We start from the raw sequence: 57,671 nt of genomic DNA, 5'->3' as shown, positions 1-57,671 counted from the left end.
GGTCCGGACACGGCGCTCTGCCCGGCCGCGACGGCTGGATCGCGCTGCACCCGGCGGATGCGGCATCCCTCACCCTTCCCGAACCCGAGGGCGAGCTCGCACCCGACTCGCTTCAGCAGCGGCTCGTGAACATCCTGGGCGCCGGGGGTGCGTACTTCGCGGGTCGGCTGCGCGCGCTGGCCGACGCCGAGAACGAGCAGTCGGTGATCGAGGCGCTGTGGGCGCTGACCTGGGCCGGGCGCGTCACCAACGACACGTTCGCACCGATCCGCACGCTCCTGGCCGGCGGCTCGCAGGCGCACAAGATCACGCGGCGCACGCCGCGCGCTCGCATGTATCGCGGCATGTCGCTCGCGCGTCCGGCCGCACCGCCACGGCCGCCGGCGATCGGCGGGCGCTGGTCGCTGCTGCCCGATCCCGAAGACGACCCGGCGGTCCGGGCGACCGCCAACGCGAGCCTGCTCCTGGACCGCTACGGCGTCGTCACCCGCGGCTCGGTGCAGGCTGAGCAGACCCCGGGCGGGTTCGCCCAGGTGTACCGCATCTTGGCGGGGTTCGAAGAGGCAGGACACGCCCGCCGCGGCTACGTGATCGAGAAGCTCGGCGCCGCGCAGTTCGCCGCCTCCGCCACCGTCGACCGGCTGCGCGAGTTCGCCGGGCTCACCGATCCTCCGCCGCGCGACGCGATCACGCTCGCCGCCACCGACCCCGCGAACCCCTACGGGGCCGCCCTGGGCTGGCCGGCGCTGGAGGGCAGCACGCACCGGCCGGGCCGCAAGGCCGGTGCCCTGGTCGTGCTGGTGGACGGTGCGCTGTCGCTGTACCTCGAACGCGGCGGCAAGACCGCGCTGGCTTTCAGCGACGACGACGAGGTGCTGGGGGCAGGATGCCGCAGCCTCGCCGAGACCTCTCGCACGCGCAGGCTCGACACTCTCACCATCCAGCAGGTCAACGGCCAGGTCGTGTTCGGCAGCGCCCTGGGCCGCGCACTGCGGGCGGCAGGCTTCGTCGAGTCCACGCGGGGGCTCACCCTGCGCAAGGCCGCCCATGCCTGAGGGCGACACCGTCTGGCAGACCGCGGCACGGCTGCATGCGGCCCTGGCCGGGCGCGAAGTCACGCGATTCGAGCTGCGCGTGCCCCGCGAGGCCCTGGTCGACCTGGGCGGACAGACCGTCCGCGAGGTCGTGCCGCGCGGCAAGCACATCCTGCACCGCATCGGCGAGTGGACCCTGCACTCGCACCTGAAGATGGAGGGCAGCTGGGCAGTGCTGCGGCCCGGGGCCCGCTGGCCGCGCCCCGCGCACACTGCGCGGGCCATCGTGTGCGCCGACGGCGTCGAGACGGTCGGCTTCGATCTTGCCGAGATCGCCGTCGTGCGCACCGCCGACGAGCAGACGCTGATCGGCCACCTCGGGCCGGACCCGCTGCAGCCCGACTGGGATCCGGGTGAGGCGGCCCAGCGACTGGCCGCCGACACGAGGGAGGTGCACGTCGCGCTGCTGGACCAGCGCAACCTCGCCGGGCTCGGCAACGAGTATGCGAACGAGCTGCTGTTCGTGCGCGGCATCCTTCCCACGACGCCGGCGCACGAGACCGACACGGCGGCGCTCGTCGAGACGGGAGCGCGGATGCTGCGCGCCAACCGCGATCGGACGATCCGCACCTTCACCGGCGACAGCCGGCGCGGGTACGAACGCTGGGTGTACGGGCGGCAGAACCGCCCGTGCCGACGCTGCGGCACTCTCATCCGCCGGATGGACCTGGGTGCCGACCCCACTCGCGAGCGCATGGTGTTCTGGTGCCCGCGCTGCCAGCGCTGACCCCGTGTCGACAGCCGGCGACGACCGGACAGACTGTGCGGTCCCGATCCGCCCCCGGGCGGATTCGTCCGTTTCGGCCGCCGCTCGGTTGCGTGCCGGAGGCAAGCGGGCTTGACTCGGGGGCACCCGGTATGCAGCCGGGCGGCCGTCCAGGGCCGCGGAAGGGCCGGAGGGATCACGATGGGCCACGCCGACCTCGTCTTCACCGGCGGCTCCGTCTTCACCGCGACCACCGTGCGCTCCCGTGCGAGCGCCGTGGCCGTCTCGGGCGGGCACATCATCGCCGTCGGTCACGACGTCGACGACCTCATCGGCCCGCGCACCGAGGTGGTCGACCTGCGCGGCAGGATGCTGGCGCCCGGGTTCCAGGACGCCCACGTGCACGCGATGTGGGGCGGGCTCGACATGCTGCGATGCGACCTGTCACCGTATGACACCGAGCGCGAGTACCTCACGGCGATCGGCGAGTACGCCGCGTCGCATCCGGACCACCAGTGGGTGCTCGGCGGAGGCTGGGCGATGTCGGCGTTCCCCGGCGGCACGCCCACAGCCGCCGCGCTCGACGCCGTCGTCCTCGATCGACCCGCGTTCCTGCCGAACCGCGACGGACATGGCGCGTGGGTGAATTCGACGGCGCTGCGGCTGGCCGGCATCGACGGCGACACCCCTGACCCGGCCGACGGTCGCATCGAGCGCGACGCCGAAGGCATCCCGACCGGCACGCTGCACGAAGGAGCGATGACGCTCGTGAACCGGCTGCTGCCGGTCGAGTCGCCCGAACGCCTGGTCGAGGCACTCCTGCAGGGGCAGCGCTACCTGCACTCGTACGGCATCACCGCCTGGCAGGACGCGATCATCGGATCGTACGGCGACGCCGGCGACCCGGGCCCGGCGTATGTCACGGCCGGCGCCGACGGGCGCCTGACCGCCCGCGTGGTCGGGGCTCTCTGGTGGGATCGCACCGCCGGTCTCGAGCAGATCCCGTCGCTGCTGGAGCGACGGGACCGCTACCGTGCCGGCCGGTTCGCCGCCACGAGCGTGAAGATCATGCAGGACGGCGTCGCCGAGAACTTCACGGCCTCGATGCTCGAGCCCTACCACGACGGGCACGGCCATCCGACCGACAACTCGGGGATCTCGTTCGTCGCTCCCGAGATGCTCGACGAGGCGGTGCCTCGGCTGGACGCACTCGGCTTCCAAGTCCACTTCCATGCGATCGGCGACCGGGCCGTGCGACAGTGCCTGGATGCCGTCGCCCACGCCGTGCGGCGCAACGGGCGCAGCGACAACCGGCATCACATCGCCCACCTGCAGGTGGTCCACCCCGACGACATCCCGCGCTTTCGCGACCTCGGCGTCGTCGCGAACATGCAGTCGCTGTGGGCGACGCTCGAGCCGCAGATGGTCGAGCTCACGCTGCCGTTCCTGGGACCGCAGCGCGCTGCCTGGCAGTACCCGTTCGGCGACCTGCTGCGCGCGGGTGCGGTGCTTGCCGCCGGCAGCGACTGGTCGGTGTCCAGCCCCAACCCGCTCGCGGCGATCCACACCGCCGTGAACCGCACGGCCGCGCCCGGCTATGCGGAGGGCGACGACGACGCCTTCCTGCCCGAGCAGGCGATCGACCTGGGCACATCGCTGGTCGCCTACACAGCCGGGTCGGCCTGGGTGAACCACCTGGATGCCACGACCGGAACCATCGAGGTCGGTAAGCTCGCCGACCTCGTCGTGCTCGACCGTGACCCGTTCGACGGGCCCGCGGACGAGATCGGTGCGACCGCGGTGCAGCAGACCTTCGTCGAGGGCGAGCGGGTGTACGCGGCACCGTAGCCGCGCTCGCGCCCGTCCGAGAACCATGAACAGGAAGTGATACCCGTGGGAACCACCGTCTTCGAACGGAACCGTCCCGCCGCCGCGGTCGTCGATCATGCGCTCGAGGGCACGGCGCACGCCGTCTTCTGGCGCGACGACCTGCCGGCGGAGCTCGCGCCCGACCGCGCGCCTCTGACCACCGCGCTCAGCGCCGACCTCGTGATCGTCGGCGGCGGCTACACCGGGCTGTGGACGGCGCTGCTGGCGACCGAGCGCATGCCCGGCGCGCACATCGTGCTGCTGGAGGCGCAGCGCGTCGGCTGGGCGGCATCCGGCCGCAACGGCGGCTTCTGCGAGGCCAGCCTCACGCATGGGCGCGAGAACGGCCTGTCGCGCTGGCCCGATGAGATGCCCACGCTCGACCGGCTCGGCCTTGCGAACCTCGACGCGATCGAAGCGTCCGAGGCGACCTACGGCATGGACTTCCACTTCGAGCGCACCGGCGAGCTGGCGCCGGCCGTCGAGCAGCACCAGGTCGAGTGGCTGCAGGAGTGGGTGGGCGAGGCATCCGAGCTCGAAGACCTGGTCTATCTCGACCAGGATGCCGTGCGCGCCGAGGTCGATTCGCCCACGTTCCTGGCCGGCGTGTGGGACAAGAACGGCTGCGGCATGCTGCACCCCGCGCGGCTCGCCGCCGAGCTGGCCCGCGTCATCGAAGAGCGCGGAGTGCGGATCTTCGAGCGCTCGCGCGTGCGCGACCTGCGCACCGACAGCGCCACCGGCGCCGTCGAGGTCGTCACCGAGCAGGGGCGGGTCAGCGCCGGGCGCGCGGTGCTGGCCACGAACGTGTTCCCGTCGCTGATCAAGCGCAACCGCCTCATGACCGTGCCGGTGTACGACTACGTGCTGATGACCGAGCCGCTCAGCGCCGAGCAGCTCGCCTCGATCGGCTGGCAGAACCGGCAGGGCCTGGGCGACATGGCCAACCAGTTCCACTACTACCGCATCACGAAAGACAACCGGATCCTGTTCGGCGGCTACGACGCCGTCTACCACTACGGCCGCAAGGTGCGCAGCGAGTACGAGAACCGGCCCGAGACGTGGCGCACTCTCGCGAACCACTTCTTCACGACGTTCCCGCAGCTGCAGGGTCTGCGCTTCTCGCACCAGTGGGCGGGAGCCATCGACACCAGCACCCAGTTCACGGCGTTCTTCGGCACCGCCCGCAGGGGTCGTGTCGCCTACGCCGCCGGCTTCACCGGCCTCGGCGTCGGCTCGACCCGCTTCGCCGCGGAGGTCATGCTCGACCTGCTCGACGGCGTCGAGAACGAGCGCACGTCGCTTGAGATGGTGCGCAAGCGCCCGCTGCCCTTCCCGCCCGAGCCGGCGGCCGCGATGGGGATCAACGCGACGCGCTGGTCGCTGAATCGCGCCGATCACAACGAGGGCCGACGCAACCTGCTGCTGAAGACGCTGGATGCGGTCGGATTGGGGTTCGACTCATGAGATTGGATGCCGGAGCCGCCGTGGTCGCGGCATCCCTCGTCATCGACGACGAACCGATCGAGGCGGCACAGGTGCGCGCCGGGTCGCCGCGGGCGGGCTTCGTCGAGCTCGACGAGGCCGACCGGCGCACGATCGGCGTGTGGGAGCACTCCCCCGGAACCTCGACCGACGTCGAGTCGGATGAGGTGTTCGTCGTGGTGGCGGGATCGGGCCTGCTCGAGTTCACCGAGCCGGCGCTGCCGCCGGTCGAGCTGCGCCCCGGCGTGATCGTGCGGCTGACCGAGGGCATGCGCACGGTGTGGACCGTCCGCGAGACGCTGCGCAAGGTCTACATCGCCTGAGTGCGCCCGGGTCGCCGGGCGAGAGCCCCGTGACCCGACGAATGGCCCGGCCTCTCGCCCTGACCGCCCTCGCTCCAGGCGAGGAGATCTCACCGAGCGAGGACCGGAATCGCACTTTCGGCCCTCGTTTCGTGAGATCCCCTCGCCTCAAACGAGGATGGGCTGCGCCGACGGGGTACTCAGCGCTCGAACACCGTCCGGCCGCCGATTGGTGTGTTCACAACTCATGCACCGGCGCACAGCCACGGAAACACGCGGCAGATGCGCACGCACCCCGACGGATTGGTTGAGTTGTGAACCGGGCGCGGTGCCGCCGGACCGATAAGCTCGCCGGGTGGGGGTGCTGCTGAGCCTGGTCGCCGCCGTCTGCTACGGCACGTCCGATTTCGCAGCCGGGATCGGCGGGCGCCGCGGAGACGCCGGCGCGGTCGCCATCATCGCCCAACCGCTGACACTGGTGGCCGCCGTCGTGGCGGTGCTGGTGGCCGCCGCGCCCGCGCCAACCGCGAGCGCCCTGTGGTGGGGTGCCGCCGCGGGAATCGGCAGCGGCATCGGAACCCTCGCCCTGTATCGCGGTCTTGCCACCGCGCGGATGAGCGTGGTCGCCCCGCTGTCGGGTGTGCTCACCGCCGCCTTGCCGGTCGTGGTCGGGGCATTCCTCGGCGACCGTCTGCCATGGCTGTCATGGGTCGGTGTCGCCGTCGCCGTGCCTGCGGCGCTGCTCGTGTCGCTGCATCCCGGCGCCGACGGACGCGCACAGCACAGCGGCGTGGCCGAAGGGATCATCGCCGGCGTCGGGTTCGCTGTGCTGTTCATCGCCCTGGCGCAGGCAGGCACGGATGCCGGAGCCTGGCCGCTCGTGCCCACTCAGGCCGTGTCAGTGGTCGTCGTGGTCGCCGCTGCTCTTCCGCCCGGGCGTCGCCCCGCGCGGGAGGCGTGGGAGCCGTCGCTGCGCCCGGGCCTGCTGTCGGGCGTGCTCGGTGGGCTTGCCGCCCTCGCGTACCTGTTCGCCACCGGATTCGGCCAGCTCGCCGTGGTCGCGGTGATCACCGCGCTCTACCCCGCCGTCACCGTACTGATGGCCCGCTTCATCGAGAAGGAGCGGTGGGCGCGCCTGCAGGTGGTGGGCCTCGTGGGCGCGATCGCGGCGGTCGTGCTGATCGGCGTCGGCTGACCGCCTTCGCCCGACGCGCCCGCCCTCCCCGCCCCTCCCCTGGCCCCGGCATCCCCCCCCTTCGCCCGGCATCCCCGCCCCGTCGAACCCCGCCCCTCATCCCTGAGATGACAGAAGTGGCCGGAATACGTTGACGTATTCCGGCCACTTGTGTCACCTCACCGAAACGGCACGCCGAGCCGCGTGAGCACGAAGTTCAATGCCGATTTCGGAACCGTACGGATGCTGCGCGCTCGGCGGCGGGCTCCGCCCGAGGTCACATCGCGCGCCCGGCGGCGGGCTCCGCGCGCGGTCACGCCCGCGGCTCGCGTACGAGCATCGGCTCGTCCGCCTCTTCGAACGCGACATCGGGAGTCGGCCGCCGGAACCCGCGCGTGAGCCAGATCAGGTACACCGCTCCCAAGCCGGCCCAGATGAGCCCGACGGTCATCGCCAGCTGGTCGAGGCTGATCCACAGCCACACGTTGATCACGAACCCGATCCCCGGCACCACGGTCCACGCCAGCACGCTGCCGTGCAGCACCTCGTGACGCCGATGCCGCAGCCAGTACGCCACGACAGACAGGTTCACGAACGCGAATGCGGTGAACGCTCCGAAGTTGATCAGCGAGGTCGCCGCATTCAGATCCAGCCGCAGTGCCGTCAGCGCGATCGCCCCGACCACCAGGATGTTGATCACCGGCGTCCCGAGCTTCGGATGCACGTACCCGAACAGCTTGCGTGCGAGGATCCCGTCGCGCCCCATCGCGTACAGCAGGCGCGACGCGCTCAACTGCGACGCCAGCCCCGAGGAGACCACCGACACCGTCGCCCCCACCAGGAAGATCGTCTGGAACACGATGCCGCCGATGAACAGCGCGATGTACGGCGAGGCTCCCTCGATGTCGGGCGTGATGGCCTTCAGCGCATCCAAGTCCGGCACCAGCGTCTGCATCACGTAGGTCACGCTGATGAAGAACGCCGCGCCGAGGGCGGCGACCCACATGATCGCGCGCGGCACGGTCTTGCGCGGTTCGATCGCCTCTTCCGACAGCGTCGTCACGGCGTCGAACCCGAGGAACGCCAGTGCCAGCACCGACGCCCCGCCCACCAGGCTCGCGACGTCTTCGTTCATCGAATAGAAGGGCGCGAGCGAGAACGCCAGCGCGTTGTCGGACATGATCGCCCGCATCGTCAGCAGCACGAAGACGATCGCCAGCAGCGCCTGGAACACGACCATGATCATGTTCGCGACCGCGCTGATGCGCACCCCGACGATGTTCAGCGCCGTGATCACGACGATCAGCCCCACGATCCACACCCAGCCGGGCACGTCGGGGAACTCCGCCGACAGATAGATCTTGGCCAGGAGTGCGTTGATCATCGGCAGGAACAGGTAGTCCAGCAGCGCCGCCCACCCGACGAGGAACCCGACCGGAGCGGCGATCGTGCGCCGTGTGTACGTGTACGCCGAGCCGGCCGACGGATACACGCGCACCATCTTCGCGTAGCTGAACGCCGTGAACAGGACGGCGATGGTGACGATGATGTACGACATCGGCACGTGGCCCTTCGTCGCCTCCGACACGATGCCGAACGTGTCGAACACCGCGAACGGCGACATGTACGCCAAGCCGATGAACACCACGTGGCGCTGTTTGAGCGACCGATGCAGGGCCGCCGGTGCGGCCGTGGTCGTTGCGGTCATGGAGAGACCTCCTCGTTCTCCGAAAGGGACGTCTCGCAGCTGTGTGGGACGAGATGGGATGCCGCGACCGCGGGTGTGCGGTCAGGGCCGCGGTGTGCGGTCAGAGCCGCGGTGTGCGGGGTGGTGACGTGCGCCTGTCGCCCGTCGCTTCGAACGCCGCTGCGAACCCGAGCAGCGCCGTGTCGTCGTACGCCCGGCCGGCGAATGTCAGGCCCACCGGCATGCCGATGTCGGCCATCGTGCCCATCGGCACCGTGACGGTCGGGATCCCCAGGTGCCGCGGAACGAGGTTGCCGTTCGCGACCCACACGCCGTTGCGCCAGCCGTCGTCGGCTGCCGCCTGGTTCACATCCATGTCGGCCGCGCCGATGTCGGCCATCGCCGGGAAGACGACTGCGTCCAGGTGCAGAGCATCCATCCACTCCTCCAGGTCGACGCGCCGGGTCCGCTCCAGCCCCGACACCTCGTCCAGATGCGGGATGTCGGTGAACGACGCGTACGGATGCGCACGCACCTGCGCGGGGTAGCCCGCGATGTCGTCGTCGAACCCCGTGTAGCGGTCGGGAAGGGCTCCCGCCGGGTGGGGGAAGATCTGCGCGCCGTCGACGGCGGCCAGACCCGACAGGGCCGGGTCGCCGTTGGCGGCCAGGAAGTCCTCCCACGCCCATGCCGACAGGTCGACGATCTCGCTGTGCAGGAACTGCGGCGACACGAACCCCCGGGTCGTGATCGTGGGAGCGCCCGCCCTGTCGCCCTCATAGTTCGTCACGGCCGGGAAGTCGACCTCGATCACCTCGGCACCCGCCGCCTCGAGGTCGGCGTGCGCGGCCTGCCAGAGCGCGATGACCGCGTCGCGGGTGCGGATCCGCTCCCCCGTCGCGCCGCCGATCGTCGTGCCGGTGCCCGCATCGGGATCGGCGTTGATGTACATGCGCGGCACGCCGAAGCGCCTGCCGCGCAGGTCGCCGCGAACGGCCGGGTAAGACGCGGGGCGCACGGTCGAGGCATCCGGAATCTCCACCCACGGCTGCGCGCGCCAGAAGTCGCCGCGGGTGTCGGGGTCGTCGGCGACGATCACATCGAGCACCTCGAGCAGGTCGGCCATCGTGCGCGTGTGCGGCACCACGACGTCCATGGTCGGAACCAGCGGCCAGTTGCCGCGCACCGAGATCAGTCCGCGGCTGGGAGTGTAGGCGCACAGTGCGTTGCAGGATGCCGGGGCCCGGCCGCTGGACCACGTCTCTTCACCGAGCCCGAACGCGGCGAACGACGCCGCGGTCGCGGTGCCCGATCCGTTCGATGACCCCGACCCGAACGCCGAGGTCAGAAACCGCGCGTTGTAGGGGCTCTCGGCGCGACCGTAGACCCCGCGCTGCATTCCGCCGTTGGCCATCGGCGGCATGTTCGTCAGCCCCAGGCAGACCGCGCCGGCCGCGCGCAGCCGCTCGATGGTGAACGCGTCGCGCTGAGCGACCAGGTTCGCGAACGCGGGCGATCCGGCGGCGGCGGTGAGCCCCTTCACGAGGTAGCTGTCTTTCGCCGTGTACGGGATGCCGTCGAGCGGTCCGCACACCTCGCCCCGTGCCCGCCGGGCGTCCGAGGCGGCGGCCTCGGCCAGCGCTTCGGGGTTGCGCACCACGACGGCGTTCAGCGCCGTGGCAGTGCCCGGGGCGTCGTACGCGTCGATGCGGGCGAGATAGGCCTGCACGAGTTCGACGCTCGTGGTGTCGCCTGCCTCCAACGCACCGCGCAGGTCGGCGATGGATGCCTCGACCACGTCGAACATGTCAGGCCGCCTTCCCAGAACCCACGGCCGGCTGCTGCTGCGTGATGCAGTGGATGCCGCCGCCGCGCGCGAAGATGGGCCGCGCGTCCACGGTCACGGCGGGCCGGCCGTATGCCTCCGAGAGGATATCCCGCGCCCGCGCGTCGGCCTCGGGCTCGCCGAAGCCGCAGGCGATCACGCCGCCGCCCACGACGAGGTGGTTCACGTAGCTCCAGTCGACGAATCCCTCGTCGTCGCGCAGCGTGGCGGGTGCGGGCAGATCGATGATCTCGAGCGTGCGGCCCGCGGCATCCCGCTCGTGCGACAGCTGCCGCTTCAGGTCGTCGGTGACGGCGAAGTCGGGATGCTGCCGGTCGCGCTGCTCGTGCAGCAGCACGCGCCCCGGTCCGGCGAATGCGGCGACGATGTCGACGTGGCCGCGCGTGCCGAAGTCGTCGTAGTCGCGGGTCAGACCTCGCGGCAGCCAGATCGCCCGCGCGGCGCCGAGAGTGCGCGCCATCTCGGCCTCGACCCGCGTCTTGTCGGCGTACGGGTTGCGATGCGGGTCCAGCTGCACGGTCTCGGTCAGCAGCACGGTGCCCTCGCCGTCGACGTGGATGCCGCCGCCCTCGTTCACGAGCAGCGAGGGAATCCGCTCAGCGCCGACCAGCTCGGCGATGACGCGCGCGATGCCGGCCGACACCTGCCACTGTGCCCAGGCGGGATCGCCCCAGCCGTTGAAGACCCAGTCCACCGCACCCAGGACGCCCGGCCGCTCGTCGTCGAGCACGAACGTGGGGCCGAAATCGCGCATCCAGAACTCGTCGAGCGGGGCCTCGACGATCTCGACAGCCGAGCCCAGCAGGTTGCGAGCCCGCGTCATCTCGGTCGGGTCGACGACCATCGACACCGGTTCGAACCGGGCGACCGCCAGGGCCGTGTCGGCCCACGCGCGGTAGCCGGTCTCGCGCCAGGCATCGCCCTCGCCGAGGGTGATCCCCTCGCGCGGGAACGCCATCCAGGTGCGCTCGTGCGCCACGCCCTCGTGAGGCATCCTCCACGCCATGTCGACTCCTTCGGCGGTCCCTGTAAGGTATTGATCACGCGATCAATACGATGAATGTTCCTACACTGGACAGAAGATGTCAACAGCACCTGCCCACACCCGCACTCGCCTCACGCCGTCGCAGCGCTCGGCGCAGATCACCGCCGCGGCCGCCGCGCTCGCCCGTGACGGGGGGCTGTCCGCCCTGACACTGCGCGCCGTCGCCCAGCGAGCAGGGGTGGCGCCGGGCCTGGTCGCCCATTATGCGACGAGCATGGACGGCCTGGTGGCCACGGTCTTCACCGACCTCACGGGTGCCGAGCTGAGCGACGTGCGCGCGCGGGTCGAGGCATCCTCCGACCCCGCGGTGCAGCTGGCGACCCTGTTCGCCACGGTGCTGGGCCACGACCACGAAGACGTCACGCTCGTGTGGGTGGACGCCTGGTCGCTGGGCCGCGGCAACGCCCCGCTGTCGGCGGCGATCGACGAGCAGATGGACGCCTGGCGGGCATTCCTCGCCGGCGTCGTGCGCGCGGGCAGGACCGCGGGACTGTTCACGACGGACGATCCGGATGCCGTTGCCTGGCAGATCCTGGCCATGATCGACGGCATCTCAGCCCATGCGCTCACGCGCGGCACCGACCCCGCACCCTTCACGGCTCGCCTCGCGCAGGCCTGCGAGACGCTCGTGGGCGCAGCCCCCGGCACGGTCACCGCACACCTCTGACCGCTAGCGCGAGGGGTTCGCGCGACGCACGAGCAGGGCCAGGTGCAGCGCCGTCTGCGTCTCGCCGTCATCCAGGTTCAGGCCCAGCAGCCGCTCGATCAGAGTGATGCGCTGATAGAACACCGAGCGCGAGAGGTGGGATGCCGCGGCGGCGGCCGTGCGGTTCGCCGGGTGGGTGAGCACGGCCGCCAGCACCTCGAGCAGGTCTCCCCCGCGGTTCAGGTCGTGTTCGACGAGCGGGGCCAGCATGCGCTCGCCGTGCTCGAGCAGTCGATGATCATCGCGCAGGTTCGTGACCAGCCGCACGAGCGGACGGGCATCGGCCCGCCGCACCTGATGGGCCGTGCGGTCGCCGTGCCGTCGATCCGACGGGGCACGCGAGAGGTCGATCGCCTCTTGCAGCGAGGTCAGCGCCGCATCCAGTCCCGACGCCGCCGTCCCCACCGAGATCACCGCCGCGGGCTCACCGTCCAGGAGCGATGCCGACACGAACGCACGCACCTCGGCATCGTCGAACGCGGCGCCGGACGGCAGCGAGACGAGCACGGTGACAGCAGTGCCCGCCGCCCTGCCCGCCGCGGCGATCCCCGCCCCGGCCGCATCGCCGACCAGCACGCGAGCGCCGCGGGCGCGGGCGGCGGCATCCATCCGCTCCGGGCTCACCGTCGCACGCGCGACGACCATTCCGACCAATTGCCGTCCCTGCACCGGCAGCCCCGCGGCCGACAGGCGTGCGGCGGCCCCCGCCGTGCTGGCATAACGGCCCGACAGCAGCCGGTCGACCAGGCGCCGCCGCGCCTGACGCTCCCATTCGTCGACCGGTCCGTCGGCCAGACGCCCCAGCGCCAGGGCGATCGCGCCCTGCTGCAGGACGCCCACGCGCCCGGCGGGGTGCTCCGGTCCCGGGAGGGCGACGAGGTAGCCCCACCGCATGCCGCGCGCCTCGACCGGCACCACCAGCCAGTCCTCGTCGGCGTCGGGCCGGCGTGCGGCGCGCGACCGGCGCTCCCAGTCGGCGAGCACCTCGGTCTCGCGCGCGGGCGGCACGTCGGCGGCGACCACTTCGTGCGCGAGGTTCTCCAGCACGATCGGAGCGCCCAGCGTCAGCGCCAGCTGCTGCACCACGAAATCGGCGGGCGAGCCGCGCAGCGCGAGCTCGGTGAATCGGTCGCGCACGTCGTCTCGTGCCCGCAGCGCCGCGGTCTGCCGGTCGATGATCAGTCGGTGCACGACTTCGGTGACGGCGACATATTTCACCTCGCGGTGCAGCGCCACCAGCACCAGACCGAGTTCGGCCGCCGCCTGCACGATGACAGCGGGCGTCCAACGGTAGTGGGTTCCGAGCTCCAGCACGAGTCCGGCGATGCCCACGCCGACCAGATCGGCGATGAAGGCGCGCAGCGCCGCGGGGTCGGCGGGCCAGCCCGAGCCGGTCGACAGCAGCAGCTCACCGCCGTTGAGCAGCCGGGCCACGCCTGCGCTGTCGGAGACGTGCACCCACCGCACGGCGCTGTCGAGCCGATCCGCCCCGGCGAGCACCTCGGGCACGCCGTCGACGACGACATCCAGCTGCAGCACATCGCGGATGGTGGGCAGCGCGTCTGCGGGTGCCGGACGATCCGTCTCGACGGGGCCGCTCATCGCGGATCCCTTGCGGTCGGCGGTCATCGGCGGCGTCCTCTCCATCCCCGCACGCACGGGGATTCTCCAGCATACGCAGATCCGGTCGATCCGTCCGGCGCACGGGAAATATTCTTGACCGACTGGTCAGTCAAGGGCGTATCATGAGCCTCGACCCCCTGATTCGGGAGCCATCTGACAACAGGAGGATGAGTTCTATGAAGAGGTGGACACGCTGGCAGGACTGGGTGGCGGTAGCCGCCGGCCTGTATGCGGCCCTGGCGAGCATCTGGACGACCCCGCGCACGGGTGCGTCGATCTCCGTGATGATCGTGCTGGGCATTCTGATGATCGCCGCCGGGTTGTGGAGCCTGGCAGCCCCCGGTCTCGTGTCGATGGAATGGATCATCGCCGTGATCGGTGCGCTGCTGTTCATCTCCCCGTGGGTCGGCGTCTTCTCGGGCGACGCAGGTCCGGCATGGACCGCGTGGATCTGCGGGGGCGTCGGCGTGATCGCAGGGCTGTGGGCGCTCGCGCCCGCCGAGAAGATGCATCACGCATCGCACGGCGGCCCACGCACCGCCCACGCATGACCCGCAGCACACAACAGATCGGGGCGACGGTTCACCGCCGCCCCGCATCTTCGCATCGATTCGCACGGCCAGAGGATGAGTGATGCCCGAGAAGATCGACGACCCCGTCCGCTCCCGCGCGAAGATCCTGGATGCCGCGGAGGCGCTGTTCGCCCAGCACGGCTTCGACGGAACCTCTACGGCACGCATCGCCCGCACCGCGGGTGTGCCCAAGGGCCTGCTGTTCTACTACTTCCCGTCCAAGCCCGACATCCTCGCCGCGCTCCTCGAAGAGCGGCTCGGCACCGATTCGCTGGACCCGACAGCGCTGACGGTGCGCGGAGACCCCGCCCAGACGCTCGTCAACCTCGGTGATCGCATCCTGAGCAACCACGCGGCATCCAACGTGCTGCGCGAGATCATCTGGCACGAGTCCCACCTCCGGCCCGAGGTGAGTACGGCTCTCACCCGCTATCGATATGCGCTGCACGACGCCGTCGAGCACGCCCTGGCCGCAAGTCTGCCCGCACCCGTCGACGAGGACGCGGTGCGGGCGGCCGCCGCCGCATGGACGGCCACGATCACAGCCCGGCCGCTCGAATCGCCCCCCTCCGAGAGCGGCGGCAAGCACGCCCGCCTGCACGAAGCGACGAGCCTCCGCGCGATCGCCCGCCTGCTCAGCGCCGGGCTGCAGGCGTGGGTGCACGGCGACGGCACGGCCGCGGCGCACCCGACGGCCGCAGCTCACGTCACGATGCCGCACCCGGCGGCATCGTGAGAACGCAGCGCCAGCGCACACCACCGACCACCCCGCGCCGCGCCCAGCTCGACATGCGCGGTGCACGGCGTGCGCGCCGAGCGCAGCGTGCTGCGCAGCTGACGGCGAGCCCGCGCTACCGCTGGATCGTGCTGTCGAACACGACCCTCGGCGTGCTGATGGCGTCGATCAACGCATCGATCCTGCTGATCGCACTGCCCGACATCTTCCGCGGCATCGACGTCAACCCGCTCGAACCCGGCAACACGAGCCTCATGCTCTGGCTCATCATGGGCTACATGGTCGTCACGGCCGTGCTCGTGGTCAGCTTCGGGCGCCTGGGCGACATGTTCGGTCGCGTGCGCATGTACAACGCCGGATTCGCGATCTTCACGATCTTCTCGATCCTGCTGTCGGTGACGTGGATGTCGGGAACTGGCGGCGCGCTGTGGATGATCGTGATGCGCATTCTGCAGGGAGTGGGCGGGGCGATGCTGTTCGCCAACTCGAACGCGATCATCACCGACGCGTTCCCCGTCGATCAGCGTGGTCTCGCCCTCGGCCTGAACCAGGTGGCCGGCATCGCCGGCTCCTTCCTCGGGCTGATCATCGGCGGCCTGCTCGGTCCGCTCGACTGGCGGCTGGTGTTCCTCGTGTCGGTGCCGGTGGGCATCCTCGGCACGATCTGGGCGTACGTGAGCCTGCACGACACGGGCGTGCGACGCCCGGCCCGCATGGACTGGTGGGGCAATGTGACCTTCGCCGTGGGTCTGGTCGCGGTGCTCGTCGGCATCACCTACGGCATCCAGCCCTACGGCGATTCGACCATGGGGTGGACCAACCCGGCGGTGCTTGCGGCGCTGGGCGGTGGCACCCTCGTGCTCATCGTGTTCTGCGTGATCGAGCTGCGCGTACCCGAACCGATGTTCCACCTGGCGCTGTTCCGCATCCGGGCCTTCACCGCCGGCAACCTCGCGTCGCTCATGTCGTCGCTCGGTCGCGGTGGGCTCATGTTCGTGCTGATCATCTGGCTGCAGGGCATCTGGCTGCCCCAGCACGGATACGACTTCGCCTCGACGCCGCTGTGGGCGGGCATCTACATGCTGCCGCTGACGGTCGGGTTCCTCATCGCGGGCCCGGTCTCGGGCTGGCTCAGCGACCGCTTCGGCGCACGGGCGTTCGCCACCGGCGGCATGCTGCTGGCCGCCGCCAGCTTCTTCTGGCTGCTCGAACTGCCGGTCGACTTCACCTATCTGCCGTTCGCGGCGGCGCTGCTGCTGAACGGGATCGGCATGGGCGTGTTCGCCGCTCCCAACCGGGCCGGCATCATGAACAGCCTGCCGCCGGGCGAACGCGGCGTCGGGGCGGGCATGAGCACGGTGTTCCAGAATGCGGCGATGGTGCTGTCGATCGGGATCTTCTTCTCGCTCATGATCGCGGGACTGGCCGCATCGCTGCCCCACGCGCTGACCACGGGGCTCGTGGCGCACGGTGTGCCGGCGGCCGCCGCAGCCAAGGTCGCAGCACTTCCCCCGGTGAGCGTGCTGTTCGCCTCGCTTCTGGGCTACAACCCGGTGCAGGCGCTGCTCGGGCCGGCCGTGCTCGCGCAGCTGCCGGCATCCTCCGCTTCGTACCTGACCGGTCGCGCGTTCTTCCCCTCGCTGATCGCGGGGCCGTTCGCCGACGGGCTCACCGTGGCGTTCGCCTTCGCCATCGTGATGTGCCTGATCGCTGCCGTGGCCTCGGTGCTCAGAGGCGGAAAATACGCCTACGAAGAGACGGTTTCGCTGGAGCGGTCGGGAATGAGATGATTTCTTACAGAGTTATTCCTATAAGCGGCACTCTGAGGATGCCGCGGGAGGACGTCGTGGGTAAGAACTACATCGACATCGAGAACGACCAGGGCGACACGCTGCGCTACCGCAAGCATGCAAACGGTCGCGGCCTTATCGCGCATGGAGCGAAGGTGCACGCGAGCGCCGTCGTGGAGGCGGGCGCTTATGTCGAACCCGGAGCCCAGATCGCGGCCGGCGCACACGTCGGTCGTGGTGCATGGATCGAGAAGGACGTCGTCATCGGCCCCGAAGCCGACATCGCCGCACACGCGCACATCGGACCCCGCGCCTCCATCGGCGCGAGGGCCAAGATCGGCGTGCGCACATACGTCGGAGAGCACGCATATGTGGCCGTCGGTTCGCTGATCGGCGACGACGAGACGATCGGCGACGGCGAGCGCATCGCCACCGACAAGCGGGGGCTGCGCCTGGCGGCCTGAGGCCGGTCGAACAGAGCGTCCGAACGACTGCGGAGTTCACGACGGAACGGGGCTGACCCCGGGCGGCGCCAGTTGCGACACTGGGACGACACCCGCGCGTCGCGCAGTCGGTCGATCTGTCTTGACCGGCTGACCGGGGTTCGAGGCATCCTCGTCCCGCCGACGGCGCACCCGCCCCGGAAGGACGCACATGACCCTCACGCAGACCGAGCCCGCTGACACGGCGACCGAGGCGACGGTGATCGGACATTGGATCGATGGCGCGCCGCGGGCGTCGGCGAGCGGCCGAACGGCACCGGTGTTCAATCCGGCCACGGGCGCGGTCAGCGCACGGGTCGCTCTGGCCGATGATGCGGAGATCGCTGCGGCGGTGGCCTCGGCCCAGGCCGGGTTCGAGGTGTGGTCGCGGTTCTCGGTCGCCAAGCGCCAGGCGGTGCTGTTCGCGTTCCGTGAGCTGTTGAACGCCCGTCGCGGAGAGCTCGCGGCGGTGATCACGGCCGAGCACGGCAAGGTGCTCTCCGACGCGGCCGGTGAAGTGGCCCGGGGCCTGGAGGTCGTGGACCTGTCGTGCGGGTTTCCCGCACTGACCAAGGGCGGTTACACCGAGAACGCCTCCACCGGCATCGACGTGTACACGCTGCGCCAGCCGCTCGGGGTCACCGCGATCATCTCGCCGTTCAACTTCCCGGCGATGGTGCCGCTGTGGTTCTTCCCGGTCGCGATCGCCGCCGGCAACAGCGTGATCCTCAAGCCGAGCGAGAAGGACCCGTCGGCGGCGCTGTGGATGGCGGCACTGTGGACCGAGGCGGGCCTGCCCGACGGTGTGTTCACGGTGCTGCAAGGCGACAAGCAGGCAGTGGACGGGCTGCTGCACGCGGATGCCGTGCAATCGATCTCGTTCGTCGGCTCGACGCCGATCGCCCAGTACATCTACCAGGAGGCGTCCAAGGCCGGCAAGCGGGTGCAGGCTCTGGGCGGAGCGAAGAACCACATGCTGGTGCTGCCCGACGCTGACCTGGATCTGGTGGCCGATCAGGCCATCAACGCCGGGTACGGAGCGGCCGGTGAGCGCTGCATGGCCGTCTCGGTCGTGCTCGCGGTCGAGCCGGTGGCCGATGAGCTCTCGCGCAAGATCCAGGAGCGCATCGCCGCGCTGCGCATCGGCAACGGCGCCGGCGCCGCGGATGGCACAGAGCCCGACATGGGACCGCTGATCTCGGCGGTGCACCGTGACAAGGTCGCCTCCTACGTCGACATCGCCGAGGCCGACGGCGCGGACATCGTGGTGGACGGCCGCGGGTTCACCGTCGACGGGCACGAAGACGGGTTCTGGTTCGGTCCGACCCTGATCGACAACATCCCCACCACCTCACAGGCCTACACCGAGGAGATCTTCGGCCCGGTCCTCTCGATCGTGCGCATCGCGACCTTCGACGAGGGTGTGGAGCTGATCAACTCCGGCCGGTTCGGCAACGGCACCGCGATCTTCACCAACGACGGGGGCGCCGCCCGCCGGTTCCAGTCCGAGATCCAGGTCGGCATGATCGGCATCAACGTGCCCATCCCCGTCCCTGTCGCGTATCACTCGTTCGGCGGCTGGAAGAACTCGCTGTTCGGCGATGCGAAGGCCTACGGCACCCACGGATTCGACTTCTTCACCCGCGAGAAGGCCATCACCACCCGGTGGAGCGACCCCGCCGCCGACAACACCCACCACCGAGGCATCAACCTCGGCTTCCCCCAGAACAACTGACACTGCTCGACCGCTGAGCGGGCGAGGCGAGACGACGTCACCACCGCGACGTTCCGCCCCGGGCCTTCGGGCCTCGCTCGACGATCGGGAGCTAGGACACGATCATGACCGACACCCTCACCTCGCCCACCGTCGACCTCGACGCCGACGCCCGCGTGCGCGCCGACGACCGGGGCCACGTCTTCCACTCCTGGAGCGCGCAGGCCCTCATCGACCCGCTGCCCATCGCCGGCGGCGCCGGCGTCAGATTCTGGGACTACGCCGGCAACACGTACCTGGACTTCTCGAGTCAGTTGGTGAACCTGAACCTCGGGCATCAGCATCCCGACCTCGTCGCCGCCATCCAGCACCAGGCCGGACGCCTGGCCACGATCCAGCCCGCACTGGCCAACGACGTGCGCGGGGAGCTCGCCCGCCACATCAGCGAAGTCGCCCCCGACGGGTTCGCGAAGGTGTTCTTCACCAACGGCGGCGCCGACGCCAACGAGAACGCCGTGCGCATGGCCCGCGCCGTCACCGGGCGGCGCAAGGTGCTGGCGATGTACCGCAGCTACCACGGCAACACGTCCACGGCGATCGCCCTGACCGGCGACCCGCGCCGGTGGGCGAACGAGCCCAGCGACGGGTCGGTCGCGCACTTCTTCGGGCCGTACGCGTACCGCTCGCCGTTCCACTCGTCCTCACCCGAGCAGGAGTCCGAGCGTGCGCTCGAGCACCTCGAGCAGACGATCGTGCTCGAGGGCGCCTCGACGATCGCCGCGGTCATCATCGAGACGATCGTGGGCACGAACGGCGTGCTCGTGCCCCCGCCCGGGTACCTCGCAGGCGTGCGCGCACTGTGCGACAAGTACGGCATCGTCTACATCGCCGACGAGGTCATGGTCGGCTTCGGCCGCACCGGCGAGTGGTTCGCGTTCCAGGGATTCGATGTGGTGCCCGACCTGATCACCTTCGCCAAGGGCGTCAACTCGGGCTACGTGCCGCTGGGCGGCGTCGTCATCTCGGATCGCATCGCCGCGCACTTCGACACCGTGCCCTTCCCGGGCGGCCTGACCTATTCGGGCCACCCGCTGGCCTGCGCGGCGGGCGTGGCGACCTTCGAGGTGTTCCGCCGCGACGGCATCCTCGAGCGCGTGCGCGACCTCGGCTCGCGCGTGGTCGAGCCGCGCCTGCACGAGATGGCACGTCGCCACCCGTCGGTCGGCGACGTGCGCGGGCGCGGTCTGTTCTGGGTGCTCGAGCTCGTCACGAACCGCGAGACGCGCGAGCCACTCGTGCCCTTCAACGCGTCGGGCAAAGCTGCCGAGCCCATGAACGCCGTCGTCACGGCGTGCAAGAAGGCAGGCCTGTGGCCGTTCTCGCACTTCAACGGTCTGCACATCGCCCCGCCCCTGGTCATCGACGAAGCCGACCTGGTGCGGGGGCTGGACATCATCGACGCAGCCCTGCACGTCGCCGACGATCACGTGTCGTGATGGCCGACATCCTGCACAACATCATCGACGGGGTCGCCGTGGCCTCCGCCGGCGCCTTGCTCGACCTCGTCGACCCGGCGACCGAGCAGGTGTACGGCCAGGCGCCGATCTCGACGGCAGCAGAGGTGGATGCTGCTTTCGCGGCGGCATCCCATGCCTTCCCGGCGTGGCGCGACACGACGCCGGCGCAGCGACAGCTGGCCCTGTTCCGACTGGCCGACGCGCTGGCCTCGCATGCCGACGAGTTCGCCGACCTCGAATCGCGCGACACCGGCAAGCCGCGCGCGAGCCTGGTCGCCGATGAGATCGACCAGTCCGTCGATCAGCTGCGGTTCTTCGCAGGAGCCGCCCGCGAGCTGAACGGCCGCGCCGCCGCCGAGTACGCCGAAGGGTTCACGTCGTATGTGCGGCGCGAGCCGGTCGGCGTGGTGGCGCAGGTGACGCCGTGGAACTATCCGCTGAACATGGCGATCTGGAAGATCGCGCCGGCCCTGGCCGCCGGCAACACCATCGTGCTCAAACCGAGCGAGACGACACCCTCCACGACCGTGCGCCTCGCGCAGCTGGCGGCTGAGATCCTGCCGGCGGGGGTGTTCAACGTCGTGCTCGGCGACCGCGCCACCGGCGCCCTGCTGACCGAGCACCCGACGCCGGCGATGGTCGCGATCACCGGGTCTGTGCGTGCGGGCATGGCGGTGGCATCCTCTGCCGCCACCCAGCTCAAGCGCGTGCACCTCGAGCTCGGCGGCAAAGCCCCCGCGGTCGTGTTCGCCGACGCCGACCTCGCGCGCGCGGCCGCGGGCATCGCACAGGCCGCGTACGTCAACGCCGGCCAGGACTGCACCGCCGCGACCCGTGTGATCGTGCAGGCCTCGGTGCACGATGCGTTCGTGCGCGAACTCGTCTCCTACGTGCGCGAGAACGTGCAGACCGGATCGCCCGACTCTGGAGCGTTCTTCGGCCCCGTCAACAACGCCGGCCAGCTGGAGCGCATCACCGGTTTCATCGACCGCCTGCCCGCCCATGCGCGCGTCGAGATCGGCGGGCGCCGTCAGGGTGAGACCGGGTACTACCTCAAGCCGACGGTGGTCACCGGCGTGCGGCAGGACGACGAGATCGTGCAGTCCGAGGTGTTCGGCCCGGTGCTGACCGTGCAGCCCTTCGACACCGAAGAGGATGCCGTCGCCCTCGCCAACGGCGTGCCCTACGCGCTGGCGGCCTCGACGTGGACGACCGACCACGCCACCGCGATGCGGATGAGCCGCGCACTCGATTTCGGCTGCGTGTGGATCAACGCCCACATCCCGTTCGTATCGGACATGCCGCACGGCGGGTTCAAGCGGTCGGGGTACGGCAAGGACCTCTCGATCTACGGCTTCGAGGACTACACGCGCCTCAAGCACGTCATGTCGAGCCTCGAGTAGCGCGCTCGGCCCTGGATGATCCGGAATGCGGGTTCGGTCGTCACTTCTTACCGCTCTCGCTGCCGCGTCATCGCCACAGGTGACGACTGAACAGGGGATGCCGCTGTTGAGTCGTCACCTCTTACCGGCCGGAAGCGCCGCCGTCAGAGGTGACGACTGAGCCCTGCGCGAGGGGCGAAGCCCCGAGACGAAGGGCGCCCGGGGCCTGCGGAGCTCAGTGACCAGAGATGAGGTCGGCGAGTTTCGCGATAGGCGACGTCGTCGCCCGGCCGCGCGCCTCCTGCCTGTCGGCCAGGCCGTAGGCGGCATAGATCGCGTTCACGGCGAGCCACCGCAGCGGTTCGACCTCCCATCGGCGCGCGCGGTGCCCGACCCAGGGCAGGGTCACGAGGTCGGTCGCGCGACCGAGCACGAGGTCGGCCAGCGTCCGGCCGGCGAGGTTCGTCGCGGTCACGCCGGTTCCGACGTAGCCGCCGGCCCAGCCCATCCCGGTCTTCCGGTCGAAGCCGACGCCGGCGGCCCAGTCGCGCGGAACACCCAGCACGCCCGACCACGCGTGCGCGATCGGCACCTGCCCCGTCGCCGGGAACACTGTGTGCAGCAGTCGTGTCAGTCCGGCGATCGTGCGCGCCCGGGTTCGCCCGTCGGTGTCGACGCGCGACCCGTACCGGTACGGCACGCCGCGCCCGCCGAATGCGATGCGCCCGTCGGCCGTGCGCTGCGCGTACGTGTACACGTGGGCCAGATCGCCGAGCGTGTCGGCATGCTCCCAGCCGATCGCCGACCAGGCGGCGGCAGGCAACGGCTCGGTCACGATCAGCGACGAGTTCATCGGCAGCCACGTGCGGTGCTCGCCACGCAGGTTCGCCGTGAACCCTTCGGTGGCCCGCAGCACATGCGCCGCCCGCACCGTGCCGCGCGCGGTCTCGACTCGCCCGGGCGAGAGCGCGACCGCCGGGGTGTCTTCGTAGATCATCGCACCCGCCCGCTCGGCCGCCGCGGCAAGCCCCTGCACGAGCTTCGCGGGGTGCACCCGCGCGCAGTGCGGATGCCACACCGCCCCGAGCGGCCGGTCCACTCCCACCCGCGCGGCGGTCTCGGCGGGCGAGAGTTCGATCACATCAGCGCCGGTCCAGGATGCCTCATCCGCCGCGAACGCGCGCATCCGCGCGAGCTGAGCCGGCGTATAGGCCACGTTCAGCTCGCCGCCCTTGGCGACATCGCAATCGATGCCCTCGGCATCCACCACCCTGATCACTTCGTCGACCGCGGCGTTCAGCGCCAGCTGCTGGCGCACGCCGCCCTCCGGGCCGTATCGCTCGCGCCCGCCGGTGACCGAGTTGGTGAGCCAGCCGCCGTTGCGGCCCGAGGCGCCGAACCCCGCGAACCGCGCCTCGACGACCGCGACGCGCACCGACGGGTCGAGCATGCGCAGGTAGTACGCCGTCCACAGCCCGGTGAACCCCGCGCCCACGATGCACACATCGATGTCGATGTCGCCGGGCAGCGGCGGCCGCGCTGCGGGCCGGCCGAGCTGGTGCCACCAGAACGACACGTCGCCGTTGCGGACGGCTCGTGCGCCGTCGGAGTCCACCACCACTGGTCACCCTCGCTCTGATGCGGTTTACATAGGTTGAAACACATTGTAGCTTCGGAATCACTCTTGTATGCGGCATCCAACGACTGATATCGTAGGATCACCCGCAAAGGAGGCATCCGATGCCCGGCACACCGCGGCCACCGGCCGCAACGCTCGATGACACCTCGAAGGCGATCATCGAGCAGCTGCAAGAGGACGGCCGACGCTCGTACGCCGACATCGGGCGGGCCGTCGGACTCAGCGAAGCCGCCGTGCGCCAGCGCGTGCAGCGCCTGACCGACAGCGGGGCGATGCAGATCGTCGCCGTCACCGATCCCCTGCAGCTCGGGTTCGCGCGTCAGGCCATGATCGGCGTCACGGTCGCCGGCGACACCAGCCGCGTCGCCGATGCCCTCTCTGCGCTCGACAGCGTCACGTACGTCGTGATGACCGCCGGCTCGTTCGACCTGCTCGTCGAAGTCGTCTGCGAAAGCGACGACGAGCTGATCGACATCCTCAACTCCCGCATCCGCGGGCTCGACGGCGTCGTCTCCACCGAGACGTTCGTCTATCTGAGACTCCACAAACAGCTCTACAACTGGGGGACGCGATGACTCTCACACCCACGACATCCAGCCGCACCGAAGCGGAACTGCAGCAGATGGCCCGCGACCACCTGTGGATGCACTTCTCCCGCCAGTCCGTCATGACCGATGGGCCCGGCGTGCCCATCATCGTCCGCGGCGAGGGGCACCACATCTGGGACTCGCACGGCAAGCAGTACGTCGACGGGCTCAGCGGTCTGTTCGTCGTCAACGCCGGTCACGGCAGGCGCCGGCTGGCGATGCGAGCTGCCCGCCAATCCGAGCAGCTGGCGTTCTTTCCGCTCTGGTCGTACGCCCACCCGTCGGCTATCGAGCTCGCCGACCGCCTGGCAGGCTATGCGCCCGGCGACCTGAACCACGTGTTCTTCTCCACCGGCGGCGGCGAGGCGGTGGAGACCGCGTTCAAGCTCGCGAAGTACTACTGGAAGCTGCAGGGCAAGCCGACCAAGCACAAGGTCATCTCGCGCTTCATCGCCTACCACGGCACCACGCAGGGGGCGCTGGCGATCACCGGCCTGCCGGGCATGAAGTCGATGTTCGAGCCGGTGACCCCGGGCGGCTTCCGCGTGCCGAACACGAACTACTACCGCGCCGGCGAGATGGGCTTTCCGGGCGGCACCCCTGAGCAGTTCGGGCAGTGGGCGGCCAACCGCATCGAGGAGATGATCCAGTTCGAAGGTCCCGACACCGTTGCCGCGGTGTTCCTGGAGCCGGTGCAGAACTCCGGTGGATGCTTCCCGCCGCCGGCCGGGTACTTCCAGCGCGTGCGCGAGATCTGCGACAAGTACGACGTGCTGCTGGTCTCCGACGAGGTGATCTGCGCGTTCGGCCGCATCGGCGAGTACTTCGCGTGCGACGCGTACGGCTACAAGCCCGACATGATCACGTTCGCCAAGGCCGTCACCAGCGGCTATGCGCCGCTGGGCGGCACGATCGTCAGCGACAGGATCTACGAACCCTTCGCGCACGGCGACGCCTCCTTCCCGCACGGCTACACGTTCGGCGGGCACCCGGTCTCGACCGCTGTGGCCCTGGAGAACCTCGACATCTACGAAGAAGAGGGACTGCTGCAGCACGTGCGGCAAAACTCCCCGGCGTTCCGCTCAACGCTCGAGAAGCTCACCGACCTGCCGATCGTCGGGGACGTGCGCGGCGACGGATACTTCTTCGGCATCGAGCTCGTCAAAGACAAGACGACGAAAGAGACCTTCGACGACGAGGAGTCCGAGCGGCTGCTGCGCGGGTTCCTCTCCAAGGCGCTGTTCGACGCGGGCCTGTACTGTCGCGCCGACGACCGCGGCGACCCGGTCATCCAGCTGGCCCCGCCGCTGACGATCGGGCAGAACGAGTTCGATGAGATCGAGCAGATCCTGCGCGGCGCGCTGACCAAGGCCTGGGCGCGGCTCTGAGGCAGGCGCCGGCCCGCCGCACCGTGAGGGCGGGCGGGGCGCGCAGGGACCTATCGTGGGGGGATGGCGAACAAGCGACAGGGCGGACGACCGCGCAGATCCGCCTCCCCCCGCACCGTGGCCGCCGGCACGTCCGGCGGAAAGCCGGCCGGCAAGAAGCCCGCATCCACCTCCACGGCGAAGCGCTCCCGCGGCGACGAGACCGGTGAAGCTGCAGCATCCACCGTCGTACCCGGGCCGTTCCGGCTCGGAGCGGTCGAGGGTGCGACGCCGGGCAAATGGATCCGCGTGTGGAACGAGCGGATGCCGCGCAGCCCGCTTGAGCTCGTGCCGATCCCCGTCGCCGGCCAGCGCGCGGGGCTCGACACGGTCGATGCCGCCCTCGTGCGCCTGCCGATCGACAAGAGCGGTCTGCACATCATCACGCTCTACGACGAGGTCGCCGTCGTCGTCATGTCGATCGACTCGGATCTGACCGCGGCCGACGAACTCGACCCCGTCGATCTGGCCGGCGAGGTGCTCATCCGGCCCGCAGACGACGTTCTCGGGTTCACGGCATCCGAAACCATCGCGCCGGTCTTCGCGCCTCCCGAGACGACCGAGGATGCCGTGGCCACGGTCGCAGCCGGCACCGGAATCATCGTCGTTCCGATGTCGCTCGCACGGCTGCACCACCGCAAAGACGTCGCCTACCGCCCGCTGCGAGGCGGTCCGATCTCGACCGTCGCCCTCGCATGGGACGCCGACCGCGCGAACGCGCTGGTCGACACGTTCGTGGGGATCGTGCGCGGCCGCACCGCGAATTCGTCGCGCTGAGGGTCCTCGCCGCGCCGGCGCATGGGCTCAGGCCCGGGTTCTCCGCCTCGAGACACGGTCGAGCGCCGGTTCCGCACGCGGCCCCCTCAGGGACCTGTTATTCAGACCCCCGACGCGAGCAGTCCGTCGACGACCTTCTCCGCCCGCGCGGCACGGGCCGCGGCATCCGGCTGCTCATCAAGGCCGCCTGCTTCATCGAGCATCCGTGCGATCGTGCCCGACACCAGCGGTGCGGCGAACGACGTGCCGCTCCACACGGCGAAGCCGGCCGAGAAGTCGTCGGGGTCGAGCGATTCGCGGCGCTGCCCGAAGGCGTCTCGGCGGGTCACGGCCTGCGCTCCCCCGTCGAACGCCGGGAACGTCGAGAGCACCGACACACCGCACGCGTACAGATCGACCCACGGCGCCGTGTTGCTGAACAGGGCGACGCTGTGCCCGCCGGGGTTCTTCGCCCCGACGGCGAGCAGGGGCGCGTCGCCCGGTTCACCGGGGAACGCCGCCGGGAACATCGGCCGGGAGGTCGCGTCGTTGCCCGCGCTGCACACGACAGCGCATCCGGCGGCCGTGATCTGGAGGATCACGTCACGCAGCGCGGCGCTGTAGAGCACGTCGTCGGGCGTCTCGTGATAGTAGCCGAGCGACAGGTTCAGCACGTCGATGCGCCGGCCGCCCTTGAGCCCCTGCGCGTACCGCTGCACGAGTTCGGCGATCTGTTCGAGCGCGTCAGACAGATCGGATTCGACCACGCGCCCCAGACTGTCGGCGATGCGCGGGGCGAGGATCGTGGCGTCCGGGCACGCCTGCAGCACGACGCCCGAAACGAACGTCCCGTGTCCTGACACCGGGTCGATCTGCCCGTCCAGCGGGCCGACGAGATCGGGACTCAGGTCAGGGTCGTGCGCGGGGTCGTCCAGCCCGATGGGCACGCCGTCCAGTTCGACCCGGGTCTGCACGACGTCGGGCTCGAACCACGCGTGCGGCGCGCACCCGGTGTCGAGCACCATCACCACCGGGCGCTTCTCGAGCCGGCGGCGCGACCGATGCGGGCCCGCGCCGACCCAGCTGACGACCTGGCGGCCGCCGAAACCGGGCAGTGCGTACCCCCCGAGGCCCGCCGCGGCCGGATTGGTCGACCCGAACGGGTTCGTCGAGGTGAACGGATTGGTCGACGTGAACGGATTGGTCGAGGTGAACGGATTGGTCGACCCGAACGGGTTCGTCGAGGTGAAGGGGTTCATCCCCACCGGCCCGACCGTCAGCAGGTGGTCGAGTCCGACGCCTTCGAGGTCGACGCCCGCCGAGCGGGCAGCATCCAGCACCGCCCACGCATCGGGCACCGACCCGGCCGCTGCGCCCTCGGCACGCACCTGCACACGGGTCACGGCGGGGCGCACCGAGTCGCCCGCGTCTGCGCGCGACGAATCAGCGGATGCCGCACCCCGGCGCGCACGTCGCTCGATGACCACGACCGGCTGGGCCTCGAAGCGCCAGCCCGCCTGCGTGAACGTGCGATTCAGCGCATCCACGACCTCGCCGACATCGCGGCGGGCGGACACGAGCAGCCGATCCGGCACATAGACGGTGGGGAAGATCTCGTCGGGCCCGCGATCAGCGGGCGGCTGCAGCACGACCCCGAGCGGTTTGATCGAGGTCTCGCGCTGCTGCCAGGTGGTGCCGCCGCGCGCACGGACGGCATCCGTGCCGCCTCCGCCCGAGCCGCCCCCGCCCGAGCCGCTCCCGCCGGGACCGTCCGCGGAACCCCGGGCCGCGGCATCCTTCTGCTCATCACCTGTGTCCACGGCGGCCTCCTCGCTCGATCACGCTGACCGGACTCTATCGGTGCACGGCACCCTCCGGTACCCAGACAGCAGAGAAGGGCGTCGGCCTGTCGACCAACGCCCTTCCCCGCGGGGTCATCGACACACCCCCAGATGTTCGTCGACGGGCACCGCGCCAATCCCCGATAGCGATCGCGCATCCCGCATGCACGGTCTCGGCACAATGCCTTCCCGCTGTGCAAGAGCAGGCACCCCGTGGCCTGATACATCGGTGCAGAAATTCTTTAGCGCCACGCTCAGAAGCCCATGCCGTGCACCTGGAACGAGGTCACGAGCCCCGTGGACCGGGATGCCTCGGCCAGTGCTTCGGCGGGCTCGTGACCGGCGACCAGCCCCTCGTGCATGGCGGCGAGCAGTTCGCAGGCGTCGTCGTCGGCGACCATCACGGGTGTGGCCACGACACAGCGCGCACCGGCGTGCAGCCAGACCCGGGCCATCCCGATGGCCTCTTCTCCCCACCGCACCGATGAGCGCCCGCCTTCGCACGCCGACAGGACGACCGTCTCGGGCACGCGCTCGACCAGGTCCACGTCGTAGCCGAACAGCGCACCGTCGGCCAGTTCGAGGCCCGAGAACAACGGGTTGTCCGCTGCGTGACGTCCATGGGCGGCGATATGCAGCACGTCCGCGTGGGCGGCAAGCGCCGTGGCCGCATGTGTCGTCGCCTCTTCACCGGTGACGACCGAGGCCTGCGGCCACCGGGATGCCGCGGCCCGCACCTCTTCGTCGCCGCGAGCGACGCGGGGCCCTGCCACGAACGCCGCAGTGTGCGCTGCGGCGGGACGGGCGCGGCGGCCGCTCAGCCAGCGGCTCGCCGAGGTCGCCAGGGTGAAGGTGCGCCCGCTCATGTCGGGCAGCATCGCCCAGGGAATGCCGGCGAGCACGCCCGGCGCGGTGAGCACGACACGGCGATCGCCGATCAGGGTGAGCACAGGGCCCAGCAGCACGTCCGCGATCGCCTGCAGCCGCGCATCCAGCGTCCGCCGCACGACCGTGGCCATCGGACCGGACGACACGGATGCCGCCATGTCGAGGTCTGCCCGCAGCCCCGCCAGCTGCGCTCTGCCGGCGGCGGCGCCCGGAAGCGGGACGATCGTCTGCGCGCTGTCGGTGACCACCAGGGCGGTCAGGGCATCGCCCGAGAACACGAACGACACCAGCGCCGTGCGAGAGTCGAGAGCGGCGGTGAGCTCATCGAGCGTGCACCGCGGCTGTGCCTGGGCGGCACCGGTCTGCGTCCATTGGCGGGATCGTGCACGCTCGCGCAGCTCGGCCGCCCGCGGCTGGGCGAGCCAGTCGGGGTCATCGGCGCGCAGCATGCGCAGCTCGGCGAGGTCGGCGGCGAGGTGCTCATCGGGGGGCGGGCGCAGCGGCACGACCTGCTGGCTGAGCAGTCGCGCGCGTTCGGACCACTCGAACAGCACGTCGGGCCGTTTCGAGCGCACGGCACTGTCGAGTCCGGCCAGGATCAGCCCGTTGCCGTGCATCGCCACCGAGGTCTGCAGGTCGAGACTGCCGAACGACGCCTGCCATTGTGCGAGCTCGTCCAATCCGGCCGCCGCGTACCGGCGCGCGTCCGCAGGGCGCGACTGAGCCTGCGCTCGCGCCGCCCGCGCCTCGTGCGCCAGCAGCTGCACCTCGATCGCGGCCTCGCGCGGCGCACGGATCGGGCCCGTCGGTGCAGCTCCGTGCCGTGCGCGCCAGATCGCGTGGGTCAGCCGCAGGGCGGCGGCCTCTCCGGTCGATCCATCCTGGTCGAGCGCCGCAGCGGTGGCCTCGACATGTGCGTCGGTCGGAACCCGGCGCGGGTCGGGGACACGCCCACCCCCGCGCTGCACGCTGCCACCGCGCAGCCCGGCCCGCAGCCGAATCGCCTCGGCCCGGTTGGCCCATGTGTCGTTGCCGAGCGCGCGGAACCGCCGCATCGCCGCGGTCGCCGTGCGCTCGGCGCGCACCGGATCGTGTCGCAGCTGCGAGACGGCCAGGTGATATTCGGCCTCGGCGCGCGAGATCGGCATCCGATGCGCTCCGAACACGGTCGCGGCGCTGGCCAGCAGCTGCTCGGCGTCGCGGGTCAGCCCCGCATCGCGCAGCACCTCGGCCCGGTCGGCATCGCAGATCCCGCCGGCGGCCGCCGACGCTGCGGCCTGGGGACGGGCCTGCTCCATGCCGCGCAGCGCCGTCACCAGATCACCCTGCAGAAGAGCGACGTAGGCACGATTGTGCTGCGCCTGCCCCTCGTCGACCGACAAGCCCGCCTGTCCGAAGATCTCGGCCGCGACCGAGAGGTCCTCTGCTGCACCGGCGGCATCACGCAGCTGCAGCCGGACGATGCTGCGGTTCATCCGCACCCGGGCTGCAGCGACCGGATCGCCACCGAGTCCCGCGATCGCGGCGGCCAGGGCCTGCTCGGCATCGTGCAGCCGGCCGACGCCCAGCGCGAGCGCACCCAGCTGGCCCATCAGCACTGCCCGAGTGCTCGCCTGCAGTCCTTCCAGCGCCATCGCCATGGACAGCTCCCGCTCGGCGTCGGCGGCGTGTCCGGTGCGCTGCAGCACGACGGCGCGTGTGCCCAGAATGCGCGCGCGCAGATCGACGTCGCCCGCCGACGCCCAGGCACGCACAAGAACGCGCTCTGCTTCGCCGTTCTTGCCCCGAATACTCAGTTCCACCGCGCGACGATGCAGCTCCTCAGCGGACTGCCCCATGGGTCCATCATGGCCCACATCGGCGGTTGGCTGAACACCGCCGCCCCCACGGAGAACCTGCCCGCTCAGACCTCGAAGCGCGGGGTCTGGAACCCGCTGACACTGCCGTCGATGTCCCGCACCGTCAGCAGGATCCGCGACAGGCCGGGCCGCACGTCATCGAACGCGAACCGTGCCTGGTCGCCGGACTCCATCTGGCGCTCGACGCCTGCCTGCTCCAACGTGACCGACAGGGCCGTGGCATCCACCCAGCCGTCGATGCGGCGGTGCCCGTCGTCGCACTCGGTGACATGCAGCAGCACCGTCGTGCGGCCGTCGCTGAACTGCAGCGTCAGAGCATCGGTGTCGGACCGCACGGCCTCCAGAGTCCCCTCGACAAGCGTCAGCAGCGCGTATTCGCGGGCGATGTCGGATGCCGCAGCGGCGGCGACCATGCGATCCACAAGCCCGCTGGGCACGGGATCGCGATGCACCCACACCGCGCGCAGTCGAGTGAGCAGTTCGTCGTCGGCCGCAGCCTCGTCGGGAGTCCGGTCCTCATGCATCATGGGTCACCGCCTGCGTGTCGTCGCCGAGCAGCGCTCGCAGTTTTGCGAGGCACCGCTGCCGCGTGGGTCCGATCGAGCCGACGGGCATCGACAGGTCGTGCGCGATGCGCGCGTAGTCGGGACGCTCGTCGAACGCGACGATGCGCAGCAGGCGCTGGCACCGCTCGGTCAGCTCGGTCACCGCCGCCCACAGCCGCTGGGCGGCCAGCCCGCGTTCGGCTTCGTCCTCGGCGGATTCCTGCGCACCCAGATGCCGTTCGAGCCTGTCGGCCTCGGTGGCATCGACCCGTCGGTGGGCGCGCAGCACACGCCATGCCTCACGACGAGCGGTCGTGCCGAGCCATCCCGACACCGCGCGCGGGTCGTCGATCGCCTCGTGGCGCCGCAGCAGCGTCAGCCAGGTGGTCTGCACGACGTCCTCGGCCAGTGCGCTGTCGAGTCGGTAGGCGCGCGCCATGTGCCACAGCGGCGGCGTCATCAGGCGCACCAGCTCGTCCATCGCGTGGGCGTCGCCGTCGCGCCACGCGGCGAAGAGCTCCCCCGCTCGTTCCCACCGCGGAGTCGCCTCGTCGTGCTGATCTGCCGGTTCGGCGGAGTCGCTCAGCGTCATGTCGACCATTGTCCTCACGTTGTGCAGAGTGCGAAACCACGGCGTCTGATACACGGGGTCCGTGAGGGGGCGGGATGCCGCGGCCCGGCCGCTACTTCTTGCGGGCGCGCTTGTGCCCCGAGACTGTGCGCACGCTGCCGGTGGCCGACAGCGACGCCGCCACGGAGTGGTCCGCGCGCGCGGCGCTCTCGATATGCGCACCGAGCACGGCGAGCGCCTTCGGCTCGAGAGTGACGATGTGACCGGGCGCAATGGGCCCGTCGCCGTCGATGGCGGCCCCGGTCTCGACCACCACGTCCCAGTCCGGGCTGTACTGCACCTGCGGCACGGTGAACTGCTCAGGGGAATCTCCGGCGTTGAACAGCACGATGAAATGTCGGTCGGTGATCTCGCGCCCGCGCGCATCGCGGCCGTGGATCCCGTCGCCGTTGAGGAACACCGCGATCGCCCGGCCGAAGCCGGATTCCCAGTCTTCGGGGCGCATGAGCGTGCCGTCCGGCCGCAGCCATGCAAGGTCGGGCACCGGACCGCCTGCCTCGCGGGCCACCGGCCTGCCGTCGAAGAACCGACTGCGCCGGAAGGTCGGATGCTCGCGACGCAGCTTCGACAGTGCGGCGGTGAATTCGATCAGCGGCTTGTCTGCGGCATCCCAATCGATCCAGGTGAGCGGGCCGTCCTGGTTGTACGCATTGTTGTTGCCCTGCTGCGTGCGCCCGAGCTCGTCGCCGTGCGAGATCATCGGCACGCCCTGGCTCAGCAGCAGCGTCGCAATGAAGTTGCGCTGCTGGCGAGCGCGCAGCGCGAGGATCTGCGGGTCGTCGGTCGGCCCCTCGACCCCGCTGTTCCACGACCTGTTGTCGTCGGTGCCGTCGCGGTTCTGCTCGCCGTTGGCCTCGTTGTGCTTCTCGTTGTACGAGACGAGGTCGCGCAGCGTGAAGCCGTCGTGCGACGTGACGAAGTTGACGGATGCCACGGGCCGACGCCCCGAGTGCGCGTACAGGTCGCTGGACCCGGTCAACCGCGACGCGAACTCGCCCAGCGCCTGCGGCTCGCCGCGCCAGAAGTCCCGCACGGTGTCACGGTACTGGCCGTTCCACTCGGTCCACAGCGCCGGGAAGTTGCCGACCTGGTAGCCGCCGGGACCCAGGTCCCACGGCTCGGCGATCAGCTTGACCTGCGAGATCACCGGGTCCTGCTGGACGATGTCGAAGAACGCGCTCAGGCGATCGACCTCATAGAACTCGCGTGCCAGCGCCGAGGCGAGGTCGAACCGGAACCCGTCCACGTGCATCTCGAGCACCCAGTAACGCAGCGAGTCCATGATCAGCTGCAGCGTGTGCGGGTGGCTGACGTTCAGGCTGTTGCCGGTGCCGGTGTAGTCGGTGTACTTCGACGGATCCTTCTCGTCGAGTCGGTAGTACGCGTGGTTGTCGATGCCGCGCATGCTGAGGGTGGGGCCGAGCTCGTTGCCCTCGGCGGTGTGGTTGTAGACGACGTCGAGGATCACCTCGATGCCCGCCGCGTGCAGGGCGCGCACCATCGCCTTGAACTCCTGCACCTGCTGGCCGCGCTTCGTGCTCGAGGCGTAGCCGTTGTGCGGCGCGAGGAATGCGATCGTGTTGTAGCCCCAGTAATTGCTGGGAGCCCCCGGCGCGGCCGAGGCATCGGCGACGAACTGGTGCACCGGCATGAGCTCGATCGCGGTCACGCCGATCTTCTTCAAGTGCGCGATGATCGCCGGGTGCGCGATCGCACTGTAGGTGCCGCGGATCTCTTCGGGCACGTCGGGATGCTGCTGGGTCAGCCCCTTCACGTGCGCTTCGTAGATCACGGTCTGCCCGTACGGGGTGCGCGGGGCGCGATCGCCGTCCCAGTCGAAATACGGGTTGATGACGACCGAGGTCATCATCGACGACGCCGAATCATCGTCGTTGCGCTGCGTCGGGTCCGTCAGATCGTAGGAGAACAGGGGCTGCCCGAACGTGGGCTGGCCGTCGACGGCCTTCGCATAGGGGTCCAGCAGCAGCTTGAACTCGTTGAACCGGGTCCCCGCCGCAGGGTCGTACACGCCGTGCACCCGGTAGCCGTAGCGCTGGCCGGGCGCGACGCGCGGCAGGTAGGCGTGCCACACATAGGCGTCCACGTCGATCAGGTCGACACGGGTCTCTACTCCGCGCTTGTCGAACAGGCACAGCTCGACACGCTCGGCACCTTCGCTGAACAGAGCGAAGTTCGTGCCGTTGCCGTCGAACGTCGCCCCCAGTGGGTAGGCCGACCCGGGCCACGTCTCTACGCTCATCATCCCCTTCTCCAACTGCCCCAGCGTACCCGCGCCCCGCGCCGTCGAAATCATATGCACTCGACACGCACACATGATTTCCACGTCAGTTCGATGTGTCGCCGCCGAAGTCACATGATTTCGACCGCAGGACGGCGGGCCGGCGGGTCAGGTCGCGCCGGCGGGCGGATGCCGCAGCAGCTCGACTTGCTCGTCCAGATATCGCTCGAGCGGCGCATAGCCGGCGCCCCGGCTCCAGCGGATGCTCGGCACTCCGTCGATCACTGCCAGCGGGCCGGATGCCTCACCCCGGGCGAGTGCGTCGAGGTCGATGGGCTGCCAGTCGAGGTGCACGATCTCGCCCTCGGTGAAGCCGCCGCGCCGGGCCGCCCCCGCCAGGGCCGAGCGCTCGCGCTGCGACTCGGCGGTGAATCCCCGGCGCACCTCCTCGCGTGCCCGCACGATCTGGCCGGTGGCGAACACGGGCCCGCCGGACTCGCCACCCACACCGCCACCACCCGCACCGGCGCCACCACCCGCGCCGGCGTCATCTCCCGCACCGAGCAGGAGCACGCCGAGGTGCCAGACCGACCCGCGGGGCACGATGCGCGGCGCGCGGGCGAGGCCCAGAATCCTCCGCGGCTGGATCAGCACGCCGAGCCGCTCACGCGGAGCGTCGCTCAGACGCCGGCGGGCGGCATCCCACATCTCGGCGAGCTCCACCCCAGAAGCGTACCCAGCGCACCGCCCCGGTCAGACGACGCCGCGGTCAGACGACACCCCGGTCAGACGACGACAACCCGGTCGTCGGTGCCGGCCTCGAGCTGGCGCTGCCCGCCGTGGAGTTCTCTGTGCAGCCGCTCCATCCGCGCGTCGAGCAGGGCGGCCGACTGAGCGGCATCCTTCAATTCTGCCAGCAGCTCGGGCGGCACCTGCCTGGCGTACTTGTAGTAGATCTTGTGCTCGAGGCTCGCCCAGAAATCCATGGCGATCGTGCGGAACTGCACTTCGACCGGCACCTCGACGGGCCCGGTCGACAAGAACACCGGCACACCCACGATCGCGTGCAGGCTCTTATACCCGTTGGGTTTGGGGTGCGCGATGTAGTCCTTCACGCGGCGAACGGTGATGTCGTCCTGCGCGGTGAGCAGGTCGAACAGACGGTACGCGTCGGCGGTGAAGCTCGTCGTGATGCGCACTCCGGCGATGTCGGTGATGTGCGCGCGGATCGCTGCGAAGTCGGGGTCCACGCCCTTGCGGGCGATCTTCTCGACGAGGCTGTCGGGGGTCTTGACGCGGCTGGAGACGTGCTCGATCGGGTTGTAATCGTGCAGATAGAGGAACTCGTCGCGCAGGATGTCGATCTTGGTTCCGACCTCTTGCAGGCCGAACCGGTACGGCAGCAGAAAGCGCTGGAGTTCGTCGCGCATGACGCGCAGCTGGGTCGGCGACATGTCCACGGGCTGATCGAGGTCAGGCTGATCGAGGTCAGGCCGATCGACGTCAGGCTGATCGACGTCAGGCTGATCGACGTCAGGCCGATCCACGTCAGGCCGACCGAGGTCAGGCCGATCGACGTCGGGCTGATCGATGGAGGTCTCATCGGCGTCGGTCTGCTCGGGCATGCCGCTCACCCTACGGGCCGTCTCTGACAGTGCCGCCTGCATCCTGCGTCCGCGGTTATGAATTCGCCGAAAATCATGCAGTAATGCAAGTTTGCGCTTGCGCATGATTCGACGGAGGCGCACACTTCTGAAGTGCAAGAAACGTCCACCCCCGGTCTGCGCGAGCGCAAGAAGCAGCAGACCCGCCACCGTCTCGAGGCGGCAGCCGTCGCGATCGTCTCCGAAGACGGCATCGAGCACCTGACGATCGACGCGGTCAGCGAGCGCGCCGAGGTCTCGCCCCGCACTTTCTTCAACTACTTCGACAGCAAGGAAGACGCGATCCTGGGGCTGCGCACCGAAGATGACACCCGACAGTTCGTCGATGCCGTCGTCGCCGAGCTTCCGGCCGCACCGCTGATCGACAACGTGCTCGAGATGCTCGTGCGCGTCAGCGACAGCGCGATGCTCGACCACGAGCTGCGCGAGCGGCGCCGAGCCGTGCTGCACCGCTACCCCGAGCTGCTGGGGCGCCACTTCGGCCACATGGGTCGCATGCTCAACCCGCTCACCGAGGGTGTGCAGGCGCTGATGGCCCGCGACGGCGAGGGGCAGGATGCCGCGGGCCAGGATGCCGCGACCGCTCCGCACGCGCGAGCCCAGACCGCGTCAGCGTGCGGGCCCCACGGCGCCACCGGCGACCCGCACGCCCAAGTCGTCCTGATGATGTGCGGAGCAGCGCTGCGCGCATCGATGATCACGGTCGCCGAGAGCTACGGCGACCTGTCCACAGACCAATCACTCGCGCTGCTGCACACCCGAGCGGCAGCCCTCGTCCGCGAAACCATCGAAAGGCTCTCATGAGCTCCACCACTGAACCAGACCCGGTCCTCGAACCACATCACACCCGCAACGTCCTGCTGGTGTTCGCGGGGCTCATGGTGACGATGCTGCTGGCATCGCTGGACCAGACCATCTTCAGCACCGCTTTGCCCACGATCGTCGGCGACCTGCACGGGGTCAACGAGATGAGCTGGGTCATCACGATCTACATCCTCGCCTCGACGATCATGCTGCCGATCTACGGCAAGCTCGGCGACCTGATCGGCCGCAAGGGCATCTTCATCGGTGCGATCACGATCTTCATCGTGGGCTCGATCATCGGCGGCTGGGCGCAGGACATGACCTGGCTGATCATCGGCCGCGGCGTGCAGGGCCTGGGTGGCGGCGGCCTGATGATCCTGTCTCAAGCGATCATCGCCGACGTGGTGCCGGCCCGCGAGCGCGGCAAGTACATGGGCATCATGGGCGGCGTGTTCGCCATCTCATCCGTGGCGGGCCCGCTCCTGGGCGGCTGGTTCACCGACGATCTCACCTGGCGCTGGGGCCTGTGGATGAACATCCCGCTCGGCATCCTCGCGATCGTCGCCGCCACTGTGTTCCTGCACCTGCCGGCCACCCCCAAGCACAAGGTGCGCCTCGATGTGTTCGGCATCGGACTGCTGGCACTGGCATCCACCGGCATCGTCCTCATCAGCACGTGGGGCGGACACGACGCGCCCTATGGCTACGCGTGGGATTCTCCGCAGATCATCGGCCTGATCGCCGGAACAGTCATCTCCGCGGTCGCGTTCGTGTTCGTCGAGCGACGCGCACCCGAGCCGGTCATGCCGCTGCACCTGTTCCGCAAGCTGAACTTCAACCTGATGACCGGCGCGGGCCTGGCCATCGGCGTGGCCATGTTCGGAACGCTCGCCTACATTCCGACCTATCTGCAGATGGTCACCGGCGCGAACGCGACCCAATCCGGTCTGCTGATGATCCCGATGATGGGCACGGTGCTGCTCTCGTCGATCGTCTCGGGGGCCCTGGTCACCCGCACCGGCCGCTACAAGTGGGCACCGATCTCCGGCACGCTGGTGACCGCAGGCGGCATGGTGCTGCTGTCCACGATGACCCCCGACCTGCCCGTGTGGGTCATGTGCGTGTTCCTGGGCGTCATGGGCCTCGGACTCGGCCTCTGCATGCAGATCTTCGTCCTGGTTGTGCAGAACACGTTCCCGGCGTCGCAGGTGGGAGTGGCCACGGCGACGAACAACTACTTCCGTCAGATCGGCGCGTCGCTGGGCTCGGCGATCGTGGGCAGCGTCTTCACCGCCCGCCTGATCAACCTGCTCACCGAGCGGATGCCGGCCGGAGCGGGCGCAGGCGCCGGCGGAACCAACAGCCTGACGCCCGAGCTGGTCAAGGGTCTGCCGGGCCCGATCCGCGACATCATCGTGGGCGCCTACAACGACGCGCTGACGCCGATCTTCCTGTACATCCTGCCGCTCGTGCTGGTGGGCACCGTGCTGGTGTGCTTCGTGCGCGAAGACCCGCTGAAGAAGACGATCGACCGCAGCGATGTGACCGCCGAGAGCCTGGAGATCGACGGCGCGAACGCCGTGGCATCCACCACCGGCCGCATCGCCGTGATCGAACGCGACGGAGCCTGACACTGCACCCTCCCCTCGTCCCACCCCCACCGCGCGGTCGGTGAGTTGACACAAACGGCCGGAATCTTTCGACGGATTCCGGCCGTTTGTGTCAACTCGCAGGCAGGGGGCGACCGGGAGGGCAGAGGGAGGGCGAGCGGAGGGACGAGTGAGAGGGGATGCGGCGCCTACGCGGCGTCGTCGGCGGGCAGGCCCGCCGGCAGCTGGTCGCCGCGCACAGTGATCGCGAGCAGCGGGAACAGCAGCACAGACAGCATCCCGGCCCCGACCATCACCGCGGCCGCGGCGGTGGAGAGGATGCCCTTGTCCACGCCGATGGCGGTGACGGCGACGATGACCGGCAGACCTGTCGCGCCCATCAGAGCGACGGCGATGCGGTCGCGCCATCCCGACCCTTCGGGGGAGGCCAGCATCGACGGAAGTCCGCGCACGATCAGCAGCACGATCAGCGCCACCACCACCATGAGCAGCAGCAGGGGCGATTCGATCAGCGAACGCAGATCGAAGGTCACCCCGGTGTAGATGAAGAAGATCGGCACCAAGAAGCCGAACCCGACGGCCTCGATCTTGCTCTCGACCTCTTCGCGGTCGTGCTCGTCCGCGTGGCGGATCAGCAGCCGCCACACGATGCCGGCGGTGAACGCGCCCAGCAGCATGTCGATGTCGAGCAGGACGCTCAGGGCGACCAGTGCCGCCAGCAGCACGAACACGACGCGCACCGCGAACTGACCCGACGTGTGCAGGGTCGCGTTCACGAACCGGTGCAGCGCGCCGCGCGGACCCGCCAGCGCGTACCAGACCGCACCGGCCGCGATCAGCACGAACAGCGCGAGCACGATCGTCGCGGCGCCCGGCGAGCGCCCGCCCAAGAAGACCGAGATCGCCACGAGCGGCCCGAACTCGCCGACCGCGCCCAGCGCACTGACCGCACGCCCGAAGGGGGTCGGCAGATCCCCGCTGTCGCGCAGAATCGGCAGCAGAGTGCCGAGGGCCGTCGAGGCCAGTGCGACGCCGATGATGACGGCCCCCTCAGCGGGGGCGACGATGAAGCCCAGCGCCACACCGGCGACGATGCTGATCAGCCATCCCCAGATCGCGCCTCGACCGGAGCGCCCGCGCAGGACGCTCAGCTGCATCTCGGTTCCGGCGATGAAGAACAGCATCGCCAGGCCGAACTGCGAAAGCGTGTGCACGAAGTCCGCCGGCAGCGCCCAGCCGAGCACCGACGGCCCGACGATGATGCCGAGCACGAGCTCGAACACCACGACGGGTATGCGCACCCATCGGCCGATCCCCCGCGAGGCCAGCGGCGCCAGCACCGCCATCAGCGGGATCAGCACGAAACTCGCATTCACGGGTTCAGATTAGCGGTGCGGCTGCTGGCCGCCGCGTCTCACCCGGCCACGGCGAGGTCGTACTCGTGCACGTCGATCTTCACCGTCACGCGCGACGGCACCGACCCGCCGAGCTCGGCGGCGGGGAACACGAACGACGTCGGCGCCATGTCGGCCGTGCAGATCTCGTGCTTCGTCATCTCGAACGTGATGACCGGCACGACTCCCGGATCGATCGCCGTGGGCGTGGGCGGGCACGATGAACTGCCCCACGTGACGATCGCAAGCTCGTGGTCGTGGGCGAACGCCTGCGGCTCGCCACTCGTGGTGTCGGCGAGCGTCGCCCACGTCGGGATGCCCGCGGTCTGCGTGAACCGGATGCTCGGGCCCGAGCATCCGGTCACGAAAGCCGCAGCCACGACCAGCGCGGCGACGATACCGGTGCGGCGGTGCATGGCGGCCTCCCTGGGCGGCTCCTTCGGCCACTGCCCTCACCGTAGCGGCAGTACTGTCGATTCATGTATGTGCCTCACTTCAATCGCATCGACGACCTCGACGCCGCGCGGGCGTTCGTGCGACAGGCCTCGGTGGGACTGCTGATCACCGCCGGGCCGGATGGGGTGCCGGATGCCACGCTCCTGCCGCTGCTGTGGGACGGCGACCGCGTCGTCGCACACTTCGCCCGCGCCAACGAGCACTGGAAGCGCATCGCCGAGGGCGCCCCCGGACTTATCGTGGTCTCGGGACCCGACGCGTACGTCACGCCGTCGTGGTATGCCGCGAAGGCCGAGCACGGCAAGGTCGTGCCGACGTGGAACTACTCCGCGGTGCAGCTTCGCGGGACCGTCACGGTGCATGACGACCCAGACTGGCTTCGGGATGCCGTGACCCGCCTGACCGATCGCCACGAGGCCGACCGGGCCGACCCGTGGGCCATCACGGATGCGCCCGAGAAGTACGTCGCGGGCCAACTGCACGCGATCGTCGGCGTCGAGCTGCGCGTCGAGCAGGTCGACGCGAAGGCCAAGTGGAGCCAGAACCGCTCAGAGGCCGACCGCGCCGGCGTCGTCGCCGGCTATGAGGCGCAGGGCCGACCGGTGCCGGCTGCGCACGTGCGCGACGGGGTGCTCTGAACCCTCACTGCCGTCGGGTGCCCGCAGTCGAAGAGGACCGTGACGCGGGCGCACTCACTGTGTAGTGTGATACATCACACAGCACGCACCGAGAGAAGACATTGCCGTCTCCTAACGAAAGTTGCATCGATGAAGACGAAGTTCCTTGCCCTCATCGGGTCAGCGGTGGTTGTCGCACCCCTGTCTCTGGGCGCCGCGGGCAGTGCCGCGAACGCTGTCACTGACGAGAATCCCCCGATCCTGGTGAAAGACGGGATCACCCAGCCCCTGTACGACTACTCCGACGCGATCCGTGAGACCGTGTGGGTGGATGCGCCCGACCTCGACGGTGACGGCCGGCGTGAGCGCGTCGCGGCCGACATCGTCCGACCGCGAGAGCTCGACGGCACAGCCAAGGTGCCCGTGATCATGGACGCGAGCCCGTACTACCTCAGCAGCGGCCGCGGCAACGAGGCCGAGCACAAGGAGTACGGCGCGGACGGCACGGTCGACATGATGCCGCTGTACTACGACAACTACTTCGTGCCACGCGGATACGCGTTCGTGGCTGTCGACATGGCCGGAACTGCCCGTTCGACCGGTTGCGTCGACGAGGGCGCCCTGTCTGACATCGAGTCGGTGAAGGCGGTCGTCGAGTGGCTGAACGGCAACGCCGCAGGCTATGACGCGAGCGGTGACGTCGTGGATGCCGACTGGACCAACGGCAAGACCGGCATGATCGGCAAGTCCTATGACGGGACGCTGGCCAACGGCGTGGCTGCCACGGGAGTAGAGGGACTGAAGACCATCGTGCCGATCAGCGCGATCAGCTCGTGGTACGACTACAACCGGTGGCAGGGCGCGGTCAAGTCCAACAACTACGCGAGCTATCTCTCGCGTGCTGTCGCCGGCAACCGCACCATCCCCACCGACTGCAACGCGCAGTTGACCTGGATGAACGAGAACGACGGTGACGAGACCGGCCAGTACACGGACTTCTGGGCCGATCGCGACTACCGTTCCGGATCGCTCTACGACGCCCGCAACGTCACCGCCAGCGTGTTCGTCGTGCACGGTCTGCAAGACAACAACGTCAAGACCATGAACGCCTCGAAGTGGTGGGCGGACCTCGCCCAGACCGGTGTCAAGCGCAAGATGTGGCTGACGCGACTGGGCCACGTCGACCCGTTCGACTCCGAGCGCGCTCTGTGGGTGAAGACCTTGAACCGCTGGTTCGATTCCGAACTGATGGACGTGCAGAACGGCATCGACCGCGAACCGGCTGTCAGCGTCGAGGTGGGTCCGAACCAGTGGGAGCAGTCCAAGACGTGGCCCATCGCCTCAGCGCGCACGATGGATCTGCGCCTCCACGGCGACGGCACGATGATGCTCGGCAAGGCCGAGAGCGGCACAGCGAGCTACATCAACACCGGTCGAGTGTCCGAGTCGGCCGCAGTCGCGGCGACTGCGAATCCGAACCGCCTGCTCTGGGTGACCGGCACCACGAAGCACGAGATCCGCATCTCGGGCACTCCGACGGTCGACCTTGCGGTCAACCACTCGGCCCCCGTCGGCCAGGTCTCGGTCATGCTGGTCGACTACGGCACGATGGACCGGGTCTCGGCCAGCGGCGACGGCGCGATGACACTGAACACCGAGTCCTGCTGGGGCGCGGCGACCGCGACCGACGACGCCTGCTACCGCGACGTCGCCAAGCGGGTGCAGAGCAGCAACCTGCAGATCCTGGCCCGCGGCTGGGTGCGTCTGGACGGCGCCGGTGACCACACGGCCACTGTCGAGCTGGCCGCGAACGACGTCGTGGTCCCGGCCGGACACCATCTGGGCCTGGTCATCACGGGAAGCAACAACGGTGTGATCATGCCCGACACCGCCCGCAACCCCTACACGGTCGACCTGGCCCAGACCACGCTTCACCTGCCGGTCTCGGGCCCGATGAGCGGCTTCGGCCCGGGCGCGCTGAACATCGCCAGCACGGAGAACCTGGTGGACGGCACGCTGCCGACCGCTCAGGATCTGTTCCGGGGGCTGGAGGACTGACCTCCGCCGCATAAGTTAGGACGCAGCCCCTTCCTGAACCCATCGGGGAGGGGCTGCGTCACGCCGAGCCCCCGCCCGTTTGGCGAGCGCAGCGCGTCGAAACGCGCGGCCCCTCAGGCGAACCGCTCCCGCACCCGCCCCGCCATCTCTTCGGGCGAGATGTCGACCATGGATTCGGCGTGCAGGTGCTCGAAGTACGTCACGTCACTGCGATAGAACGGGTCGACGTTGGAGCGGCTGACGATGCGCAGCAACAGCGAGTAGCGGTCGGTCGGAGCCGGTCCCCCGCCGTACATCGCCCAGTTGAACGAGGTCAGGTTCAGCGAGTAGTAGGTCTGGAACACCGTCGACATCACCGTGCCGAGGTCGGCGCAGTCCTCGTCGGTGAGGTCGGTGATGTCGTGCGCGCCAGGCACCACGGCCCACACTTCATGGAAGCCGACGGGCGCCCACGGGGTGAGCACCGCCACGCGTCCACGTCGGCCGATCCAACGCTCACCGCCCTCTTCTTGCCGGATGAGAGCATCCCAATACGACTCTCCGCCCGGCCACTCAGCCGAGCGCTGCACCAGCTCGCGCTGGATGGTCGTGCCCACGTCGTCGTGCGCGGACTGACCGTGCGGGTGGATCAGCGAGCTGCCGCTGGGCGGCAGGTAGTTGGCGTTGACCGACGACCACATGGGCCGCAGCCCGTGCACGCCCGTCGTGTAGGCCACGAACGCCTGCAGCAGGTCACCGACCCGTGTGGGGGTCAGCTCGGGCAGGTCGAAGAAGTGCTCGGCGGTGTCGTAGACACCGACCGATGAGAACTCCGAGTACGCCATCACGTTGGGCACGACGACGGCGGTGCCGCGCTGGATGCGTCCCTCGTCGGTGATCGATGCGTCGAACGTGCCGGTCGCGGTCTGGATGCGGTCGGCGCAGAACGGGCAGAATGCCGGCTTGGCCGTCAGCTCGGTCAGGTCGGGGCGCGTCTCGGGCGCCAGTCGCGTGCCCGTGATGATGCGCGCTGTGCGCCCCGTGAGCGGATCGACGCGCACCCTCAACGGAACTTCGATGATGGATGTCGGATCCGTCAGCTCCGGCACGCGGGCGGTGATGTCGTGCTGCACGAACGTGATGTCAGACATGGGGCCAGATTATCGTTCACCCGCGGGCGTCCGCCCCTTGCGCTCGTCGGCATAGCGGGGAGCCATCGCCTCCATCTGGTCCATCACGAGCGCGATCGCACCGGGCTGGCGGTCCGGCGGGTACTTGTACTTCACGAGCAGCCGCTTGATCGACGAGCGCAGTTTGGCACGGACGTCGTCGCGCACTGTCCAGTCGGTGCGCACGTCACGGCGCATGACAGCGACCAGTTCGCGTGCGATCTGGGCGAGGGTGTCTTCGCCCTGCACGTCGACGGCCGACTCGTTCTGCGCGACGGCATCGTAGAACGCGAGCTCGTCGTGTGACAGGGGCGGAGCGAAGCGCTCCCCGCGGCGACCCTCGTCGGTGACGTCCTTGGCCATCGCGACCAGTTCGGCGATGACCTCGGCCGAGGTCAGCTGCTGGTTCGTGTAGCGCAGCATGATCGCGCCGATCCTCTCGCTGAACGCCCGCTGGCGCACGAGGTTGCCCTGCGTCACCAGCGCCGACTCGCTGATCAGCTGCGCCCGCAGCGCCTCGATGGCCAGCTGAGGGTTCTGCGCCTGCTGCGCCTTGGCGAGGAAGTCCGGTCCGATTTCGCTGAGCGCGACCTGCGACAGGCCGGCGGCCTCGTAGATGTCGACGACGTCACCGGTTGCCAACGCCTCGACCATCACGTCTCCGAGCAGTCGCGCGATCTCGTCCGAGATCGGCTCGTCGCGGGCCTGACGTTCGCGGGCGTCGTACTTCGCCATCCACACGCGCACTTCTTCGTAGAAGGCGATCTCGTCGTGCAGTTCGATCAGGCCGGGTCGGCGGGATGCCAGGGCCCACGCGCGTGCGAGTCGCCCGCTCGTTGCCCGATACCGGGCCGACAGCCGATCCGCGCCCAACGCGGGAGCGTTGCGCGGGCTGCGCTCGTCGCGCACGAAGTTGACCACCGTGGTCACGGCGGTGAACATCGCGCGGGGTCCGCCGCGCTGCAGGGCGCTGCGCCAGTCGCAGTCTCGCAGCATCTCGCGGATCTCGGTGACGAGTTCGAGCGCGATCTCGACGGCCTCTTCGACCCCGCGCCCGATGGGCCGCAGCGCCTGGTCGTCGGTCGTGTACTCCGACAGCGCTGAGGCCAGGTTCTCGGCCAGCGGCGCGTACGCCACGAGCAGGCCGTCCTGCTTGCCCTTGTAGGTGCGGTTCACCCGCGCGAGGGTCTGCATGAGCAGCGCCCCCTTCAGCGGGCGGTCCAGGTACAGCGTGTGCAACGGCGGTGCGTCGAAGCCGGTGAGCATCATGTCTTTGACGATGACCAGTTCGAGTTCGTCGTCGGCATCCTTCAACCGCGCCTTGATCGCCGAGTTCTCGGAGTCGCGCCGCACGTGATCGCGCACCGGTGGCGGGTCGGCGGGCGTGCCGGAATAGACCACCTTGATCCGACCGGCATCCAATGCGTCGGAGTGCCAGTCCGGTCGCCGCGCGACGATCGCGTCATACAGCCGCGCACAGATCTCGCGGGTGCCGCCGACTATCAGCGCCTTGCCCGGTCCGCCGATGAACTCCCGCATGCGGGCGCGACGCTCTTCCCAGTGCTCGACGAGGTCGGTCGCGAGCCGTTCGATGCGCTCGGGCGCTCCGTAGACGGCGTTGACGACGGCGACGGATGCCTCGACCCGGGCCCGTTCGGCATCGTCGAGGCCGAGGGTGGCTTCGTCGGCGGCGCGGTCGATGTCTTCTTCGGTGGTGTCGGCGGCGAACGACACCTTGATCAGGCGCGGCTCGAACGAGACCGGCACCGTTGCGCCATCGGCGACGGCACGGGTGAGGTCGTAGATGTCGATGTAATCGCCGAACACCGCGCGGGTGTCGCGTTCGGCGAACGAGATCGGGGTGCCGGTGAACGCGATCAGCGTCGCGTGCGGCAGCGCGTCGCGCAGGTGCCGGGCGTAGCCGTCGAGGTCGTCGTAGTGGCTGCGGTGGGCCTCGTCGACGATGATGATCACGTTGCGCCTGTCGGTGAGAAGGGGATGCCGCGTCCCGGCATCCTTCTCTGCCTTCGACAGCCCGAACTTCTGCAGGGTCGTGAAGTAGATGCCGCCGGTCAGGCGCTGCGCGAGCTCGTCGCGCAGCTGCGCGCGCTCGTGCACCTGGATGGGCTTCTCGGGCAGCAGCAGGCTCTGCGCGAAGGTCTGGTAGAGCTGGCCGTCGAGCTCGTTGCGGTCGGTGACCACGACGAGAGTCGGGTTGCGCAGCTCGGCACGGCGGGTGACGAGGTTGGCGTACAGCTCCATCTCCATCGACTTGCCCGACCCTTGCGTGTGCCAGACCACGCCGGCCTTGCCGTCGCTGGCGACGGCTTCGACGGTCTTGCCGACGGCTTTGGTCACCGCGAAGTACTGGTGCGGCTTCGCGATGCGCTTGGCCAGCCCCTCGGGCCCTTCGTCGAACGCGGTGAAGTTGCGCACGAGCTGCAGAAAGCGCTCCTGGTTGTAGAGGCCGTTCAGCGCGTCGTCGATCGGTTGCACGTCGACGTCGCCTTCGATGCGCGGCTGCGGCAGCGGGTGGCCGTCGTCGTCGACGTTCCACGGCGAGAAGTGGTTCAGCGGGGTGAACGGGGTGCCATACTTCGCGTCGAGCCCGTCGCTGGCCAGCGTGAACACGCAGAACCGGAACGCCATCGGCAGCTCGTCCAGGTAGGTGCGCAGCTGCCAATAGGCGTCGTCGACGCCGATGGATGCCGCGCCCGCTCGCTTGAGCTCGATGATCGACAGCGGCATCCCGTTGACGTACAGCACGATGTCGAAGCGTCGGTGCACGTCGCGGTCGCGCACTGTCACCTGGTTGACGGCGAGCCAGTCGTTCTGGTCGGGACTTGCCGACAGCAGCCGGATGCGCGGGTTCTGCTCGACACCGTCGGCGTCGATGTAGCTGAGCGGGTACCCGCCCACGAGATAGCGGTGGATGCGGTGGTTCTCGGTGATCGCGTCCTGCGAGCGGGGTGCTGCGATCTCGCCGAGCGCCTGCTGCAGATAGTGCGCGGGAACATCGGGGTTCAACCGCGTCATCGCCTCGAGCAGCCGCGGGCGGATGAGCAGCTCGTCCCAGCTCTCGCGCTCCCCCGTACCGGGCGCGATCTTGTCGCCTGCCAGCGGCCGCCACATGAGCGGTTCTGCGAACGCGTCGAGCGCCGCGCGCTCCCATTCAGACTCAGGGATGCCGGTCATGTGAGGGCTCCTTTGGTTGTCGGTATGGATGCCGCGTGCCGACGCCTGCGGAGCGATGCGCACCCTCGTACTCATAATTCGTGGCCGTTGGTTTATGAGTAATGCCGTTACTCATAAACCGGTCGCGATCGATTATGAGTCCGCAGAGCGTACGTGATCGTACGGCAGCGTACAATGTGGTCATGGCAACCATCAGTGCGAGCGAAGCTCGGCAGACGCTGCCCGCGCAGCTGGATCGCGTCGAGAAAGGCGAAGAGGTCGAGATCACGCGCCACGGGCGGGTCGTTGCCGTCTTGGTCAACCCGACCACGCTTGCCACGCGACGTGCGCGCCGTGCATGGCAAGAAGCCGACGAGATCGGCGACCTGCTCGAGGCAGCACGAAAGAAGCCGATACAACGTGTCGCGCTGGGTGCGGGTCGCGCCGAAGAACTCGTCGCCGACATACGCAACGGGCGCGACACGCGATGAGTGAGCTGATTGCTTTCGATGCGGATGTGCTGATCTATGCGGCGGACCTCGACCACCCCCTCGGTGCGGGCGTGGCGCAGCTGTTCGATGGCATCGACGGCGCCGCCGGGGTCGGTTCGGTGTTGCTGATTCCGGAGGTCCTCACGAAGCCACTGCGCACCGACCCACGGTCGCAAGAGGTCGCGGCGCTCACGAGTCTGCTCGCTCGCCTCGATCTGCGCCCTTTCGATGAGCCGACCTCGCGGCTCGCTCTCACGCTCGCCGTCAGGTATGGCTTGCGGGCCGCGGACGCCACACACCTCGCGACGGCCGTCGCAGCCGGCGCCGACGTATTCCTCACGAACAACAGCAAGGACTTCTCGCGAGACATCTCCGAGATCGATGTCGCCTATCCCCGCGACCTCACCTGACGGCAGGAATCCGGGTGACTTGCTGTGCAAGCTGCTACGCCCTCTCATCCGATCATGTCCTCACTGCCGCCGCAGCTGCACCTTGGTTGCACTGGTGTTCCGTCGCGGCCTACCGGCGCAGATCGCTTCTGCGCTCTACTTGGTGACACGTGGCCCGGCCATACTTCGCAAGACGTCGAAAATGCCCGGTGCGTAGTCGCCCGGCTCAGTCGTCATCGCTGTTTCCATCACTCTCACTCGCGTCGGGGCGCACCAGTTGCGAAACGGCCGGTGCTGGGGTCATTCGTGGAACTTCCACGTCGATATCGACCAATCCAAGCGCTGAGATCGCCGTCATCCGCGCAAACGCATAGAGAGTCTCGAGCGCCTCTGCATCTGCCAAGGCTGCCTCGAACGAAGCCGCGGCATCGCCCTCCAGCGCCGCCGGATAGTCACCGCCGAGCTGAGTCGCAGCGATCTCCACATCCACTCGCCCCTCGTGCCCGGCTGCGTGCAGACTGGCAAGCAGAAAGCGCCCGCCGTCGTCATCCAGTTCAGGCGCATACCCGACCGACCAGGCAACGTGGGGCTCCGCGTCATACAGCGCTGAGGACGCGACATCCATCACAGACGGATCAACAATTCGGATGAGCGGGTCATCGGGCATGGCGGTCCTCCGCTCGAACCCAGTCACGGGTGCGCGATTCAGTGGAATGGACTCGCCGACGAGGCCGCCAGACTCGTGCGCGCGCCCGAGTCGAATCCGTCTCATCAGCAGTGGTCAGCTCAAGCCGAGCTCCGAGCGCGTGCAGCGTTTCAGCGAGAGTGCGCACGGTGATGTTGCGCTCGCCCTTCAACCGTGCATTGATCTCGCTGCGGCTGACGCCGAGAGAGCGCGCAAGCTCTGCCTGCGACTTGCCGCTGGCGTCGAGGGCGCGCGCAATGAGCTCCGATGCGTCCACCATCGCCGCTTCCTGTGCGTAGACCGCGTCATACTCGGCGTCTCCGACAGGGAATACCGCGTCATTGTCCATGACGTCTCTCCGTTCTTCCCGCAAAGATTTCGAGTGCCTTGTCGACCTCGCGGGGTACCTGATTGTCTTTAGGTTTCACTCGTCCGTGTGTCGCGTACCAGATCGCGTCATAGCGCACGACGTAGAGCCGATACTTGTCGACCTTGATCTCGAACACAGTTGGATCGGGCCCGGATCCGCTCAGTCGACGGAAGTTCTCCGGAGACTTGATCGGCGTCCCGTCGCGCAGATACTCGAGGTATCGCTGGTATCGCGCCCTGAAGCGCCTGTCGAGCCGCACAAAGAAGTCGACCGCATCGCTGCCTCCTGACCGACGGTTCACCGCGAGCACGGCGTCGCACCCCGATAACAGTCGTCGCGTGTGTTCAGTCATAACCTAACACGTCATCCCACCGTCCGGGGCCAAAATCTACGACGACGAGACCGCACGATCACTGCCGCCCCAGCCGCACCGTGGTCGTCGTGCCGAGCGCCGTCACCTTGTAGCTGATCTCGCCGTCCGCGTACGTGAACGTCTTGGTGTCGTCGGTCGAGGCGAGCAGCGCGTTGTCGGTCTTCGCCTTGTCGCGCGTCGAATCCCACGTGAAGGTTTGGCTGGCATCACCCGGCAGCGTCACGGAGCCGACCCAGTAGATCGACGTCGTGTCGCCGCTGTCGGCGACCCAGTCGATGGAGATCACGCCACCGGCGATCGTCGCCTGCTGATAGTTCGTGTCGCTCTTCGCGTTCGTCTGCTTCCATTTACCGTCGAGGTTCACGGGTTGCGGGGCGGGCACCTGGGTCTTGACCGCCGACGGTGCGGACGTATCGGTGGGCTGGGCGCCAGGGACACTGCAGCCGGCGAGGCCGATGGCTGCGACCACGGCCAGCGAGGTCACGGCGAGGAACGGTCTGGTGCGCATGAAGCTCCGCTTTCTCATTGGCTGGAGACGAATAGCCTGTTGGCGACACATCAGGCGCCGACCGGGGATGCCGCGGCTTCGGCATCGCGGACGCGCAGCTTTCCCGACATCAGCTGGGGCAGGAGCGCATCGCGAGTTGCCGCGAGGGTGAGGTTCTGGCGGGACGCATTCAAGGACGAGTCCAACAGAGCGGTCATGAGTGTGTGGATCTCTTTGACGGTCTTTGCACCTGGAACAAGGACGGGTTCATCGAGGTGATGCCTCTGGATGTGCCCCATCGTCGTGGCCTTGTCCGCAGCGATCTCCTTGAACTGCGCCAACTTTGACGCGATCAGCTGATAGACGAGCCATGCTGGATACCCATCGTTCGGGATGACCTTGAAGATGTGCTGATTCACGATCGCATCGTCGCGGAACCATCGGTGCAGCGTCAGTGAGCCAGACCACGCGAACAGGATGTCACCAGCGCGTGCAACATATCGATCCTCCACGTCGGCATCGGAATAGACGGTAGACCCACCGATTCCGCTATTCAGTTCGGCGATGCGAACGACCACTCGTCCGGTCCCACTGGCCTCCTTCGTAAACGCCTTTCCATTAACGAACTGGGCGGTCGACGACAACGGGACTTCGACCGCGTCTCCGAGCGCACTCAGGAAGGTGATGCGGGCCAGTTCATCGGCTGCGGTGGCGAGCTTGGTGTTGGCGGCAATCTTGTCGTCGAGGGCGCCCAGGACCTCGGCGATCGCCTGCTGCTCGGGGAGGGGTGGGACCAGGACGCGGACGCCCGAGATATAGTTCCGATTCAGCATCGGCTGCACCGAACCGGAATCGTATCCGGTCAGGTCAGTCGCTTCGAAGAGGTGAAACAACCATCGTGGGTCGTTTCCCTTGAAGTCCTTGGCGAACATTGTCGTGTTGTGCGGCCAGAAGTCGCCGTCTGACCATTTGGGCCTACCGAGGTTCGTCGCCCGCCCCACGACGAAACCCGGGCCCCGGACAGGTCCCTCATCGTGGACATCACTAGTTTCTCCAGACGTCAGCACTGGATACGGGCCAGGCCGGCGCGCTTGTGCAGGCAGATCGAACCCACGCTGCAACTCGACTACGTCTGACAGTTTCTCCTCGACCCAGCCGTCAGGGACGCTCACGACACCCTCCCGAACTGTACGCGCACGACGTCGGCCAAGCGTGCCGACTCGGCGAACTGTGACTCGAGCTCTGCGCGCAGGCGGGCGAGCTTCTCTTCGATGGGCTCGCCGTCGTCTTCCGCCTCGGGGACTCCGACATAGCGGCCAGGGGTCAGGGCGTAATCCGCTGCCTTGATCTCGGCGAGAGTTGCGGAATAGCAGAAGCCCGGAACATCCGCGTACACGTCGTCCGCAGCATCCCGACCGAGCCATGCGTGGTAAGTGTCGGCGATGTGGGCGATGTCCTCATCAGACAGGGCGCGCTCGGCGCGGTCGACCATGTGGCCCAGGTTTCGCGCGTCGATGAAGAGCACCTCACCGGCGCGCGCGCCCTTGTCGCGGGCGAAGAACCAGACGCACACAGGAATCCCGGTCGAGCGGAACAGCTGCGTCGGCAGCGCAACCATGCACGAGACCAGATCGGCTTCGACGATCTCGGCCCGGATCTGCCCCTCGCCGCCCGAGTTCGACGACATCGACCCGTTCGCCATCACGACGCCGGCCTGCCCGCCGGGCGCGAGTTTCGAGAGGATGTGCTGAATCCACGCGTAGTTCGCGTTGCCCGCCGGCGGCACGCCGTAGCGCCAGCGCGGATCGGACTCAGACCGCGCCCAGTCTTTGATGTTGAACGGCGGGTTGGCCATCACGAAGTCGGCCTGCAGTTCGGGGTGCAGATCGCGTGCGAACGTGTCGCCCCACCGCGGCCCCAGGTTGCCCGACAGACCGTGGATGGCGAGGTTCATCTTCGCCATACGCCACGTGCGCTCGTTGAGCTCCTGGCCGTAGACGGAGATGTCCGACCCCTCGCCGTGCTGCGCGTCGATGAACTTCTCGGCCTGCACGAACATGCCGCCCGACCCGCAGCACGGGTCGTACACCCGCCCGTGGGTGGGCCGCAGCATCCCGACCAGCACCCGCACGACACCTGCCGGCGTGTAGAACTCGCCGCCCCGCTTGCCCTCGGCGGCTGCGAACTTCTCGAGGAAGTACTCGTACACCTCACCCAGCAGGTCGCGTGCGCGGCGCCCGTCCGACCCGTTCTGCCCTTGACCTGCGAACCGCGCCGTGTTGAACAGGTCGACCAGCTCGCCCAGCCGGCGTTGGTCGACGTTGTCGCGATTGAAGATGCGGGGCAGTGTGCCCGCCAGACTCGGATTGTCGGCCATGACAGCATCCATCGCATCGTCGATGAGCCGACCGATCGACTTCTCGGGCGCATCGAGCGATGCCGGCAGACCCTTCGCGTGTTCGGCCAGGAACGACCAGCGCGCCACCGTGGGCACCCAGAACACCCCGCGCCCGGTGTATTCGTCGACGTCGTCGATCAGCTCGGCGATCTGCTCAGCGTCGTACCCGTCGGCTTCGAGCTCGGCGCGGATCTGCCCGCGCCGCTCGTCGAACGCATCGGAGGCGTACTTGAGGAACACCAGCCCCAGGATCACGTCTTTGTATTGCGAGGCATCCATCGACCCGCGCAGCTTGTCGGCAGCCTTCCACAATGTGTCTTTGAGCTGCTTCATGGTCGACGGCGCCTGCGGGGCGGCCTTGGCGGTGGTTCTGGGCATGATTCCTTCTTAGCGGTCGGTCGGATCATTCACGACGACGGCGCGTGCGGCGACGGCGTCAGACAGGATGCGGGTCAGATCGTCGAGGCGGTCCACCCGTTCGCGCAGTTCAGTGCGAGTGCGGGATGCCGCGGCCAGCGCGGCACGCAACGGAGCCATCTGCGCGGGGTCGATGGTGCGCAGGCGCCAGCGTTTCCATGCGCCGGGCCCGCCCGCTCCGCCCGCGATATCGGCGACGACGAGTTCGGGCACGAGTCCGCCGGGATCTGCCGCGCTGATGCGCAGCACGCGCGCCGGGTAGGCGACGACGTGCGAGCCGTCATGGTCGACCCAGGCCCGCGGGCTCGGGCTCGTGCGGAACACGACATCACCCGGCTGCGTGAGCGCCGCCTTCGGATGCGCGCCGGCGAACGCGAGCTGGTCGACACGGTGGGCGCCGATCGCAGCGGGGTCGTCGAGGTCGGCGGCGGTGACCACGACCAGGCCGGTTGGGCCGAACTCATCGGCCGACAGACGCGTGCCCGGCAGCACACGGGCGTGCTTGCCGCGCACTGCTGCCTGCACCGTCATCGTGTTCGGCACGGCGAGCGGCTGCGCGTGCGGCGCGACCTCGAGCGCGGGCGCGTCGCCGGCTGCCGCCGCCAGTGCCGCGTCGAGCAGTGCCGACAGATCGCGGGATGCCCCGGCCTGCCGCCGTGGAACGACCTCGGTCACGAGGGCACTCACCCGGGCCAGCACCGATGAGGTGCGCTGCAGGCGTGCAAAGCGGAAGGCGTGCGCCCGAGCAGCGGCCGGTCCGCCGAGGTTCGCGAGGATGTCGCTGACCAGGTCTTCCCGGGTCGCAGGAGTGAGCGCGACACCGGTGAGATCGGCGAGCGCGGTCACGCGGTCAGCCAGCGCGATGTCTGCTTCTGGGCCGAACACCCACACCGCGAGCGCTTCGCGTGACGCACTCGTGACGTGACCGGCATCCAACCGCACGACCGCACGCACCCGCCCTGTACGCAGCACGTCGGTACGGATGCCGGCAAGCGTGGCCGGCAGCGCATCGACCAGTGCCCGTGCCGGGCCGACGAGAACCCCCGAGTCGTCGGGCCCGAGACTCAGGTTGACCTCGTCGGCTGCGGTCAGGATGTCGCCCACCGACGCACCGGAGCTCACCGGAACGCGCGCGAGCACGACGGCGGCGCGGTCGCTGTCGGTGGCCGCATCGACCAGGATGCCGCTGCAGACGTTGCGCCGTCGCAGCGGCCGGGTCTCGTCCCCGGCAGCCCACACGATGTCGACCTCGCCGTCGAACGCGCGCACCACGGCGTCGAAGAGGGTCGTGTCGATTCCCGGTGCGATGCGGACGACCGCCCGGCCGGCGTGGCCGGTCATCGCCGTGGCCAGCGCCGCGACCAGTGCCGTGACCAGTCCCCGCGCATCGGCGCCGAGCGCACCGGCAGATCCGTGTGCACGCTGGCCGCGCGCCGCGCGCCGCTGCACGTGCGCGAGCGCCGCCTCGGACGAATACGCGGCATCGACGAGCTTGTCGGCATAGCCCGCCCACGATCCGTCGCGCGCGGCATGGCGTTCGATCTCCGTGCGCAGGAACGCGTCGGCCGGATCGACCTGCGCGGCCAGAGCGGCCAGGTCGTCGACTGCGGCGAGCTCGACGCCCGCGTGTGCGCGCAGCGTGATGAGTGCGGCGAGTTCGGCGACCTCGACCGGGTCGGAGAAGTCGACACCGACGCCGTCGGCCCAGGCCGCGGCATCCCCCACCGCGTCGGGGTTTAGTCCGTGACCCGTCTCGACCAGCCACGCCGCCACCGCCTCGGCGTCGAACATGTCGCGCCCGGCCTCTCGTGCGACTGCGGCCGGGAACGGCGAGTCGCTGCGCTGCGACCGTGTGCGCCACATGGATGCCACGGGCCGGCGCACGCCCGCAAGCTCGGCCACACCGGCCAGCGAGATGAGCAGCGGCTCGTCTGCGGCAGTCGCATGTGTGGGCATGGACCGAACGTAGCGCCGGCCTCCGACAGCCCACAAGTGCGAGGCCCGATAAGAGGGCTTATCGGTGTCATCTGCACCGGTTGGTGCTGAAACTTCTACCTTCACATTCGACGGCGCGCCGTCAGAGCGGGCGGCAGGGGGGACTGGGGAGTCGCCGCCCGCTCGCCCACTCACACAGCAATAGAACGGGGAATCATCATGAAGCGCATCATCGCCCTCGGCATCGCACTGGTCGTGGCGACCACCCTCACGGGCTGCGGCGCGGTGTCGGCGGTATCCAGTCCCGATCACACCGCATCCGACGCACCGAACGTGGTCTATCCCGACGGGTACGGTCCCGACGCGACCACCGAGCCGGCAGACCCAGAGCCGACAGATCCGGAGTCGGCAGATCCAGAGCCGTCGACGCCTGAGGCGGGCTCCCTCGAGAATCCCTTCCCTGCGGGGTACACCGCCACGATCTCGCAGAACGACGAGGACTACTACACCGTCACGTTCACCCTCGTGGCCGCCGATGGCGACAAGAAGATCGCCGCCGCCAATCAGTTCAACGACCGGCCGCCGCACGGCTACCACTACGTCATCGTCAAGGCCACCTTCACCGGCCTGAGCAGCGAGGCTGTCGACCCCGGCGTCGAGATGTTCGACTGGCAGGTCGCCGACCAGGACGGCAACCTCTACCAGTCAGCGAGCGTCGTCACCGACGAGGAGTCCCTGTCAGGGTCGCCCTCCCTCTACAAGGGCCAGAAGTTCACCGGCGTCGAGGTCTACACCGTGCCGGACTCCACGACAACCCTCTACATGAGCGCCCTGGGTTCGTATCTCGCGCTGTAGCCGGCGCACCCCCATCGAAAGGAAACATCATGACCACTCCCGCCCCCTACGCACCCCAGCCGGCACCGCCCGCCGCTCCGACAGCTGCCCCGTCGACCGACGGCAAGCTGTTCCTCGCCGCGTGGCTGCTCTCGTACTTTCTCGGCGCGCTGGGCGTCGACCGGTTCTATCTCGGCAAGGTCGGCACCGGCATCCTGAAACTCATCACGCTTGGCGGCCTCGGCATCTGGTGGCTCGTCGACCTGGTGCTGATCCTGACCGGCGCGATGCGTGACCGGGCCGGGCGCCGGCTCGTCGGCTACGACGCCCACAAGAAGATCGCCTGGATCGTCACCGGCGCACTCGTGGTGCTGAGCATCGTGATCGGATCGATCAACGGCGCGAACGCCTCGTCGAACGCGCCGGCACTCGAACCGGTGACTTCTGGTGGCGCGGTGTCACAGCCATCGCAGGAAGCGAGCGCACCGGTGAAGGCAGCACCGTCGGCCGAGGCATCCACCCCCGCCGCGGTCGAGCCGGTCGAGCCCGCCGCACCTGTCAACCTCGCTGCGGGCTGGGCGAACGACACGTTCGGCGCGTTCAAGAGCATCAAGAAGTCAGGACACGGCGACACAGTCATCACCCTGCCCAAGGGCGTGACCGGTGGAATGGTCACCGCAACGCACAAGGGGCAGCGCAACTTCGCGATCGCCGTGCTGGATGCCTCGAACCAGTCGACCGGTGAGCTGCTCGTGAACACGATCGGCCGGTACTCGGGGACGACGGCATGGGGTCTGATGTCGCTGGGCGACGGCGTTCGCCTTCAGGTCACGGCTGATGGCGCCTGGACGATCACGATCGCGCCGTTCTCGTCGGCGAAGGCGTTCACCGGGTCGGCGAAGGGTACCGGCGACACGGTGATGCTCTACAACGGCGACGCGGCGGCGCTGACGGCCACACACCGTGGGACGCAGAACTTCGTGGTCTACGAAGAGAGCGACCAGACCTTCAGCATGGGGCTGCTGATCAACGAGATCGGAAAGTACTCGGGGACCGTGCCCATGTCGTCTGGGCCGTCGATCCTGACGGTGCAGGCCGACGGGGCGTGGACGTTGAAGGCCGAATAGCCGGCGCCTCTGCCCGGCGGGTCGGCGCTGACGGCTCGCGCTATACGTCTCCGCTAATGCGCCAGTCTTTCGCTGGCGCATTAGCGGCGAACTGCAGCGCTGGGTAAAAGGCGGGCGCATCAGCAGGATGCTGCAGCATTCGATGCGACCTCTGCTCGATGCGGCGTCCGCGCGATGCGGCATCCGGGCAATACTCGTAGGACACCCACGACGATCCATGGAGAGGACGCAATGGCCGCGTTCACGACCCGCCCCACCCTCGAGGGCACGTTCGGGATGGTCTCATCCACCCACTGGATCGCATCCCAGGTCGCCATGGGAGTGCTCGAGCGGGGCGGCAACGCGTTCGACGCCGCGGTGGCCGCGGGGTTCACGCTCCACGTGTGCGAGCCGCACCTGAACGGGCCGGGCGGCGAGGTGCCGGCGATCATCTGGGCCGCGCGCGATGGCCGACCGCGCGTGCTGGCAGGTCAGGGGCCGGCTCCGCAGAAGGCGACGATCGACCACTACCGGTCGCTGGGGTTCGGGATGATCCCCGGCGCCGGTCTGCTCGCCGCCGCCGTGCCCGGTGCTGTCGATGCGTGGCTGCTGCTCCTACGCGACTACGGCACGTCCACGCTCGAGGATGTGCTGGCACCGGCCATCGCGTATGCGAACACCGGCACGCCGGTGCTGGAGCGTGTCACCACGACAGTGGAGAGTGTGCGGCAGCTTTTCGAGCAGGACTGGCCCACATCCGCGCAGCAGTGGCTGCGGGATGGAACAGCGCCGCAACCCGGAACGCTCATGCGCAACCCCGCATACGCCGACACCCTGCAACGCCTGGTCGACGAGTCGAAAGCGGCGTCCGGGGATCGTGAGGCCAAGATCGACGCGGCCAGGCGTGCGTGGAGCCACGGGTTCGTCGCCGATGCCATCGACGAGTTCGCGCGCCGGGCCCTGCGTGACTCGAGCAGCGAACAGCATCCTGGCGTGATCACCGGTGACGACGTCGCGTCATACCAAGCCACCGGGAAGAGCCGGCGACCATCGACTGGCAGGGGATGACCGTCGCCAAGACCCATGCGTGGGGGCAGGGGCCTGTGCTGCTTCAGACCC

Annotated in this window: 48 protein-coding genes and 1 pseudogene (2 of these 49 only partly in view); 26 read left to right on the top strand and 23 right to left on the bottom strand. The window is 69.1% G+C overall.

Annotated elements, in window-relative coordinates; all coding sequences use genetic code 11:
* The 6 genes from QU603_RS02030 to QU603_RS02005 form a co-directional block, all read left to right on the top strand.
* On the top strand, positions 1–1,055 hold the final stretch of the coding sequence (locus QU603_RS02030; protein ID WP_308493913.1) for an Lhr family ATP-dependent helicase. It extends 3,667 nt beyond the left edge of the window; the window shows 1,055 of its 4,722 coding nt (coding positions 3,668–4,722); its start codon lies off the left edge, out of view; it ends in the stop codon at positions 1,053–1,055.
* Positions 1,048–1,821: a DNA-formamidopyrimidine glycosylase family protein gene (locus QU603_RS02025; RefSeq protein WP_308492840.1), complete on the top strand. Its 774-nt coding sequence runs from the start codon at positions 1,048–1,050 to the stop codon at positions 1,819–1,821. Before QU603_RS02030 ends, QU603_RS02025 begins: the two co-directional genes overlap by 8 nt.
* Before the next feature lie 180 nt (positions 1,822–2,001).
* Positions 2,002–3,648 (top strand): amidohydrolase, encoded by a 1,647-nt coding sequence (locus QU603_RS02020; protein ID WP_308492839.1) that lies wholly within the window; start codon positions 2,002–2,004, stop codon positions 3,646–3,648.
* A 45-nt stretch (positions 3,649–3,693) separates the two neighbouring features.
* A complete protein-coding gene (locus QU603_RS02015; protein WP_308492838.1) occupies positions 3,694–5,136 on the top strand; it encodes an NAD(P)/FAD-dependent oxidoreductase in 1,443 nt (480 codons plus the stop codon).
* Positions 5,133–5,477 (top strand): cupin domain-containing protein, encoded by a 345-nt coding sequence (locus QU603_RS02010; RefSeq protein WP_308492837.1) that lies wholly within the window; start codon positions 5,133–5,135, stop codon positions 5,475–5,477. Before QU603_RS02015 ends, QU603_RS02010 begins: the two co-directional genes overlap by 4 nt.
* 334 nt (positions 5,478–5,811) lie before the next feature.
* Positions 5,812–6,651 carry an EamA family transporter gene (locus tag QU603_RS02005; RefSeq protein ID WP_308492836.1) on the top strand — a complete coding sequence of 280 codons (840 nt, stop codon included), beginning with the start codon at positions 5,812–5,814 and terminating at the stop codon, positions 6,649–6,651.
* A 292-nt stretch (positions 6,652–6,943) separates the two neighbouring features.
* Here QU603_RS02005 and QU603_RS02000 read toward each other — a convergent pair whose 3' ends face one another.
* From QU603_RS02000 to QU603_RS01990, 3 genes are all read right to left on the bottom strand, one after another.
* Positions 6,944–8,338 (bottom strand): APC family permease, encoded by a 1,395-nt coding sequence (locus QU603_RS02000; RefSeq protein ID WP_308492835.1) that lies wholly within the window; start codon positions 8,336–8,338, stop codon positions 6,944–6,946.
* A 100-nt stretch (positions 8,339–8,438) separates the two neighbouring features.
* Positions 8,439–10,124 carry an amidase gene (locus QU603_RS01995; RefSeq protein ID WP_308492834.1) on the bottom strand — a complete coding sequence of 562 codons (1,686 nt, stop codon included), beginning with the start codon at positions 10,122–10,124 and terminating at the stop codon, positions 8,439–8,441.
* 1 nt (position 10,125) lies between these two features.
* Positions 10,126–11,169 carry an agmatine deiminase family protein gene (locus QU603_RS01990; RefSeq protein WP_308492833.1) on the bottom strand — a complete coding sequence of 348 codons (1,044 nt, stop codon included), beginning with the start codon at positions 11,167–11,169 and terminating at the stop codon, positions 10,126–10,128.
* A 76-nt stretch (positions 11,170–11,245) separates the two neighbouring features.
* Between QU603_RS01990 and QU603_RS01985 the strand changes: the two genes are divergently transcribed.
* Positions 11,246–11,875, top strand: coding sequence for a TetR/AcrR family transcriptional regulator (locus tag QU603_RS01985; RefSeq protein WP_308492832.1), 630 nt, complete (start codon positions 11,246–11,248; stop codon positions 11,873–11,875).
* A gap of 3 nt (positions 11,876–11,878) precedes the next feature.
* On the opposite strand, the gene QU603_RS01980 is transcribed toward QU603_RS01985, so the two are convergent.
* A complete protein-coding gene (locus QU603_RS01980) occupies positions 11,879–13,516 on the bottom strand; it encodes a PucR family transcriptional regulator (protein WP_308492831.1) in 1,638 nt (545 codons plus the stop codon).
* A gap of 197 nt (positions 13,517–13,713) precedes the next feature.
* Between QU603_RS01980 and QU603_RS01975 the strand changes: the two genes are divergently transcribed.
* The 7 genes from QU603_RS01975 (at position 13,714) to QU603_RS01945 (ending at position 21,751) form a co-directional block, all read left to right on the top strand.
* Positions 13,714–14,088 (top strand): SPW repeat protein, encoded by a 375-nt coding sequence (locus QU603_RS01975; RefSeq protein WP_308492830.1) that lies wholly within the window; start codon positions 13,714–13,716, stop codon positions 14,086–14,088.
* Positions 14,089–14,170: 82 nt separating this feature from the next.
* Positions 14,171–14,845, top strand: coding sequence for a TetR/AcrR family transcriptional regulator (locus QU603_RS01970; RefSeq protein ID WP_308492829.1), 675 nt, complete (start codon positions 14,171–14,173; stop codon positions 14,843–14,845).
* On the top strand, positions 14,842–16,635 hold the full coding sequence (locus tag QU603_RS01965; RefSeq protein ID WP_308492828.1) for an MFS transporter: 1,794 nt from the start codon (positions 14,842–14,844) through the stop codon (positions 16,633–16,635). The genes QU603_RS01970 and QU603_RS01965 overlap by 4 nt, the downstream gene beginning before the upstream one ends.
* Positions 16,636–16,691: 56 nt before the next feature.
* Positions 16,692–17,099, top strand: a complete 408-nt coding sequence (locus tag QU603_RS01960) for a transferase (RefSeq protein ID WP_308492827.1) — start codon at positions 16,692–16,694, stop codon at positions 17,097–17,099.
* Positions 17,100–17,289: 190 nt separating this feature from the next.
* Positions 17,290–18,852 carry a CoA-acylating methylmalonate-semialdehyde dehydrogenase gene (locus QU603_RS01955; protein WP_308492826.1) on the top strand — a complete coding sequence of 521 codons (1,563 nt, stop codon included), beginning with the start codon at positions 17,290–17,292 and terminating at the stop codon, positions 18,850–18,852.
* Between the two features lie 104 nt (positions 18,853–18,956).
* Complete coding sequence (locus tag QU603_RS01950; protein WP_308492825.1) at positions 18,957–20,327, top strand: aspartate aminotransferase family protein; 1,371 nt, start codon at positions 18,957–18,959, stop codon at positions 20,325–20,327.
* On the top strand, positions 20,327–21,751 hold the full coding sequence (locus QU603_RS01945; protein WP_308493912.1) for an aminobutyraldehyde dehydrogenase: 1,425 nt from the start codon (positions 20,327–20,329) through the stop codon (positions 21,749–21,751). Before QU603_RS01950 ends, QU603_RS01945 begins: the two co-directional genes overlap by 1 nt.
* Positions 21,752–21,965: 214 nt before the next feature.
* Here QU603_RS01945 and QU603_RS01940 read toward each other — a convergent pair whose 3' ends face one another.
* Positions 21,966–23,348, bottom strand: coding sequence for an NAD(P)/FAD-dependent oxidoreductase (locus tag QU603_RS01940; protein ID WP_308492824.1), 1,383 nt, complete (start codon positions 23,346–23,348; stop codon positions 21,966–21,968).
* A 122-nt stretch (positions 23,349–23,470) separates the two neighbouring features.
* Here QU603_RS01940 and QU603_RS01935 point away from each other — a divergent pair, with 122 nt between their 5' ends.
* The 3 genes from QU603_RS01935 (at position 23,471) to QU603_RS01925 (ending at position 26,160) form a co-directional block, all read left to right on the top strand.
* On the top strand, positions 23,471–23,944 hold the full coding sequence (locus QU603_RS01935; RefSeq protein ID WP_308492823.1) for an Lrp/AsnC family transcriptional regulator: 474 nt from the start codon (positions 23,471–23,473) through the stop codon (positions 23,942–23,944).
* Positions 23,941–25,344, top strand: a complete 1,404-nt coding sequence (locus QU603_RS01930) for an aspartate aminotransferase family protein (protein WP_308492822.1) — start codon at positions 23,941–23,943, stop codon at positions 25,342–25,344. The genes QU603_RS01935 and QU603_RS01930 overlap by 4 nt, the downstream gene beginning before the upstream one ends.
* 63 nt (positions 25,345–25,407) lie before the next feature.
* Entirely contained in the window at positions 25,408–26,160 is a 753-nt protein-coding gene (locus tag QU603_RS01925; RefSeq protein WP_308492821.1) for a LysR family substrate-binding domain-containing protein, read from the top strand.
* Positions 26,161–26,261: 101 nt separating this feature from the next.
* Here the strand turns inward: QU603_RS01925 and QU603_RS01920 are convergent, their stop codons facing one another.
* The 7 genes from QU603_RS01920 to QU603_RS01890 form a co-directional block, all read right to left on the bottom strand.
* Positions 26,262–27,959 carry a S8/S53 family peptidase gene (locus tag QU603_RS01920; RefSeq protein WP_308492820.1) on the bottom strand — a complete coding sequence of 566 codons (1,698 nt, stop codon included), beginning with the start codon at positions 27,957–27,959 and terminating at the stop codon, positions 26,262–26,264.
* A gap of 275 nt (positions 27,960–28,234) precedes the next feature.
* Positions 28,235–30,706 carry a CHAT domain-containing protein gene (locus QU603_RS01915; protein ID WP_308492819.1) on the bottom strand — a complete coding sequence of 824 codons (2,472 nt, stop codon included), beginning with the start codon at positions 30,704–30,706 and terminating at the stop codon, positions 28,235–28,237.
* A 65-nt stretch (positions 30,707–30,771) separates the two neighbouring features.
* Positions 30,772–31,254 (bottom strand): hypothetical protein, encoded by a 483-nt coding sequence (locus QU603_RS01910; RefSeq protein WP_308492818.1) that lies wholly within the window; start codon positions 31,252–31,254, stop codon positions 30,772–30,774.
* Entirely contained in the window at positions 31,244–31,864 is a 621-nt protein-coding gene (locus QU603_RS01905; protein WP_308492817.1) for an RNA polymerase sigma factor, read from the bottom strand. The genes QU603_RS01910 and QU603_RS01905 overlap by 11 nt, the downstream gene beginning before the upstream one ends.
* 91 nt (positions 31,865–31,955) lie before the next feature.
* Positions 31,956–34,163, bottom strand: a complete 2,208-nt coding sequence (gene glgX, locus QU603_RS01900) for a glycogen debranching protein GlgX (RefSeq protein ID WP_308492816.1) — start codon at positions 34,161–34,163, stop codon at positions 31,956–31,958.
* A 147-nt stretch (positions 34,164–34,310) separates the two neighbouring features.
* Positions 34,311–34,865 (bottom strand): glutaminase, encoded by a 555-nt coding sequence (locus QU603_RS01895; protein WP_308492815.1) that lies wholly within the window; start codon positions 34,863–34,865, stop codon positions 34,311–34,313.
* Positions 34,866–34,927: 62 nt separating this feature from the next.
* Positions 34,928–35,596, bottom strand: coding sequence for a GTP pyrophosphokinase (locus QU603_RS01890; RefSeq protein WP_308493911.1), 669 nt, complete (start codon positions 35,594–35,596; stop codon positions 34,928–34,930).
* A gap of 303 nt (positions 35,597–35,899) precedes the next feature.
* On the opposite strand from QU603_RS01890, the gene QU603_RS01885 reads away from it, so the two are divergent.
* Both QU603_RS01885 and QU603_RS01880 read left to right on the top strand, forming a co-directional pair.
* Positions 35,900–36,610 carry a TetR/AcrR family transcriptional regulator gene (locus QU603_RS01885; RefSeq protein ID WP_308492814.1) on the top strand — a complete coding sequence of 237 codons (711 nt, stop codon included), beginning with the start codon at positions 35,900–35,902 and terminating at the stop codon, positions 36,608–36,610.
* Positions 36,607–38,241 carry an MDR family MFS transporter gene (locus tag QU603_RS01880; protein ID WP_308492813.1) on the top strand — a complete coding sequence of 545 codons (1,635 nt, stop codon included), beginning with the start codon at positions 36,607–36,609 and terminating at the stop codon, positions 38,239–38,241. The genes QU603_RS01885 and QU603_RS01880 overlap by 4 nt, the downstream gene beginning before the upstream one ends.
* Positions 38,242–38,408: 167 nt before the next feature.
* On the opposite strand, the gene QU603_RS01875 is transcribed toward QU603_RS01880, so the two are convergent.
* Positions 38,409–39,596, bottom strand: coding sequence for a cation:proton antiporter (locus QU603_RS01875; protein ID WP_308492812.1), 1,188 nt, complete (start codon positions 39,594–39,596; stop codon positions 38,409–38,411).
* Between the two features lie 38 nt (positions 39,597–39,634).
* On the bottom strand, positions 39,635–40,030 hold the full coding sequence (locus QU603_RS01870) for a hypothetical protein (RefSeq protein WP_308492811.1): 396 nt from the start codon (positions 40,028–40,030) through the stop codon (positions 39,635–39,637).
* Positions 40,031–40,093: 63 nt separating this feature from the next.
* On the opposite strand from QU603_RS01870, the gene QU603_RS01865 reads away from it, so the two are divergent.
* Positions 40,094–40,708, top strand: a complete 615-nt coding sequence (locus tag QU603_RS01865) for an FMN-binding negative transcriptional regulator (RefSeq protein WP_308492810.1) — start codon at positions 40,094–40,096, stop codon at positions 40,706–40,708.
* 129 nt (positions 40,709–40,837) lie between these two features.
* Positions 40,838–42,745, top strand: a complete 1,908-nt coding sequence (locus QU603_RS01860; protein ID WP_308492809.1) for a CocE/NonD family hydrolase — start codon at positions 40,838–40,840, stop codon at positions 42,743–42,745.
* 113 nt (positions 42,746–42,858) lie between these two features.
* On the opposite strand, the gene QU603_RS01855 is transcribed toward QU603_RS01860, so the two are convergent.
* Positions 42,859–43,875 carry a hypothetical protein gene (locus QU603_RS01855; RefSeq protein WP_308492808.1) on the bottom strand — a complete coding sequence of 339 codons (1,017 nt, stop codon included), beginning with the start codon at positions 43,873–43,875 and terminating at the stop codon, positions 42,859–42,861.
* Positions 43,876–43,884: 9 nt separating this feature from the next.
* A complete protein-coding gene (locus tag QU603_RS01850) occupies positions 43,885–47,088 on the bottom strand; it encodes a type I restriction endonuclease subunit R (RefSeq protein WP_308492807.1) in 3,204 nt (1,067 codons plus the stop codon).
* A 182-nt stretch (positions 47,089–47,270) separates the two neighbouring features.
* On the opposite strand from QU603_RS01850, the gene QU603_RS01845 reads away from it, so the two are divergent.
* Both QU603_RS01845 and QU603_RS01840 read left to right on the top strand, forming a co-directional pair.
* A complete protein-coding gene (locus QU603_RS01845; RefSeq protein WP_308492806.1) occupies positions 47,271–47,558 on the top strand; it encodes a type II toxin-antitoxin system Phd/YefM family antitoxin in 288 nt (95 codons plus the stop codon).
* Positions 47,555–47,968, top strand: a complete 414-nt coding sequence (locus tag QU603_RS01840) for a type II toxin-antitoxin system VapC family toxin (RefSeq protein ID WP_308492805.1) — start codon at positions 47,555–47,557, stop codon at positions 47,966–47,968. The genes QU603_RS01845 and QU603_RS01840 overlap by 4 nt, the downstream gene beginning before the upstream one ends.
* A gap of 205 nt (positions 47,969–48,173) precedes the next feature.
* Here the strand turns inward: QU603_RS01840 and QU603_RS01835 are convergent, their stop codons facing one another.
* The 7 genes from QU603_RS01835 to QU603_RS01805 form a co-directional block, all read right to left on the bottom strand.
* Positions 48,174–48,614 (bottom strand): hypothetical protein, encoded by a 441-nt coding sequence (locus tag QU603_RS01835; protein WP_308492804.1) that lies wholly within the window; start codon positions 48,612–48,614, stop codon positions 48,174–48,176.
* Positions 48,604–48,981 (bottom strand): helix-turn-helix domain-containing protein, encoded by a 378-nt coding sequence (locus QU603_RS01830; RefSeq protein WP_308492803.1) that lies wholly within the window; start codon positions 48,979–48,981, stop codon positions 48,604–48,606. Before QU603_RS01830 ends, QU603_RS01835 begins: the two co-directional genes overlap by 11 nt.
* A complete protein-coding gene (locus QU603_RS01825) occupies positions 48,971–49,312 on the bottom strand; it encodes a hypothetical protein (RefSeq protein ID WP_308492802.1) in 342 nt (113 codons plus the stop codon). The genes QU603_RS01830 and QU603_RS01825 overlap by 11 nt, the downstream gene beginning before the upstream one ends.
* Before the next feature lie 100 nt (positions 49,313–49,412).
* Positions 49,413–49,883: a hypothetical protein gene (locus QU603_RS01820; protein WP_308492801.1), complete on the bottom strand. Its 471-nt coding sequence runs from the start codon at positions 49,881–49,883 to the stop codon at positions 49,413–49,415.
* A gap of 50 nt (positions 49,884–49,933) precedes the next feature.
* Entirely contained in the window at positions 49,934–51,034 is a 1,101-nt protein-coding gene (locus QU603_RS01815; protein WP_308492800.1) for a restriction endonuclease subunit S, read from the bottom strand.
* Positions 51,031–52,638 carry a class I SAM-dependent DNA methyltransferase gene (locus QU603_RS01810; RefSeq protein ID WP_308492799.1) on the bottom strand — a complete coding sequence of 536 codons (1,608 nt, stop codon included), beginning with the start codon at positions 52,636–52,638 and terminating at the stop codon, positions 51,031–51,033. Before QU603_RS01810 ends, QU603_RS01815 begins: the two co-directional genes overlap by 4 nt.
* Positions 52,639–52,647: 9 nt before the next feature.
* Positions 52,648–54,633, bottom strand: coding sequence for a hypothetical protein (locus QU603_RS01805; protein WP_308492798.1), 1,986 nt, complete (start codon positions 54,631–54,633; stop codon positions 52,648–52,650).
* Between the two features lie 198 nt (positions 54,634–54,831).
* On the opposite strand from QU603_RS01805, the gene QU603_RS01800 reads away from it, so the two are divergent.
* The 3 genes and pseudogenes from QU603_RS01800 to QU603_RS01790 all read left to right on the top strand — a co-directional run.
* The gene (locus QU603_RS01800; RefSeq protein ID WP_308492797.1) at positions 54,832–55,467 is read left to right on the top strand and encodes a DUF4352 domain-containing protein; all 636 of its coding nucleotides are present in this window, start codon (positions 54,832–54,834) and stop codon (positions 55,465–55,467) included.
* 29 nt (positions 55,468–55,496) lie between these two features.
* Positions 55,497–56,573 (top strand): TM2 domain-containing protein, encoded by a 1,077-nt coding sequence (locus QU603_RS01795; RefSeq protein ID WP_308492796.1) that lies wholly within the window; start codon positions 55,497–55,499, stop codon positions 56,571–56,573.
* A 276-nt stretch (positions 56,574–56,849) separates the two neighbouring features.
* Positions 56,850–57,671 (top strand): annotated as a pseudogene (locus tag QU603_RS01790) (gamma-glutamyltransferase family protein) (it continues 938 nt past the right edge of the window).

This window comes from Microbacterium terrisoli (assembly GCF_030866805.1).
Taxonomy (GTDB): Bacteria; Actinomycetota; Actinomycetes; order Actinomycetales; family Microbacteriaceae; genus Microbacterium; species Microbacterium terrisoli.
The sequence above is the reverse complement of the archived record's forward strand: the minus strand, read 5'-3'. Positions and strand labels throughout refer to the sequence as shown.

Excerpts from the sequence above, each read along its gene's own strand:
- QU603_RS01915 (WP_308492819.1), bottom strand. The coding sequence starts at position 30,706 with ATGGGGCAGTCCGCTGAGGAGCTGCATCGTCGCGCGGTGGAACTGAGT.
- QU603_RS01925 (WP_308492821.1), top strand. The coding sequence starts at position 25,408 with ATGGCGAACAAGCGACAGGGCGGACGACCGCGCAGATCCGCCTCCCCC.
- QU603_RS02025 (WP_308492840.1), top strand. The coding sequence starts at position 1,048 with ATGCCTGAGGGCGACACCGTCTGGCAGACCGCGGCACGGCTGCATGCG.
- QU603_RS01880 (WP_308492813.1), top strand. The coding sequence starts at position 36,607 with ATGAGCTCCACCACTGAACCAGACCCGGTCCTCGAACCACATCACACC.
- QU603_RS01805 (WP_308492798.1), bottom strand. The coding sequence starts at position 54,633 with ATGCCCACACATGCGACTGCCGCAGACGAGCCGCTGCTCATCTCGCTG.
- QU603_RS01980 (WP_308492831.1), bottom strand. The coding sequence starts at position 13,516 with ATGAGCGGCCCCGTCGAGACGGATCGTCCGGCACCCGCAGACGCGCTG.
- QU603_RS01835 (WP_308492804.1), bottom strand. The coding sequence starts at position 48,614 with ATGCCCGATGACCCGCTCATCCGAATTGTTGATCCGTCTGTGATGGAT.
- QU603_RS01845 (WP_308492806.1), top strand. The coding sequence starts at position 47,271 with ATGGCAACCATCAGTGCGAGCGAAGCTCGGCAGACGCTGCCCGCGCAG.
- glgX (WP_308492816.1), bottom strand. The coding sequence starts at position 34,163 with ATGAGCGTAGAGACGTGGCCCGGGTCGGCCTACCCACTGGGGGCGACG.
- QU603_RS02010 (WP_308492837.1), top strand. The coding sequence starts at position 5,133 with ATGAGATTGGATGCCGGAGCCGCCGTGGTCGCGGCATCCCTCGTCATC.
- QU603_RS01950 (WP_308492825.1), top strand. The coding sequence starts at position 18,957 with ATGACCGACACCCTCACCTCGCCCACCGTCGACCTCGACGCCGACGCC.
- QU603_RS01890 (WP_308493911.1), bottom strand. The coding sequence starts at position 35,596 with ATGTCGCCGACCCAGCTGCGCGTCATGCGCGACGAACTCCAGCGCTTT.
- QU603_RS01905 (WP_308492817.1), bottom strand. The coding sequence starts at position 31,864 with ATGACGCTGAGCGACTCCGCCGAACCGGCAGATCAGCACGACGAGGCG.
- QU603_RS01995 (WP_308492834.1), bottom strand. The coding sequence starts at position 10,124 with ATGTTCGACGTGGTCGAGGCATCCATCGCCGACCTGCGCGGTGCGTTG.
- QU603_RS01910 (WP_308492818.1), bottom strand. The coding sequence starts at position 31,254 with ATGATGCATGAGGACCGGACTCCCGACGAGGCTGCGGCCGACGACGAA.
- QU603_RS01800 (WP_308492797.1), top strand. The coding sequence starts at position 54,832 with ATGAAGCGCATCATCGCCCTCGGCATCGCACTGGTCGTGGCGACCACC.
- QU603_RS01830 (WP_308492803.1), bottom strand. The coding sequence starts at position 48,981 with ATGGACAATGACGCGGTATTCCCTGTCGGAGACGCCGAGTATGACGCG.
- QU603_RS01930 (WP_308492822.1), top strand. The coding sequence starts at position 23,941 with ATGACTCTCACACCCACGACATCCAGCCGCACCGAAGCGGAACTGCAG.
- QU603_RS01860 (WP_308492809.1), top strand. The coding sequence starts at position 40,838 with ATGAAGACGAAGTTCCTTGCCCTCATCGGGTCAGCGGTGGTTGTCGCA.
- QU603_RS01820 (WP_308492801.1), bottom strand. The coding sequence starts at position 49,883 with ATGCGCACCAGACCGTTCCTCGCCGTGACCTCGCTGGCCGTGGTCGCA.
- QU603_RS02000 (WP_308492835.1), bottom strand. The coding sequence starts at position 8,338 with ATGACCGCAACGACCACGGCCGCACCGGCGGCCCTGCATCGGTCGCTC.
- QU603_RS01985 (WP_308492832.1), top strand. The coding sequence starts at position 11,246 with ATGTCAACAGCACCTGCCCACACCCGCACTCGCCTCACGCCGTCGCAG.
- QU603_RS01855 (WP_308492808.1), bottom strand. The coding sequence starts at position 43,875 with ATGTCTGACATCACGTTCGTGCAGCACGACATCACCGCCCGCGTGCCG.
- QU603_RS01975 (WP_308492830.1), top strand. The coding sequence starts at position 13,714 with ATGAAGAGGTGGACACGCTGGCAGGACTGGGTGGCGGTAGCCGCCGGC.
- QU603_RS01795 (WP_308492796.1), top strand. The coding sequence starts at position 55,497 with ATGACCACTCCCGCCCCCTACGCACCCCAGCCGGCACCGCCCGCCGCT.
- QU603_RS01945 (WP_308493912.1), top strand. The coding sequence starts at position 20,327 with ATGGCCGACATCCTGCACAACATCATCGACGGGGTCGCCGTGGCCTCC.
- QU603_RS01850 (WP_308492807.1), bottom strand. The coding sequence starts at position 47,088 with ATGACCGGCATCCCTGAGTCTGAATGGGAGCGCGCGGCGCTCGACGCG.
- QU603_RS01970 (WP_308492829.1), top strand. The coding sequence starts at position 14,171 with ATGCCCGAGAAGATCGACGACCCCGTCCGCTCCCGCGCGAAGATCCTG.
- QU603_RS01990 (WP_308492833.1), bottom strand. The coding sequence starts at position 11,169 with ATGGCGTGGAGGATGCCTCACGAGGGCGTGGCGCACGAGCGCACCTGG.
- QU603_RS01810 (WP_308492799.1), bottom strand. The coding sequence starts at position 52,638 with ATGCCCAGAACCACCGCCAAGGCCGCCCCGCAGGCGCCGTCGACCATG.
- QU603_RS01955 (WP_308492826.1), top strand. The coding sequence starts at position 17,290 with ATGACCCTCACGCAGACCGAGCCCGCTGACACGGCGACCGAGGCGACG.
- QU603_RS02020 (WP_308492839.1), top strand. The coding sequence starts at position 2,002 with ATGGGCCACGCCGACCTCGTCTTCACCGGCGGCTCCGTCTTCACCGCG.
- QU603_RS01935 (WP_308492823.1), top strand. The coding sequence starts at position 23,471 with ATGCCCGGCACACCGCGGCCACCGGCCGCAACGCTCGATGACACCTCG.
- QU603_RS01870 (WP_308492811.1), bottom strand. The coding sequence starts at position 40,030 with ATGCACCGCCGCACCGGTATCGTCGCCGCGCTGGTCGTGGCTGCGGCT.
- QU603_RS01840 (WP_308492805.1), top strand. The coding sequence starts at position 47,555 with ATGAGTGAGCTGATTGCTTTCGATGCGGATGTGCTGATCTATGCGGCG.
- QU603_RS01865 (WP_308492810.1), top strand. The coding sequence starts at position 40,094 with ATGTATGTGCCTCACTTCAATCGCATCGACGACCTCGACGCCGCGCGG.